At 39.5% G+C, this 57,671-nt stretch carries 50 protein-coding genes, 1 other RNA gene and 2 pseudogenes (2 of these 53 running past the window's edge); 28 read left to right on the forward strand and 25 right to left on the reverse strand.

Annotated elements, in window-relative coordinates; genetic code table 11:
- Positions 1-1,190, forward strand: partial view of an ATP-binding protein gene (locus LEP1GSC195_RS08430; RefSeq protein ID WP_015681563.1) — the 3' portion only. It extends 1,057 nt beyond the left edge of the window; the window shows 1,190 of its 2,247 coding nt (coding positions 1,058-2,247); its start codon lies beyond the left edge, outside the window; its stop codon occupies positions 1,188-1,190.
- A 72-nt stretch (positions 1,191-1,262) separates the two neighbouring features.
- Here LEP1GSC195_RS08430 and LEP1GSC195_RS08435 read toward each other — a convergent pair whose 3' ends face one another.
- From LEP1GSC195_RS08435 to LEP1GSC195_RS08445, 3 genes are all read right to left on the reverse strand, one after another.
- The gene (locus LEP1GSC195_RS08435) at positions 1,263-2,945 is read right to left on the reverse strand and encodes a sensor histidine kinase (protein WP_015681820.1); all 1,683 of its coding nucleotides are present in this window, start codon (positions 2,943-2,945) and stop codon (positions 1,263-1,265) included.
- 134 nt (positions 2,946-3,079) lie between these two features.
- On the reverse strand, positions 3,080-3,838 hold the full coding sequence (locus LEP1GSC195_RS08440) for a beta/alpha barrel domain-containing protein (RefSeq protein WP_040506578.1): 759 nt from the start codon (positions 3,836-3,838) through the stop codon (positions 3,080-3,082).
- Between the two features lie 9 nt (positions 3,839-3,847).
- The gene (locus LEP1GSC195_RS08445; protein ID WP_002971981.1) at positions 3,848-4,180 is read right to left on the reverse strand and encodes an STAS domain-containing protein; all 333 of its coding nucleotides are present in this window, start codon (positions 4,178-4,180) and stop codon (positions 3,848-3,850) included.
- A gap of 60 nt (positions 4,181-4,240) precedes the next feature.
- Between LEP1GSC195_RS08445 and murD the strand changes: the two genes are divergently transcribed.
- Positions 4,241-5,641 (forward strand): UDP-N-acetylmuramoyl-L-alanine--D-glutamate ligase, encoded by a 1,401-nt coding sequence (gene murD / locus LEP1GSC195_RS08450; RefSeq protein ID WP_015680520.1) that lies wholly within the window; start codon positions 4,241-4,243, stop codon positions 5,639-5,641.
- Between the two features lie 59 nt (positions 5,642-5,700).
- Here the strand turns inward: murD and LEP1GSC195_RS08455 are convergent, their stop codons facing one another.
- From LEP1GSC195_RS08455 to LEP1GSC195_RS08480, 6 genes and pseudogenes are all read right to left on the reverse strand, one after another.
- Positions 5,701-7,680, reverse strand: a complete 1,980-nt coding sequence (locus LEP1GSC195_RS08455) for an HD family phosphohydrolase (RefSeq protein WP_015681136.1) — start codon at positions 7,678-7,680, stop codon at positions 5,701-5,703.
- Positions 7,681-7,730: 50 nt separating this feature from the next.
- Complete coding sequence (locus LEP1GSC195_RS08460) at positions 7,731-8,726, reverse strand: hypothetical protein (protein ID WP_015681410.1); 996 nt, start codon at positions 8,724-8,726, stop codon at positions 7,731-7,733.
- Positions 8,723-11,068 (reverse strand): tetratricopeptide repeat protein, encoded by a 2,346-nt coding sequence (locus tag LEP1GSC195_RS08465; RefSeq protein WP_015682606.1) that lies wholly within the window; start codon positions 11,066-11,068, stop codon positions 8,723-8,725. Before LEP1GSC195_RS08465 ends, LEP1GSC195_RS08460 begins: the two co-directional genes overlap by 4 nt.
- A gap of 97 nt (positions 11,069-11,165) precedes the next feature.
- Complete coding sequence (gene flgE, locus LEP1GSC195_RS08470; protein ID WP_015680552.1) at positions 11,166-12,560, reverse strand: flagellar hook protein FlgE; 1,395 nt, start codon at positions 12,558-12,560, stop codon at positions 11,166-11,168.
- 68 nt (positions 12,561-12,628) lie between these two features.
- Positions 12,629-13,171: pseudogene (locus LEP1GSC195_RS08475) on the reverse strand (flagellar hook capping FlgD N-terminal domain-containing protein); the annotation flags it as partial.
- A gap of 45 nt (positions 13,172-13,216) precedes the next feature.
- Positions 13,217-14,857, reverse strand: a complete 1,641-nt coding sequence (locus tag LEP1GSC195_RS08480) for a flagellar hook-length control protein FliK (RefSeq protein ID WP_015681838.1) — start codon at positions 14,855-14,857, stop codon at positions 13,217-13,219.
- Between the two features lie 178 nt (positions 14,858-15,035).
- Between LEP1GSC195_RS08480 and LEP1GSC195_RS08485 the strand changes: the two genes are divergently transcribed.
- The 9 genes from LEP1GSC195_RS08485 (at position 15,036) to LEP1GSC195_RS08525 (ending at position 23,754) form a co-directional block, all read left to right on the forward strand.
- The gene (locus LEP1GSC195_RS08485) at positions 15,036-16,073 is read left to right on the forward strand and encodes a sulfate ABC transporter substrate-binding protein (protein WP_040506580.1); all 1,038 of its coding nucleotides are present in this window, start codon (positions 15,036-15,038) and stop codon (positions 16,071-16,073) included.
- Between the two features lie 3 nt (positions 16,074-16,076).
- Positions 16,077-16,904, forward strand: a complete 828-nt coding sequence (gene cysT, locus LEP1GSC195_RS08490; protein ID WP_015681924.1) for a sulfate ABC transporter permease subunit CysT — start codon at positions 16,077-16,079, stop codon at positions 16,902-16,904.
- On the forward strand, positions 16,901-17,716 hold the full coding sequence (gene cysW / locus LEP1GSC195_RS08495) for a sulfate ABC transporter permease subunit CysW (RefSeq protein WP_015682705.1): 816 nt from the start codon (positions 16,901-16,903) through the stop codon (positions 17,714-17,716). Before cysT ends, cysW begins: the two co-directional genes overlap by 4 nt.
- Complete coding sequence (locus LEP1GSC195_RS08500) at positions 17,706-18,770, forward strand: sulfate/molybdate ABC transporter ATP-binding protein (RefSeq protein ID WP_015680618.1); 1,065 nt, start codon at positions 17,706-17,708, stop codon at positions 18,768-18,770. Before cysW ends, LEP1GSC195_RS08500 begins: the two co-directional genes overlap by 11 nt.
- Before the next feature lie 68 nt (positions 18,771-18,838).
- The gene (locus tag LEP1GSC195_RS08505; RefSeq protein WP_015681060.1) at positions 18,839-19,564 is read left to right on the forward strand and encodes a phosphoadenylyl-sulfate reductase; all 726 of its coding nucleotides are present in this window, start codon (positions 18,839-18,841) and stop codon (positions 19,562-19,564) included.
- 7 nt (positions 19,565-19,571) lie between these two features.
- The gene (cysD, locus tag LEP1GSC195_RS08510) at positions 19,572-20,480 is read left to right on the forward strand and encodes a sulfate adenylyltransferase subunit CysD (RefSeq protein WP_015682679.1); all 909 of its coding nucleotides are present in this window, start codon (positions 19,572-19,574) and stop codon (positions 20,478-20,480) included.
- Positions 20,480-21,712 carry a sulfate adenylyltransferase subunit 1 gene (locus LEP1GSC195_RS08515; protein WP_015682706.1) on the forward strand — a complete coding sequence of 411 codons (1,233 nt, stop codon included), beginning with the start codon at positions 20,480-20,482 and terminating at the stop codon, positions 21,710-21,712. The genes cysD and LEP1GSC195_RS08515 overlap by 1 nt, the downstream gene beginning before the upstream one ends.
- Positions 21,713-21,780: 68 nt before the next feature.
- Positions 21,781-22,848 (forward strand): TauD/TfdA family dioxygenase, encoded by a 1,068-nt coding sequence (locus LEP1GSC195_RS08520; RefSeq protein ID WP_015681373.1) that lies wholly within the window; start codon positions 21,781-21,783, stop codon positions 22,846-22,848.
- Positions 22,849-23,754 (forward strand): bile acid:sodium symporter family protein, encoded by a 906-nt coding sequence (locus LEP1GSC195_RS08525; RefSeq protein WP_015682383.1) that lies wholly within the window; start codon positions 22,849-22,851, stop codon positions 23,752-23,754.
- On the opposite strand, the gene LEP1GSC195_RS08530 is transcribed toward LEP1GSC195_RS08525, so the two are convergent.
- From LEP1GSC195_RS08530 to LEP1GSC195_RS19835, 3 genes are read right to left on the reverse strand one after another with little or no spacing between them, the layout of a single operon-like run.
- On the reverse strand, positions 23,751-25,418 hold the full coding sequence (locus LEP1GSC195_RS08530) for an NADPH-dependent assimilatory sulfite reductase hemoprotein subunit (protein ID WP_015680727.1): 1,668 nt from the start codon (positions 25,416-25,418) through the stop codon (positions 23,751-23,753). The genes LEP1GSC195_RS08525 and LEP1GSC195_RS08530 overlap by 4 nt on opposite strands.
- 7 nt (positions 25,419-25,425) lie before the next feature.
- Positions 25,426-27,195 (reverse strand): diflavin oxidoreductase, encoded by a 1,770-nt coding sequence (locus LEP1GSC195_RS08535; protein ID WP_015682657.1) that lies wholly within the window; start codon positions 27,193-27,195, stop codon positions 25,426-25,428.
- Positions 27,182-27,319 (reverse strand): hypothetical protein, encoded by a 138-nt coding sequence (locus LEP1GSC195_RS19835; RefSeq protein WP_198012774.1) that lies wholly within the window; start codon positions 27,317-27,319, stop codon positions 27,182-27,184. Before LEP1GSC195_RS19835 ends, LEP1GSC195_RS08535 begins: the two co-directional genes overlap by 14 nt.
- 41 nt (positions 27,320-27,360) lie before the next feature.
- Here LEP1GSC195_RS19835 and cobA point away from each other — a divergent pair, with 41 nt between their 5' ends.
- Together cobA and LEP1GSC195_RS08545 are read left to right on the forward strand one after the other, a co-directional pair.
- Positions 27,361-28,146, forward strand: coding sequence for a uroporphyrinogen-III C-methyltransferase (gene cobA, locus LEP1GSC195_RS08540; RefSeq protein WP_015681325.1), 786 nt, complete (start codon positions 27,361-27,363; stop codon positions 28,144-28,146).
- Complete coding sequence (locus LEP1GSC195_RS08545) at positions 28,143-28,736, forward strand: precorrin-2 dehydrogenase/sirohydrochlorin ferrochelatase family protein (protein WP_015681651.1); 594 nt, start codon at positions 28,143-28,145, stop codon at positions 28,734-28,736. Before cobA ends, LEP1GSC195_RS08545 begins: the two co-directional genes overlap by 4 nt.
- Here LEP1GSC195_RS08545 and LEP1GSC195_RS08550 read toward each other — a convergent pair.
- The gene (locus tag LEP1GSC195_RS08550; RefSeq protein WP_015681678.1) at positions 28,733-29,338 is read right to left on the reverse strand and encodes an LBF_1134 family protein; all 606 of its coding nucleotides are present in this window, start codon (positions 29,336-29,338) and stop codon (positions 28,733-28,735) included. The two genes, LEP1GSC195_RS08545 and LEP1GSC195_RS08550, sit on opposite strands and share 4 nt — an antisense overlap.
- A gap of 43 nt (positions 29,339-29,381) precedes the next feature.
- Between LEP1GSC195_RS08550 and LEP1GSC195_RS20280 the strand changes: the two are divergent.
- A pseudogene (locus LEP1GSC195_RS20280) lies at positions 29,382-29,729 on the forward strand (nuclease-related domain-containing protein); the annotation flags it as partial.
- Between the two features lie 1,193 nt (positions 29,730-30,922).
- Here the strand turns inward: LEP1GSC195_RS20280 and rnpB are convergent.
- Positions 30,923-31,272, reverse strand: an RNA gene (rnpB, locus tag LEP1GSC195_RS19385) — RNase P RNA component class A.
- 105 nt (positions 31,273-31,377) lie between these two features.
- Here rnpB and LEP1GSC195_RS08565 point away from each other — a divergent pair.
- Entirely contained in the window at positions 31,378-31,824 is a 447-nt protein-coding gene (locus LEP1GSC195_RS08565; RefSeq protein ID WP_015681832.1) for an LEPBI_I1174 family sigma 54-regulated protein, read from the forward strand.
- 83 nt (positions 31,825-31,907) lie between these two features.
- On the opposite strand, the gene msrB is transcribed toward LEP1GSC195_RS08565, so the two are convergent.
- Complete coding sequence (msrB, locus tag LEP1GSC195_RS08570; protein WP_015681985.1) at positions 31,908-32,291, reverse strand: peptide-methionine (R)-S-oxide reductase MsrB; 384 nt, start codon at positions 32,289-32,291, stop codon at positions 31,908-31,910.
- A 106-nt stretch (positions 32,292-32,397) separates the two neighbouring features.
- Here msrB and LEP1GSC195_RS08575 point away from each other — a divergent pair, with 106 nt between their 5' ends.
- The 7 genes from LEP1GSC195_RS08575 to LEP1GSC195_RS08605 are packed head-to-tail and all read left to right on the forward strand — an operon-like array spanning position 32,398 to position 40,610.
- Positions 32,398-33,267: an NAD(P)-binding domain-containing protein gene (locus LEP1GSC195_RS08575; RefSeq protein ID WP_015681591.1), complete on the forward strand. Its 870-nt coding sequence runs from the start codon at positions 32,398-32,400 to the stop codon at positions 33,265-33,267.
- Positions 33,260-34,795: a hydroxymethylbilane synthase gene (hemC, locus tag LEP1GSC195_RS08580; protein ID WP_015680835.1), complete on the forward strand. Its 1,536-nt coding sequence runs from the start codon at positions 33,260-33,262 to the stop codon at positions 34,793-34,795. The genes LEP1GSC195_RS08575 and hemC overlap by 8 nt, the downstream gene beginning before the upstream one ends.
- Positions 34,792-35,745: a porphobilinogen synthase gene (hemB, locus tag LEP1GSC195_RS08585; RefSeq protein WP_015682372.1), complete on the forward strand. Its 954-nt coding sequence runs from the start codon at positions 34,792-34,794 to the stop codon at positions 35,743-35,745. The genes hemC and hemB overlap by 4 nt, the downstream gene beginning before the upstream one ends.
- The gene (gene hemL, locus LEP1GSC195_RS08590) at positions 35,742-37,025 is read left to right on the forward strand and encodes a glutamate-1-semialdehyde 2,1-aminomutase (RefSeq protein ID WP_015680663.1); all 1,284 of its coding nucleotides are present in this window, start codon (positions 35,742-35,744) and stop codon (positions 37,023-37,025) included. The genes hemB and hemL overlap by 4 nt, the downstream gene beginning before the upstream one ends.
- A complete protein-coding gene (locus LEP1GSC195_RS08595; protein ID WP_015680876.1) occupies positions 37,022-38,065 on the forward strand; it encodes a uroporphyrinogen decarboxylase family protein in 1,044 nt (347 codons plus the stop codon). Before hemL ends, LEP1GSC195_RS08595 begins: the two co-directional genes overlap by 4 nt.
- Positions 38,062-39,402, forward strand: a complete 1,341-nt coding sequence (gene hemN, locus LEP1GSC195_RS08600; protein ID WP_015682575.1) for an oxygen-independent coproporphyrinogen III oxidase — start codon at positions 38,062-38,064, stop codon at positions 39,400-39,402. The genes LEP1GSC195_RS08595 and hemN overlap by 4 nt, the downstream gene beginning before the upstream one ends.
- Complete coding sequence (locus LEP1GSC195_RS08605; protein ID WP_040506587.1) at positions 39,399-40,610, forward strand: protoporphyrinogen/coproporphyrinogen oxidase; 1,212 nt, start codon at positions 39,399-39,401, stop codon at positions 40,608-40,610. Before hemN ends, LEP1GSC195_RS08605 begins: the two co-directional genes overlap by 4 nt.
- On the opposite strand, the gene hemH is transcribed toward LEP1GSC195_RS08605, so the two are convergent.
- The 5 genes from hemH to LEP1GSC195_RS08630 all read right to left on the reverse strand — a co-directional run bounded on the left by hemH (position 40,584) and on the right by LEP1GSC195_RS08630 (position 46,066).
- A complete protein-coding gene (hemH, locus tag LEP1GSC195_RS08610) occupies positions 40,584-41,669 on the reverse strand; it encodes a ferrochelatase (protein WP_015682209.1) in 1,086 nt (361 codons plus the stop codon). The genes LEP1GSC195_RS08605 and hemH overlap by 27 nt on opposite strands.
- Positions 41,659-43,548, reverse strand: coding sequence for a type I DNA topoisomerase (gene topA, locus LEP1GSC195_RS08615; protein WP_051122361.1), 1,890 nt, complete (start codon positions 43,546-43,548; stop codon positions 41,659-41,661). Before topA ends, hemH begins: the two co-directional genes overlap by 11 nt.
- A 57-nt stretch (positions 43,549-43,605) precedes the next feature.
- A complete protein-coding gene (gene cysK, locus LEP1GSC195_RS08620) occupies positions 43,606-44,520 on the reverse strand; it encodes a cysteine synthase A (RefSeq protein WP_015680755.1) in 915 nt (304 codons plus the stop codon).
- A gap of 66 nt (positions 44,521-44,586) precedes the next feature.
- Positions 44,587-45,471, reverse strand: a complete 885-nt coding sequence (locus LEP1GSC195_RS08625; RefSeq protein WP_015682274.1) for a HEAT repeat domain-containing protein — start codon at positions 45,469-45,471, stop codon at positions 44,587-44,589.
- Between the two features lie 46 nt (positions 45,472-45,517).
- Entirely contained in the window at positions 45,518-46,066 is a 549-nt protein-coding gene (locus LEP1GSC195_RS08630) for a polyhydroxyalkanoate synthesis regulator DNA-binding domain-containing protein (protein WP_039926971.1), read from the reverse strand.
- Between the two features lie 58 nt (positions 46,067-46,124).
- On the opposite strand from LEP1GSC195_RS08630, the gene LEP1GSC195_RS08635 reads away from it, so the two are divergent.
- The gene (locus tag LEP1GSC195_RS08635) at positions 46,125-46,988 is read left to right on the forward strand and encodes a hypothetical protein (protein WP_015681274.1); all 864 of its coding nucleotides are present in this window, start codon (positions 46,125-46,127) and stop codon (positions 46,986-46,988) included.
- An 11-nt stretch (positions 46,989-46,999) separates the two neighbouring features.
- Here the strand turns inward: LEP1GSC195_RS08635 and LEP1GSC195_RS08640 are convergent, their stop codons facing one another.
- The 5 genes from LEP1GSC195_RS08640 to LEP1GSC195_RS08660 are packed head-to-tail and all read right to left on the reverse strand — an operon-like array spanning position 47,000 to position 51,808.
- Positions 47,000-47,773: a hypothetical protein gene (locus LEP1GSC195_RS08640; protein WP_015682060.1), complete on the reverse strand. Its 774-nt coding sequence runs from the start codon at positions 47,771-47,773 to the stop codon at positions 47,000-47,002.
- A 17-nt stretch (positions 47,774-47,790) separates the two neighbouring features.
- Complete coding sequence (locus LEP1GSC195_RS08645; RefSeq protein ID WP_015682610.1) at positions 47,791-48,300, reverse strand: TlpA family protein disulfide reductase; 510 nt, start codon at positions 48,298-48,300, stop codon at positions 47,791-47,793.
- Positions 48,301-48,305: 5 nt separating this feature from the next.
- Positions 48,306-49,205, reverse strand: coding sequence for a decaprenyl-phosphate phosphoribosyltransferase (locus LEP1GSC195_RS08650; protein ID WP_015681052.1), 900 nt, complete (start codon positions 49,203-49,205; stop codon positions 48,306-48,308).
- On the reverse strand, positions 49,202-50,236 hold the full coding sequence (locus LEP1GSC195_RS08655) for a hypothetical protein (protein ID WP_015681714.1): 1,035 nt from the start codon (positions 50,234-50,236) through the stop codon (positions 49,202-49,204). Before LEP1GSC195_RS08655 ends, LEP1GSC195_RS08650 begins: the two co-directional genes overlap by 4 nt.
- 45 nt (positions 50,237-50,281) lie before the next feature.
- Positions 50,282-51,808, reverse strand: coding sequence for a TrkH family potassium uptake protein (locus LEP1GSC195_RS08660; RefSeq protein ID WP_015682223.1), 1,527 nt, complete (start codon positions 51,806-51,808; stop codon positions 50,282-50,284).
- 126 nt (positions 51,809-51,934) lie between these two features.
- Here LEP1GSC195_RS08660 and fusA point away from each other — a divergent pair, with 126 nt between their 5' ends.
- The 5 genes from fusA to LEP1GSC195_RS08685 form a co-directional block, all read left to right on the forward strand.
- Positions 51,935-54,052: an elongation factor G gene (fusA, locus tag LEP1GSC195_RS08665; protein ID WP_015682680.1), complete on the forward strand. Its 2,118-nt coding sequence runs from the start codon at positions 51,935-51,937 to the stop codon at positions 54,050-54,052.
- Positions 54,053-54,154: 102 nt separating this feature from the next.
- A complete protein-coding gene (locus tag LEP1GSC195_RS08670; protein ID WP_015680685.1) occupies positions 54,155-54,793 on the forward strand; it encodes an LIC_10271 family cell wall hydrolase in 639 nt (212 codons plus the stop codon).
- Complete coding sequence (locus tag LEP1GSC195_RS08675; protein ID WP_015682047.1) at positions 54,793-56,022, forward strand: amidohydrolase family protein; 1,230 nt, start codon at positions 54,793-54,795, stop codon at positions 56,020-56,022. The genes LEP1GSC195_RS08670 and LEP1GSC195_RS08675 overlap by 1 nt, the downstream gene beginning before the upstream one ends.
- Before the next feature lie 25 nt (positions 56,023-56,047).
- Entirely contained in the window at positions 56,048-57,100 is a 1,053-nt protein-coding gene (locus tag LEP1GSC195_RS08680) for a tetratricopeptide repeat protein (protein WP_015681692.1), read from the forward strand.
- An 11-nt stretch (positions 57,101-57,111) separates the two neighbouring features.
- Positions 57,112-57,671 carry the 5' portion of a Crp/Fnr family transcriptional regulator gene (locus LEP1GSC195_RS08685; protein WP_015681348.1) on the forward strand. The gene runs 73 nt beyond the window's last position, so 560 of the gene's 633 nt are visible here — the first part of the coding sequence; its start codon is at positions 57,112-57,114; the stop codon falls past the right edge of the window.

The raw sequence follows: 57,671 nt of genomic DNA on the forward strand, positions 1-57,671 counted from the left end.
AAGACAAAAGATATGGCTATATATATTTAGGACTATCTTCTATTTTGCTCATAGGTTGTGCGAGTAATGATATTATTTTATCATTATTACACAAAACAGAACCGATGTTGCTTTCCTATGGACTTTTGTTATTTGTTTTTTTCCAATCTATCTTTTTATCGAAACACATCTCTAACGAAATCATCACGGCCGAACTAAACTTAAAAGCTGCCAAATATCAATTGGTTCATTCAGAGAAGATGTCTTCACTCGGTGTCATGGTAGCGAGTGTTGCACACGAAATCAATTCACCACTTAGCGCAGTGATTGCTTCCAGTGCCGCAATAGAAGAAAGAATAACTGAACATTTCCGACTTCTCCCCGAAACAAATCCGATCCCAAAAGATAAATTTCCAATATTATTATCGTTATTCGACCTTGCAATAAACCAAAACGAACTTTTTTCGACAAAAGAAGCCAGACAAACCAAACGCAATTTGACACAATACCTAGAAAGTTTGGGAATCAACGATGCTGAAAACAAAGCTGATCTTTTTGTATCATTGGGCATTCGGGAAATTCCAGAGGATTGGATTCCCATACTAACAGACAAAGACGGAGCAGATTTTCTTGTGATTGCAGAACGAGCCATCTCTCTCCTGCAAGGAACGAAGACCATTCGAATAGCAGCCTTACGTGCGGTAAAAATTGCGCAATCCCTAAAGAATTTCACACATTTTGATCCAAAAGCAGAAAAACAAACAATCAACCTATCAGATTCTATAGATATGGTTCTCACTATTTTTGAAAGCTCTTTGAAACAAGGAATCGAACTCGCTACTGATTTCGAGGAGATTCCACCTATTGAATGTTATCCAGATGAATTAAACCAAGTCTGGACCAATATGATTCAAAATGCCATCCAATCCATGAACGGAAAAGGGTTTTTGAAAATTAAAATTGGCAAAACAGAAATCAAAGATAAAGGTTATGTTTTTGTTTCCATCGAAGATTCCGGGGTAGGCATTCCAAAAGATTTGGAATCTAAAATTTTTGATCCATTCTTTACAACAAAACCTATCGGAGAGGGGACCGGACTTGGCCTCTATATCACAAAACAAGTAGTAGAAAAACACAATGGCAGCATAGAACTAGAAACAAAACCAGGAAGGACGATATTTACCATCTTTCTACCTTGGGCACCAGAATGAGTTAGTAATTTCCGAGTATATCGCCATAAAGATATTTGAATAAATTCTAGATAAGAACTTAAATCTTAAAGCTCAACGTCTATCAGGCAAACGAAAACTAACCGTTGTTCCCTTCCCCTTTTCGCTAGTTGCCCAAATTTCTCCGCCATGTAATTTTATAAATTCACTACAAAGGATAAGGCCAAGTCCTGTTCCCTTTTCGCCTTCTAATCCAATGCTTGTCAATTGGGCATCGACACGAAATAACTTTTCCAAATCAGAACTGTCCATTCCGATGCCGTTGTCTTGGCATTCCACTCGGATGCCATCTTCATCTTGTCTGACAGCGATCCTAATTTTCCCATTCTCGTTGGTAAACTTAATTGAATTAGTGATTAAATTTCGGAGAATCGCTTGAATCATTTCTGAATCAGCATAAACATAAGCCAATTCAGACGGTATGTCAGTAAGAAGTTGAATGGATTTTTTCTTAATCGTTGATTCAACTTGATCCGTAATTTTAGAAATAAGGCCGATCAGATTTACTTGTTTGGGCCGGAAAGGCATGTTTCCTGTTTGAGTCCTTGCCCAGTCCAAAAGTTGTTCCAGAAGCCCGTATAACATAGAGGCAGAGTTTTGAATTTCATATATGGTTTCTTTTTTTTCAGTGTCTGTATGCGAATCAAAATCCGTATACATAAGTTCAGTCAGTTGTTTAAAAGCCCCTAACGGGTTTCTTAAATCGTGAGCAATGATGGAAAAAAAAATATCTTTTGTGCGGTTAGACTCACTTAGCAATTTTTCGGAAGTGTGTAAGGCTTCAATGGCCTTGTTCTTTTCGAAGACTTGTTTTCTCAGTAGCTTAGTTCGATCAAAAACTTTTTTTTCTAATTCAAAACGATAGGTGATGAGTCTTTGGTATTGTAAAGTAATGAACTCTGATAATATGGAGAATGGAATCAAAAAGGAAATCAAATAAATATACGAATCAAATACTCCTGGATACACAAATGGGCCAACACCCATTCTTGTCATCAGGATACTCGACAAATACAGCAGAAATACTCCTAAGGTAACACCTCGGATTTGAAATCGATAACCCAAATAAATTAAAATCAAAAAAGATAAAAAGAAAAGATAAGGGAAATGATAGACTATGATGACTTGCACTAATACAAAAGAAAAAGTCCAAAGGATAAGCCGAATTGACAAATCCTCAAAACGGAATTTTCTCCAAGCCATAAAGAATGGAACGATTATAAAAATTCCAATCGTATCTCCAAAAGTAATCACAATCAAAGTGCGAATGATTTCAGAAAAGTTTAGTTTATAAAAGTATCCAAAGGAATATAGAATTCCACCAAGACAAAGTATAGAAATCAAACTAGAAAGAAAACAAACGTAAACCACAAAGTAAAAATTATCTTTTGCGGAACTGAGGCTTTTGCGGATTTTTTTTATCCAGAATGTATAGGCTAATGCTGATTGGAGAGTATCGATCCCGGCAGTCAGGGAAATACTGAGATACAAACCAAAAGGGTCCAAACCATGTTGGCTACTGATAAGACCGTCTTTATTGGCAAGAAAACTCGCAAGCCAAACCACTGGCAAATAGCGATATCCAAAGAACAAACAACCGATGAGGCCAATGCCGGAAGGAATCCAGAGAACCGCCAGGTTTACCGGTTGGAAAGAAAAAAATTCCATACCTAGTTTGGCAGTTCCGATATAGAGCAGAAATAAAACGAATCCTTTGAAGGATTGCTTCCAGTTCATGGGGGATAGATTAATGGATGGACAATAGGAGAAAAGCGAAATTATCTTTGAAATCTCTTTACCAGGATAAGGGATACCCTAATTTCAATCAAAAGTCCACAGCTCAATACTGTGAATGTAACAAAAAATGGGACTTAATTTCCAAATAAAAGTGAATGAAAGTCTTTTGTTATATCTTTACTTTTCATAAAGTAGGTGCCAACTAACATAGAATCCACGATTCCCTTGTATTTTTGCCAATCTGCATAACTTTCGATCCCAGATTCAGCCACCCGAATGATGGAACTGTCCAACTCTGGTGCAATTTCCTCAATTAGATTTTTATGAATTTCGAATGTATCCAAATCTCGGGTATTGATTCCAATAGTGGTGGCCCCTGCATCGAGTGCAGTTTTTACCTCATCCTTATTGTGTGTTTCCACAAGGACAGAAAGACCTAAACTTTTGGCATACTTGTGTAAGGACGTTAGTTCACTTGGTGAAAGGATCCGAACAATTAGTAAAATTGCAGACGCTCCGTAAGCATAAGCTTCGTCAATTTGAAGAGGATCAATGATGAAGTCCTTTCGGATCACAGGGATTTTCACTAATTCGGAAACGGCCGTTAGATCCGAGAGAGATCCAAAAAAAAATTGGGAGTCAGTGAGGACTGAAATGGCACCGGCACCAGAAGATTCATAAAGAGAAGCAATCTGAACGGGATTATAATCGGGTCTAAGGATACCAGAACTAGGACTTCCTTTTTTGCATTCCGCAATGACTGATATGGAATTAGTTTTGAGATGCGATTCCCAAGGTCTAACAGGAACTTTGCGAGCAGGAAGGGTCTTTCCCCTTCCCATACGAATTTCCTCGTGTTTGGTTGCTACTATCTTATGTAAAACAGGATTCAAGGAAAAAGCTTAGAACGCTTTTAACGCAGCATCTTCCGAATCATAGATATCAAAAAGAGAAGTCAATTCAATGACATCAAAGATACGTTTGACTGCGGGTTTGATGTTGGAGATTTTTAGCGAACCCTCTTTAGAATTGAGTTTGCGAAGAGTGGAAATACAAGCTCTGAATCCAGAGGAAGACATGTATTCTACGTCTTTCATGTTCAAAAGAACCTTTCTATGCCCAGCATTATCGATGAGTTCCATAAGGCCCTCTTCCACTTCATTTGCCACAGAAACGTCCAATCGACCTTCCAGATAAACGACTAGTTTTCCGTCTTTCACTTCGTGTTTCAGCACCGATTTACCCAACCTGATATGATTTTACAAAATCATCGTATTTTAGCGGAGTGTCAATCAATGTTTTCTCAATCCATTCCATCGGCTTCTGACCTAGACAAATTCCAAAAATTCCTGATTTTAGGTGGCGGATCCTCGGGGGACTCCTCTGCCAAATTATTAACCTCCCAAGGGAAACAATGCTTACTGGCAGACAAGTTTCCAGAGAAAGCCAACACACTTTTGTATGCAGAAGTTTTGTCAGACAATCACCCACAGGAAGTATTAGAAGGAATTGACTGCATCATCAAAAGCCCAGGCATCCTTCCGAACCATCCTATCTTGGAAGTAGCCAAACAAAGAGAGTTACCTATACTCAGTGAAATCTGCTTGGCACGAGTTTTTTACAAAGGCCCGGTGGTTGGGATCACTGGCACTGATGGAAAGTCAACCACCACGGCTCTCACCTACCACATTCTAAAATCTAAATTTCCGAATTCTCGGATGGGTGGAAATATCGGTGTTCCTTTTACCTCCTTTTGTTTGGAACCATTGGATTTAGTCGTATTAGAACTTTCTAGTTATCAACTAGACGACTCACCTAACTTAGAATTAACTGCTTCTGCTATTTTGAATTTGGCGTCGGACCATTTAGAAAGACACAAAACAATGGAGTCCTATGCCGAAGCCAAATGGAAAATCCAAAATTTGGAGAACCCAAAGCATAGGTCGTTTGTAAATCCAATTTTTTTTCAATTCCTTTCCCAAGAAATGCCAAAAGGAAAAACCTTGCACTTGATAGGTGAGAATCAGGAATACTTTGTTAGTTTAGAACCAAACCAAGTGTATACTCCGAATCATACTTATGATGCGTCAAAGTTTCCACTCAAAGGAAAACACAACCTAATGAATTTATGTTTTGCCATTGCCCTTGCGGAAACTATGGGAATGGAAAAAGAAGAAATCCAAAATCAATTTGAATCCTTCCAAGGACTTCCCCATAGATTCAATCGAATAGAAGGTTCTGGATTCCAAAATCAATACAAAGAAATTCAGTTTATCAACGACTCCAAATCTACGAACATCCATTCCATGCTGTCTGGAATTGCCGGATTTAAAAAAGGGGATGGATTATTTTTGATACTCGGAGGAATTCCCAAATTAGAACCTATCGATTTATTTTTAAGTCGTTGGAAGGAATTGGAATGTCCGATTTGGGTTTATGGAAAAGCAGTAGAAGTATGGAAAAAAGAATTTGATGCCACGGGTCTTCCCGTGAGTTACTTCCCTGACCTCTCCGCCCTAATCAAAGATCTAAAAACTAAAATCGATTTTAGGATGGGAAACAATGCCAATAAAACCGCAACGACAACTCCCCTATCTGTGATTTTTTCACCGGCAGGAGCGAGTTTTGATTTATATAAAAATTTTGAAGAACGAGGAAACCACTTTGAGAGTTTGGTGAAAGAAAATTTCACCTAACGGTTTGTTTTACTAATGATTTGTCAGTTTGGGAAATGACACTGACAAATCATTAGTTTTTACCTTTTGTGCAATATTCTTTCGTAAGCTTTACTACCAATAAAAATATCTAAAAGATCTCCATCAATATGTTGGTCTCTCACTTCCATCTTTAAAATATCAAAGGCACGATCCAATGGCACTGCCTTTTTATAAGGTCGGTCTTGGTCTGTGAGGGCATCAAAAATGTCGGCAATGGCCATCATCTTTGCCTGGACGGGAATCTCCACAGCGGAGAGACCTCTCGGGTAACCGGAGCCATTTAATTTTTCATGGTGGCCATGGGCAATGGCTGGAACCATTTTAAGTTCCCTTGTCCAAGGTATTTTGGATAAAAATTGGAAAGTATGTTCTACGTGGGATTCAATTTCTCGCCTTTCTTCGAAATCCAATGACCCGCGACGGATAGATAAAAAACCAAATTCTTTTGGCATCAGTAAATTCAGTTGGTTCCCATCGGTTGTGTGATAACTCATTTTAGAAATCTCTTCCAAAAAATTAGAATTCCCTTCTTCTAAAATTGAAGGTTCATTGGATTCCGAAATCACTCGCACCATTTCTTCTAATTTTTCTTTTTCTAAAACGTATTCGAGGTGGATTGACTTTTCAAATTCCACATAACCATTGTTACCATGTTTTTTAAGGTATTCAATTTTCTTTTGTGCCAGTTTTGCTTCCACATCTTTTAAGATAAATTGGAAACGCCAACGAATTAAATCCAGTTCGTAATCTTCTAGTTTTTTGGCCTTAACCAGAACTTTTTCCCGAACTCCAACTTTTCCAAAATCATGAAGAAGGGAGGCGTAACGAATTTCCTTCACTTGAGACTCATTGAAATGGATATCTTTGAATCGACCCGTTTGGATGGCATTGACAGATTCCGCAAGTCCCACTGTGTATTGTGCTACCCGAAAGGAATGTCCCGAGGTAGTTGGATCTCTAGATTCAATGGCGGATACACTGGCAGTGACAAATCCTTCAAACAAAGTTTCAATGTCATGAACCAAATTATTGTTTTGAATGGCAACTGCCGCCTGTCCCGCAACCGCCATCACCAACTCTTCTGAATATTTATCATATTCTAAAATCGAATTGGTTTTCATTTCCTCTAAAGTGAGTTTAGTTTGAAAGTTTTTCTTTCGGTTGATGAGTTGGATGACACCCACTACTTCATCATGGTGGTCTTTCATAGGAACCACTAACATCGATTTTGAATAATAATTACTCATTTTGTCAAAATCACTGTTGAACTTATATTCTTCTCCACCGGACAATTCGTACACATTCTGAATATTGAGCTGTTTCCCTGTAAAAGCTACATAACCGGCGATACTCTTTTTGTTGATGGGTAAAATAAATTCATCCGAACTCAAATCGAGAGCAGAGATTTTGAATCTTAGATTTCTCGGATTTCCTCTTTCGTCTTTTTCTACCAAATACAAAGATCCAGAATCAGAATTGGAAATTTCCCTGGCTGAATTCAAAATATCACGAAGTAACTTTGTAAAATCTTTTTCGTTCGCAAGACTGATCCCAATCTTTGTGAGTTTGGAAATTTCATTGGTGGAAACATTGATCCGTTTTTGTAGTTCGAATTTGTCCACCACCATCTGCAAGCTAGTGAAAGCATTAGCAAGAGCCTTCACTAAAAAGAGCAGAGGTGCATCATCGGGAACATTGGTAAAAAATAGATCTTCTTCAATGTTTAGAGCGATGTATCCTGTGTAATCGATAGGTGCACGAACAATAAAGTTCGACATAATCGTTGGATGGTTCTTTAGGAATTGGTGGATCTCGTTGTGTTTGGTTTCCAATTCATACCGAGAGATATAAAACAATACTTTGGCGATGCGTCCATGGGAATCGGATTCAATTTGGTCCAACTCGGGGAGGGTCAAAACCTTAGCTTTGATTTTTTTGGAATAATCAGCTATTTTGCCTTCAAAAAAAGGATCGTCCGTGATGATGAATTGCGAATCCGAAGATTTGGTCACAGGCATACTATCGACATGAAAAAAACGACTGTCGATTGTTTTTTAGAAAATTAATCTTACTTTTGTTTGTTTAAGAGGATGATTCCAAAACTAAGGCAGGCGACCAAATAAAAACTCAAAAAATACAGAACCTGGACTCCTAACAGTACGTAGGGTGCATGTACCCAACCATTTGGCTCTTCGAGTAAAAAAGGAAGGAAAATTCCCAAAACTGAGGGATAAAGAAAAGAGATCACTCCCCGAAGGCCTGGACCGGACCAAGACAAGGAGGAGAGGTATGAATAAAGCAATCTTCCAAAGATTCCCGAAAGAATACTCAAAGGGAGAACCACTACTATTTCTGTTCCAAGACATGTAGAGAAGGCAATCGCACCAATCCAGATTCCCATCTCCGATTCTTCTGGGACGATTTGTTTTTTGAATTTTGAAACCAACTGAAATCCGACGTGGGAGGAGATCCCATAAATTAACAGGTTTGCCACTTGTTTATAAAAACTCCAATCGACTTTCCAGGGAGATAGAACCAAAAAAGCCACAGGCAAAAAACACAAGTAGACAAAACGAAGAGAATCATCACCTAACTTCATTTCCTTATTCTCTTCTAAATTCCAAAACATCTCTCGTGCCCAAACAAAGGCTCCAAGAGAAATAGCAAAAGGCAAAATCAGAGTATTGTCTTGGACGAGGATGTTAGTTTGGAAGAATTGTATGCCAAACAAAACAAAGACCCAAAACAAATACAAAAAAATCGAAACAAAAAGACGGCGATACACCTTAAAAGTGAAAATTCTTTCTTCTAGGGAAGTGTAGGAAAGAAAAAGTAATAAATTACTTTTTGCGATGTAAGCAAAGATCGAATCTGTATTCCAAAGCTCTGAATATATTCCCCATTTCTTCAGTGATTCCGTAAGAATAAATCCGAGGGCAGTGATAACCGTCCATTGGAAGAGTAAATCTTTACGTTTCCACTCTTCTGTAATTCGAGAAAGAGAATGAAACAAAAAGAAACCAGAAAGAATACAAAAAAGGAATTCTGTTTCCACTAAATTCATGGTTGAATCTCCTCACTGACAGTAAAGGGAAGGATGGAATAAGGAGGTTCTCCATTACGATCCAAACTTTGAAAGTTATGATGAAAACCTCGAATGGACTGGTTTCCAATCAGAATGAACTTTTCGGTTCCCGCCGGTTTTAAAAGAATACTTCGGTTAAAGAAATAGAGGATCGGATTCGTTTTTAATGCCTTTCCAATATTTTGAAAATGAGGAAGGATTTTTGTATAAGGTTCATAGATATCAATGGAATTGGCAGCACGAATGATGATAGTTTTTCCTTTTAAATTCGGAATTGGTCGGTTACGTAGGATCCAATTGTTTGGATCGGAATACAAAGTTTGGAACTCACCCACTCCATCGGCGGAAAGGATTCGGATATTCGGAAAAGAATACAATCTGTCCTTTAATTCCGGTTTTACTTTTTTTAAGAATAAATCCACTTCCCCGGGTAACTCCCATAATACGACTTCCATTCCCGAGAAATGTTTGGCCACGGCAAGGGATGTAACACCAGGATATTCTGGATGATTTAAAGCAGGTCCAATATCAAAAAATACAATTTGATTTCCTTTTTCAAATCTCTTCAAATCACCAAAGAGTGTTTTACGTAGAATCGACATAGATTTAGAAAGAAAGGCTTTGGAGTTTAGTAAATCATCCAAAAATAGATTGGTGTCTTCGAGTCTATTTTCATAAGTCCTTGCACGGATTTCTTCATCTTGGCTATTAAACAAATAATGGCCTGTATACGAACGGATCGTTTTTTCCTCTAACTCAACAAAGGAATTATGATTTGGTAGATCCCAAGTATAGGGATAAATAGGTTTTCCCGTTTCGAAAGTATCGTTTATTGGTAAGTCTACAATTTGCCCATAAGGAGACAAACGAACATATTGTTTGTATAAACTTTCCGTTTGTTCTGGATTATTTTTTAGTTTAGAAAGAACTGCTAAGTTAAATAGCGCATAACGATGGTATGGTTTCTCTTCTATCCCATAGATGGACTTAGCATTAACAAGAGATTCCCAAACTGATTTCGCAACACTCCATTTCCCCGACTTATATAACGAAGCACCGTATAAATTATATGAATACAAAGCGATATCATGATTGGGAAAACCTTCGGCTAAAACGAGTTTTCTCTGGTCTTTTAACAATGATACAGCGGCCTCGTAACGACCTAAATCGTAATATACTTTTGCTAGATTATAGTCCAAATAGATTTGTTCTAAAGGACCAGTGATCATGCCATGAATCGAAGACAATTCAAAAGAAGCCAGTTCCGTTTGGGAAAGATCGTATAAAAGAAGTCCATAAAAATAAGAATTTTCGATGGCAGACGGATCTTTTAGAAGTCCCAAAGTTTCATACAGTTTTCTGGCAGAAGTGAGGTAATACACCGCCTCTTCTTTTTTACCATCTAAAACCAAAGCCTTCCCTAGTAAGGAAATGGTATCAGCATAGTCGCTATGGAATACGGATTTAGTAACTTCTCTTTCTTTCCTAGCGGCACTCGCAAACTCAATCACCTTACCAAATTCTTTTTTGGAAAAATAAAACTCAGCAATGTACTTTGCGATAGTAAACTTTGTGTAGGAAGAAAGACTGGAATTGCTACCGGCAGTTCGCCAAACTTCTTTGAATGATTCTTCCGAGCGTTTTTCTAAACTCAAATGGAATTTAAGATACTGCAAATACTCAGAAGGGAATTCAAGCGACTTAAGAACGGATGTTTTTTCCTCAAATGATAAAGAGGAATTATATTCACTCAAACGAACAAAATCTGATTCAGATAAAAATTCATCCGCAGAGGGAACCTTCCATTCAGGAGGTCTTTTTAACAATCGATGCAAACGAATGGTCTCATCCAAAAGATGAGAAAGAGACTGATAAATTACAGCCACTAACTTTCCCCGTTCTTCATAGGAGACAAAGATAGGTTTTCCAGAGAATGTCGCTTTCTGTTCTGTGGAATTGAGTTTGGGAGTGAAAGTGATTCCTTTTTCTTCCCACTCAAAACTTCCATAAAAAACAAATTGGGATCGGTTTTTTTTGGGGAGAGAGAGAGAATCCTCCCTTCCTAAATACACAGCGCCAGTTAATTTTTTGAATTCGAAATCGATAAGGTCAGAAAGTAAGAGAAGTGTTTTTGTATCCGATTCTTTTCCTTCAATTTCAAAGTCCCCTAAACTAAAAAATGAAACGGACTCAGCTGATTCATAAGTGATGGTGCGCGTTTCTTTTTGGATCGCATTCCGAATCGAATAGTATAACGGAGCATAGGCGACAAATGCCAAGAGCGAAAACGTAAGGAGGGTATTTTTTTGAAAGCGAGACAAGTTAGGCAAATTCTAAAAAGTTTAGTTTGACCTAGTTTTCTTAGAATTTTGCAGAACTCAAGGAAAAAACGGGGTTTCCCCCGTTATGGAGCGAATCTTATCGTTTGAGACCGAGAACTTCCTGGATCATTTGGTCAGAGGTCACGATGGTTCGTGAGTTGGCCTGAAATCCTCTTTGGGTCACGATCATGTCTGTAAACTGGTCGGATAAGTCTACGTTTGACATCTCAAGAAGGCCTGCGTTGATTTTTCCACGACCTTGGCTTCCTGCCTCACCAATGTTTGCATCCCCGGAGTTCAAAGAGTAACTATACATAGTGTCCCCTTCTTTATTGAGCCCTGCTGGGTTTGTAAAGTTAGCAAGAGCAATCCTTGCCAGTGGTTGGCGCACCCCATTCGAGAAAACACCGGTCACAGTTCCTGTGTTGTCAATGGAGAAGGACTCCATATATCCCATCGGGTATCCGTCTTGTTTCACAGCTTTGGTAGTAAAATCAGAAGAGAATTGTGTGATTCCGCCGACAAGACCCGCTTCTCCTAAATTCAAACTGAATTTTTGAGCCGTTGGGTTTCCGGGAATACGAAAGGAAATATCGGCTTTGAGTTTTCCTGTGGTTTGCGAATCCACTCCATCGGACACAGAGATGATTTTTCCATCTGGTGTGAAAGATACTTCGAGTTCCTGATTCCCAGAAACTTTTGTGTTTTCCCCACCAGTTCCACTCACATCCACAGAAACTTGGCTTGAGTCTTCCAATTTGAAACGCATCTTCCATACGTTTTCTCTCATTTTGTAAAACTCCACTCCCATTTGGCGAGTGTTTCCTAGTTCATCATAAACATTAATGGATGTTACATGGCCTCTTCTTTGGCGAGGATCTGGATCATTGATATAACGTTGGATGTCTTCTTCTGTTGCGTCGGATGGAACAGCGGCAACACTTGCATTGAGGTTGGATTGAAAATCTACGTTCTGAGTGGCACGAGCTGGTTCTTTAGAATAAAGAGGAATGACGATGTCTTCCAAAGATCCTGCGGAGTTGATGTATTTGTTTCCACCATCATCCAAACGAGAATTCCAACCTTGCACTTTCAAACCATTCGCAGGGTTTACATAAAATCCGTTTTTATCTATGTTGAAAGCACCAGCACGAGTATAAAATTGTTTATCGCCATCTTTTACTACAAAGAAACCTTCTCCAGAAACGGCAACGTCGGTATTCTTTCCTGTAGTTTGTAAAGCACCTTGCGTCATAATTTTATCGATAGCAGCAATGAGAGAACCAAGACCTACTTGTTTCGGGTTTGTTCCCCCGATCCTTTCGTTTGGTTCAGACGCACCTTGTAACTCTTGTGAAATCATGTCTTGGAAGGTAACTCGTTCGGTTTTAAAACCGTGTGTGTTTACGTTGGAGATGTTGTTACCAATAACATCCATTCTTACTTGGTGGTTTTTCAATCCGGAAACTCCGGAGTAAAGTGATCTCATCATAACGTTATATCCTCTCTTTTTTTATCGACCTTTTTGAATTAATCCTGATAAGCTTCTTGTTTTTTTAATGTATTATTCGGAACATTCTGTGCGTTCCCGGGACGTTGGAACTCTGGCTCTGCTTTAAGTAAAGATGGGTCAGAAATCAAATTGATTTTTGCTACATCAAGCATTCGCCCGTTCACACGAACGTAAGTTTTCCCTTCATTATCAAAAAGAATCGCACCGGCAAGACCTGTGACATCTTCTCCGGTAACTAAATCCGGTCCTGATACAATTTTACCAACCACCGAATAACTTTGTTTAGATTCCATTCTCGCAATTCCAGATGAGATGTTTTTCATCTGCTCTAATGAAGAGAACTGTGCCATTTGTGCGATGAAGTCTTTATCTTGCACTGGGTTTGTTGGATCCTGGTGAGAAAGTTGTGTAAGAAGGAGTTTTAAAAAATCATCTTTCCCGAGTTCTTTTTGTTTCTCACGAATTTCAATGCCTTTGAGTCCACTTGTTTCTTCTTTATCCAACTGTTCCAAATGTTTGCGTATATTGAAGGTTCTATCCCCTTCAAAGTATTTGGTTCTTGCTGAATTTTGTGTTGATATGTCTTGCATTCCGTCTGGCATGGGATCCTCTATTTTTATCTATTTACTGGCGATTTATGCGAAAAATTCCAATGTTTTGGTTTCTTCGAATGCCGGAAGACCGAGAAGGTCTGTGGATTCCTCTAATCCCAATGAGTTTTCTGAATTACGGAACCGGGCCGCTTCGACCATCGTTTGGTAGAGTTCATTTTGTTCTTTGCGATCGGTAAGGCCACTTCCATCATCCCATAAATCAATGATGAGCGCTTGTAAGTCGAGACCAGATTCTTTTAGATTTTCTTTGATGGTTTGGATTTCGTTTTGAAGGGATTTTTGTAATTCTTCTGACTCTACAAGGATCCGACCTTCTACCTTATCCCCATCCACAGTGACTTTCAAAGTAAGCCTTCCGTATTCTTTGGGATTCATTACGATTTCAGCACTAGACTTTCCATTTTGGACAATATCAAACCGTGCTTGTTTGATGAGTTCGTCTATATTCTGTTTGAGATTGGTTTCTTTTGGTTTTGAGTTTTTTTCAAACGAACGAATCTCTTCTGTTTTGGATGTCATTTTAGTTTCTAAAGACGAAAATGCAAAACCTTGTTTGGTGCCACGTTCGTCAGAAGAACGACCACCGTCTTCCCCTGATTTTGAAGGAGTGCTCGTTTGAACGTTGGGAACTAAAGTGGCTTCCGTGGATTTTTGTTTTTCCAAAGCAGAAGGGACTTTAGAATCTTGTTTTTGGAATTCTTTGTCTTTGACTCCAAGAGAACGAATCATTTTATCAGCGTTTTGTGTTTGGTTGGATTTCTCTTGGTCTGAAGAAATCTCAGTATTTTCCGATCCACTCTTTATTTGTTTAGATGATTTTGGTTTTCCTTCTGTTTTACGAACAGAGTGTTCGCTTTGAAGATCCTTTGTTTCTACTTTGATCTCTTTTCCCTTGGCAAAAACTAAATCAGAAACTTGGGAACCGGAATGACTCACTTCCACCTTGGTTCCGAAAGAAACTGGTTTCCCATTTGTTTTTTTATCTTCTATAGGTTTTTTCGCAAAACCTGGAAAATGAACCAAATTCGATTCTTTGGCCAAAGGAGTTTGCGATTTTGTCGCACTAGACTCACTTGTTTTTTTTGTTTGTTCCGAAAGGAAAAAACTTTCCGCTAATTTTTTAGCATCATCAATAAAGGCATTTCCTTCTTTCGGAGAATAAGCAGGCGTTTTTTCAGCAGACTTTTGTAAGGATAATAAAACTGTTTTTTCCTTCGTGGACATTTCGTTCCCTTGGTTAGCCGGAATCATTGAACGGTCAAAGTCCACAGTGGAAGTAACAACCCGAAGACTATACTCTAAGGCATCCCGATCTAAATCTTCTTCTTCGCTGGTCTCTTCCGTTTCTTCCTCTGCTGAAGATTCTTCTGAAACAGTTTCTTCTTTTTGTGTTTCTGCTATAGCACTTAACGTTTGATTTGCGGTCTCTTCCGGTTTCGGAATTTCAGTTTGAGAAGTTGTGCCTTCTTTGTCTTGACCTGGAGTTTTGTATTCGGAAGGACTTTTAGGTTTTTCAGAATGCACTTGGAATTCACGTTCCAAAATTTCCCCAAAACTTTCACGCACCGCCATCGCATGGTTTTCTTCCCCACTGCGTTTGGAGGACTTCCAATCCACCTGTGGGAATTGAATTAAGTTTTGGTTTTCAACTTTTACGTTCATGGGGTGCCTTCTCCCTTAAGGATCGAACTTCCCCAGATTTCCTTGAGAGAATTATCTTCTTCCTTTTCCGGTTTATGTCGGGAAGGGAAAAGAGTGGGTCTTACGAAATAAATTTCGTTTGACAAATATCTGCTAAATTGGAGGATGAGTTTGATTTATTAATCAAAAGGGCGCAAAAATGAAAAAATTTACCCGTATTTCGACTATAAAACCAACAATTTCTGCAATATTGTGCATTTTCTTGAGTCTTGGGGCTCTATTTACCGTTGCTGCAGATTCGACCTTCCTACACGTGTCCTTTGACCCTACAAGGGAATTGTATGAAGAAATCAATAAATCCTTCCTAAAACAATGGAAGGAAAAGAAAGGAAGTGAGTTTGCCATCCAACAATCCCACGGTGGGTCAGGAAAACAAGCACGTGCGGTGATTGATGGACTCGATGCAGATGTAGTGAGTCTTGCACTCTCTTACGATATAGATAGCATTTCCACCAAATCAGGGTTAATCGATGCAAATTGGCAAAAAAAACTACCTAACAATAGTGTTCCCTACTATTCGACCATCGTATTTTTGGTTCGTAAATCCAATCCGAAAAAAATCAAAGACTGGGATGATATCGTAAAACCCGGCGTTTCTATCATCACACCAAACCCAAAAACCGGTGGTGGTGCCAGATGGAATTATCTCGCTGCTTACGGGTTTGCAAAACGCAAATACAAATCGGATGAAAAAGCAACAGCGTTTATCAAAGCACTTTTCAAAAATACATCGGTTCTTGATACAGGTGCTCGCGGATCCACAACCACTTTTGTCCAAAGAGGAATTGGCGATGTGCTTATCACTTGGGAAAATGAAGCAAAACTTTCACTTGATGAAGAAAAAAGATCCGGAAAGAATACTTTAGAAGTTGTTTATCCATCAGAATCAATCAAAGCAGAAACTCCTGTCGCCGTGGTGACAAAAACTGCTACAGAAAAAGGCAATTTGGAAAAAGCGACTACCTACCTAGAGTTTCTTTATACAAAAGAAGGACAATCCATCATTTCTAAACATTTTTTTAGACCCACTGACGCTGCGACTGCCAAAGCTTCTGCCAAAGAATTTCCAAACATTAAATTATTTTCCCTATCCGATTTAGGGGAAACTTGGGATTCTGCACAGAAAAAACATTTTGCAGATGCGGGTGTCTTTGATGCCATCTACAAAACCCAATAAAATATGCTTATAGAAACCCGGCCGTATAAAAAAATACATTTTGGAATCAGTTTAGGACTGACAGTTTTTTACTCGTCCGCGGTTGTCATCATCCCCCTTCTAGGACTCTTCATCCATTCTCTCGGGATTGGAGTTTCCGGAATCCTAGAAGTTTTTTCAGATGAAAGAATTCGCTCCGCACTTTTTTTAAGTTTCAGCGTAGGAATCATTTCTGCCATTCTCAATCTCTTCATTGGATTTTTATTTGCTTGGGTTCTTGTTCGTTACAATTTTCCTTTTAAAAAACTCCTCGATACCTTAATTGATTTGCCTTTCACTCTGCCAACAGCAGTTGCCGGAATTGCCCTCACTACTATCTATTCACAAAAAGGAATCATTGGATCTTACTTTGAAACCTGGGGAATCAAAATTGCCTACACTCCCATTGGGATTGTCATTGCACTCGTTTTTATTGGATTTCCATTTGTGGTAAGAACAGTTCAACCTGTGATTGAAGAGTTACCCAAAGAATTAGAGGAAAGTGCACGTTGCCTCGGGGCAACACCTTTCCAAACATTTTACAAAGTATTACTGCCTGAACTTTGGCCCTCCATCTTAGCCGGAACAGGAATGGCCTTTGCAAGAAGTATTGGAGAATATGGATCTGTTGTTTTTATTTCAGGAAACATCCCTGGAAAAACAGAAATCCTTCCCCTCCTCATCGTCACCAAACTAGAACAATACGAGTATGAAAAAGCAACTTCGATTGCTCTTGTGATGTTACTCACATCTTTTGCATTTATGTTTTTGATTAATTTACTCCAAGATCGGGCATCTAAAAAATTATCATGAAAATCAAAATTTTGCCCATTTTATTAGTGTTTTTAGCCTATATCCTTGCCGGGATCATTCTTATTTTACCTATTTATACTGTTTTTTCGGAAGCCTTTTCGGAAGGGATTCCTAAATACATTGAGTCCATCACAGGAGAATATGCTCTCTATGCGATTGGACTTACTGTAAAAGTTTCCATAGTCTCTGTTATTTTAAATACGATTTTTGGTGTGACGGCAGCCTTTACCATCACCAGATTTCAATTCCCTGGTAAAAATATTTTAGTCACTATCATTGATTCACCATTTGCAGTCTCTCCTGTAGTTTCTGGTCTCATCTTTTTATTGTTATTCGGTAGGCAAGGTTACTTTGGTAACTTTTTATCTGAACATGGTATCAAAATTGTCTTCAATACACCTGGCCTGATCCTTGCGACTGTGTTTATCACATTTCCCTTTGTAGCACGGGAACTCATTCCTCTCATGCAAAGCCAAGGAAGAGAAGAGGAGGAAGCGGGACTCTTACTAGGTGCCAGTTTTTTTCAACTTCTGAAACGTGTGATCCTTCCCAATATCAAATGGGGTCTGTTATACGGTATTATCCTATGTAATGCTAGGGCCATGGGAGAGTTTGGTGCAGTCTCCGTCCTCAGTGGACATATCCGTGGCAAAACAACTACCCTTCCTCTGCATATAGAAATGTTGTACAATGAGTTTGATTCGGTAGGTGCTTTTGCTTGTGCCACCTTACTTGTGTTCCTCTCTCTACTCACTCTCATCTTTAAATTGATTTTGGAAAAACGAACCGCGAGTCAAAAAAATGCCGATTGAAATTAGTAATGTTAATAAAACCTTTGGGTCGTTCACTGCTTTAAAAAGTGTCAACCTAACCATTCCCGATGGAGAACTTGTGGCCTTACTGGGTCCTTCGGGATCTGGGAAAACTACCTTACTTCGAATCATCGCTGGTCTCGAAGAGCCCTCTTCTGGCAAAGTGGAGTTTGTCGGTGAAAATTTATCCAAGTCCAGAATTCAAAATGGGGAAGTCGGATTTGTTTTCCAACACTATGCCCTCTTTCGTCACATGACCATTGCCGAAAACATTGGCTTTGGATTAGAAGTAAGACCCAAAGCCTTACGACCTTCTAAAAAAGAAATTGCAGAAAAAGTTTCGAAATTACTGACCCTCATCCAACTGGAAAAGTTCCACAACCGTTACCCTCATGAATTATCAGGAGGCCAACGCCAACGAGTGGCCCTGGCCCGTGCTCTTGCCATTGAACCAAAATTTTTACTGCTGGATGAACCCTTTGGTGCGCTCGATGCCAAGGTGAGAAAAGAACTCAGAAACTGGCTGCGCCGCCTCCATGATGAAATTCATATTACCAGTGTTTTTGTGACTCACGACCAAGAAGAAGCGCTCGAAGTGAGTGATCGGATCGTCATCTTAAACCAAGGACAATTGGAACAAGTAGGAAGTCCGGACGAAGTGTACAACAAACCCAAGTCCCCTTTTGTTTTCCACTTTTTGGGAGACGTGAATCTTTTCCATGGCCGAATCGAAGAAGGAAAAACCAAAATTGGAGACTTTGCTCTCGAAAGTTCGGAACACCAAGACATAAAAGAATCCGTAGCCGTTGCTTATGTTCGGCCGTACGATGTAGAAATTGTCCGAGAAGCAGACCAAGGCATTGCCGCAGAAATCCAATACATCCATTCCACGGGAAGGAATGTGCGAGTGGAGCTGAAACGAATCGACACAGGAACTCTCATCGAATCCGTCTTGGAACAGGAAATTTACCGGATCTTAAACCTTTTGCCTGGAGAAACCGTCTATTTAAGGATTAAAAAAGCAAAAGTTTACGTAGAAGACTTCTCTATCTAGTAATTTCCGCTAATATAGTTTACAAATCGTCCAATATACAAAACATTGGACGGTAGGATTGGAAAAAAATGGGAAATTTGGAAGTTTTGACAGAAACCTATACCTCCCTCTCGCTCGAACAGGGTTTAAGACAATTGAGTTTGGACTATCCAGGAAAAGTCGTTTTTACGACGAGCTTCGGATTGGAAGACCAAGCCATCACTCACGCCATCCTTTCAAACCAAATCGACATTCGGATTGCTACGCTGGATACAGGAAGGCTCTTCCAAGAGACTTATGATGTTTGGCAAAAAACAAACATTCGTTATGGGGCAAAAATCGAAGCCTTTTATCCGAACGAAAAAGAAATTAAAGACTTTGTAGAGCAAAATGGTCCGAATGCTTTTTATGATTCTTTAGATTTAAGAAAAGAATGTTGCCGTATTCGTAAACTGGTTCCTCTCGATCTCATTTTAAAAAATACAGAAGTATGGGTCACGGGTCTACGAAAAGACCAATCAGGATTTCGAACAGAGATGTCCATTTTCGAATCTGATCCCCAAAGAAATTTAATCAAATACCAACCACTACTCCTATGGTCCTTTGAAGATACCTGGAAATACATTCGCGAACACAATGTACCTTACAATCTTCTACACGACAAAGGTTTCCCAAGTATTGGCTGTGCCCCTTGTACCAGGGCCATTGAACCGGGAGAAGACTTTCGTGCAGGCCGTTGGTGGTGGGAACAAGAATCAAAGAAAGAGTGCGGTTTACATTGGGTAGACGGCAAACTCACACCAAAAAAAGGATAATTCTCACATGACCGATTTACATCGACTTTCTCATTTAGACCAACTCGAATCGGAAGCCATCTACATCTTACGAGAAGTGGCAGCCCAATTCGAAAGACCGGCCCTCCTTTTTTCTGGCGGTAAAGATTCGATTTGTCTCGTACATCTTGCACTCAAAGCTTTTCGTCCAGGAAAATTTCCTTTTCCTCTGGTTCATATTGATACAGGGCATAACTTTGATGAGGCGCTTAAATTTAGAGATGATTTGGCAGAAAAAACTGGTGAAAAACTGGTTGTGCGTTTTGTCCAAGACTCCATCGACCAAGGCAAAGCAGTCGAAGAAAAAGGAAAGTTCCCGAGTCGAAACGGAATCCAAGCGGTGACACTTCTCGATACCATTGCGGAATTCAAATTTGATGCTTGTATCGGTGGAGCTCGCCGCGATGAAGAAAAAGCTCGCGCTAAAGAAAGAATTTTTTCTGTTCGAGATGAATTTGGATCTTGGGATCCTAAATTACAACGCCCAGAACTTTGGAATATCTACAATGGAAAAATCCATGTAGGGGAAAACGTTCGTGTGTTCCCGATTAGTAACTGGACAGAACTAGATGTTTGGGAATACATTCGGAAAGAAAACATTGAACTCCCATCCCTTTACTTTTCCCACCAAAGAGAAATTGTATGGCGAGAAGACCTAGTGTTTCCGGTATCAAAATTCATCACATTAGACAATTCCGATAAAGTTGAAACTAGAACCGTTCGGTTCCGGACTGTCGGGGATATGACTTGTACTGCAGCTGTAGAATCAGAAGCCAATACCATCGATGATATCATTCGAGAGATTCAAGTTTCAAGGACAACAGAAAGAGGATCTCGTTTGGATGACAAACGCTCCGAAGCAGCCATGGAAGATAGAAAGAAAGGCGGATACTTTTAATGGATATTTTACGTTTTATTACTGCAGGTAGTGTGGATGATGGGAAATCAACTCTCATTGGTCGATTGTTATACGATAGTAAATCCATTTTTCAAGACCAACTAGAGGCCATTGAAAAAGCCGGACAAGTCAATGGACAAATCAACCTAGCCCTTCTCACTGACGGTTTAAAAGCCGAAAGAGAACAAGGAATCACCATCGATGTTGCTTATAAATATTTCTCCACACCCAAAAGAAAGTTTATCATCGCCGATGCACCGGGCCACGTCCAATACACAAGAAATATGGTGACTGGAGCCTCTAACTCTGACCTTGCGATCATATTAATTGATGCAAGGAAAGGTGTGATCGAACAAACCTATCGCCATTCCTATATTGTATCTCTACTTCGAATTCCGTATGTTGTTGTTTGTGTGAACAAAATGGACTTGGTAGATTTCTCTGAAGAAGTATTTTTAAATATCCAAAAACAATATTTGGAATTTGCCAAAGATTTAGATTTAAAATCCATCCATTTCCTTCCGATCTCTGCACTGAATGGAGACAATGTGGTGGATCTATCCTCCTCTATGCCTTGGTGGAAAGAAAAATCGCTTCTTGGATTTTTAGAAGACATCGAACTTCATACAGAAGAAGAGTCTCCTGCTCCCAGATTTCCTGTACAAAATGTAATTCGACCACAGACCCCTGAATACCATGACTACCGAGGTTATGCGGGACAAATCCGTAGTGGTCACTTTACTGTGGGAGATTCAATAACCGTATTACCGAGTGGACTCAAATCCAAAATCAAAGCCATTGATACTTATGCAGGTTCCTTAAAAACTGCCTATTCTCCTATGTCTGTGGCCATTCGCTTGGAAGATGAAATCGATGTGAGCCGAGGCGATATGATTGTTGTCAGTGGACAAGAACCTACAACCTCACAAGATTTAGAAGCGCATATCTGTTGGATGGACCAGAAGGTAATGACTCCTGGATCCAAATATTTATTCCGCCAAACCACCAATTCCGTAAAAGCCTCCATTCGTACTTTGGAATATAGGGTGGAAACAAGCACTCACGAAAAGAAAGAACAGGCAAATCTCGGCCTCAATGAAATTGGCAAGGTGACCATCCGAACAGCAAAACCTGTGGCCTATGACCCCTATTCCAAAATCCGTGGGACAGGAAGTTTCATCTTAGTGGATGAAGGGACCAACCAAACCGTGGCGGCAGGAATGTTATTGTAGATTTTTAGTCCAATATAACAGATTTTTTCTTGATTTAGAACGTCCTGGTTCACTAAGATGACATTAGTATGAGCCAAGCCACCACAACTGCAACAAAATGGATCCAGAAATCTTTCCTCGGGGAGACCAAACTTCCCATAGTTTATGAACCCTCTGAGGAAAAGAACATACTTGATCTAACCCATTGGGTCAAAAAAAACCAGACGGAATGGAGAGAGGACCTAAAGACCTATGGAGCCATCCTCTTTCGTGGTTTTCCAGTCCACGAGGCATCCGACTTCCAATCCATCCTTTTTGCCACTGACGAAAAACTGGGTGAGTTCTATCTGGGAACTTCACCAAGGGATCAGGTCGTCAAACATGTGTTTACTGCAAGTGAACTTCCTCCCCACTACCCAATCATGCAACATGCCGAGATGAGTTTTCTCGACAATCCTCCTAAACTTTTATTTTTTTACGCAGAAAAAGCATCAGAGACTGGTGGTGAAACACCTCTTACCGATCTTAGAGAAGTTTATAAAGACATAGACCCAAAGATCAAAGCAAAGATTCAAAAACATGGAATTCGTTATAGAAGACGTTACGATGGTCCTTCCAAAAAAGCACGATTCTCTCTCTGGAAAACCAAACGTTGGGATGAAATGTTTGGAACCACAAATTTAGATGAAGTAAAAAAGATCTCTGATCAAAATAGATTTCATTTGGATTGGTTTGGTTTAGATTCTTTAACTATTACTAACGAACAATCAGGCTTTCGCATCCATCCAGAAGCAAAAACAACTGCTTGGCACAACCATTCGCAAACATTTCATTACCAAGCAGCAGTGAGTGAGGTTTGGAAGATATTCAAACGGCAAAAAACATTTCGTTCTTTAGGTGTTGCCATTTTGCTTACACTCCTAACGACCATTAAAAGAATTTCAGGGGAACAGTCCCATGATGTTCATGTGACTTATGGAAATGGAGAGGAGATCTCAGCAAAAGAAATGAAATCCATAACGGATGTTTTTTGGAAACATTTGGTAGCAATCCCTTGGCAAACTGGTGATGTTCTTATCATTGATAACTTTTCTCTTTCTCATGGAAGACTCCCATTTACAGGACCACGTCGAATCCTCGTGGGTTGGTCAGAATAAATGGATATCAATTCAGTTCGCCTCAACTTTAACAAAGACTCTGTCTATTTAATCAATGCTCTCATTGGTTTTATAATGTTTGGGATTGCCTTGGAACTAAAGTTACAAGATTTTCGCCATCTTTTACGTCATCCCAAACCGGCGTTTGTTGGTCTATTTAGCCAATACATTTTGTTACCGATTGCCACACTCCTTATCATTTGGGTTATTAATCCGCATCCTGGCCTTGCTCTCGGCATGGTTCTTGTGGCAGCCTGCCCTGGTGGGAATATGTCCAATTTTTTCACTCATCTAGCCAAAGGAAACTTAGCACTTTCTGTAAGCCTAACAACCTTCTCTTCTGCCCTAGCCTTTATCCTAACACCACTTGGATTTTTCTTTTGGGGAAATTTGCTTCCTGTGACTCGGGAGTATCTCAAGTCAATTTCAGTAAGTCCTTACGAAATTTTGGTCTCAGTAACTTTGTTACTTCTTATTCCTTTGATACTTGGAATTATCTTTCAGAAACTATTTCCAAAACTCACTCATACAGTCAAACGTGCGGTCCAAAGGGTTTCTGTTTTGTTACTCGCATTCTTTATTGTGGGTGCACTTGCCACCAATTGGAAATTTTTCAAAGAATACATCCACCTTCTCTTTGGGCTTGTTTTTATTATGAACTTGGCAGGTCTTTCTCTCGGATATTACTTTGCCAAACTTTTCCGTTTGCCACTTGGCGATAGAAAGACAGTCGCAATTGAAACAGGAATTCAAAACTCGAGCCTTGGTCTTGCGATTGTTTTTAATTTCTTTGATGGCCTCGGTGGAATGGCAATGATTTGCGCATGGTGGGGAATTTGGCACCTGATTGCCGGTGCCGCCATTGCTACTTACTGGAACAAAACTTCGAAGGTATCAGAATCTTAATTTAAGATTCCGATACGATTGATATAGTCTCCAAAGGATTCTTTGGTATTTCTTTCTTTTGAAAATCTACCAAAGAGTCCATCTAACTCGGATAAAATTGCCGTCTCATCTAAATCATCTTTATATTTTTTATTGAGTCGGTATCCTTCCGCATCTGCACCCAGATGTAAGTTGTATTTACCATAAGAAGTTCCCACAAGGCCAATCTCAGCAATATATGGCCTTGCACATCCATTCGGACAACCTGTCATTCGGATTGATACGGGTTCATTACTAAGTCCATGTTTGCCAAGAATGGGTTCAATTTTATCGATAAGGCTCGGTAGGTATCTTTGTCCTTCGGCAAGAGCCAAGGAACAAGTGCTAAGTGCTACGCAAGCAATAGAATTCTTACGGATTTGTGAAATTTCACTGGTTTTGCGATGGACTCCAAATTTCACAAGAATAGATTCAATTAGGTCTTTATCTTTAGGAAAAATATCAGAGAGAATTAGGTTCTGGTTACAAGTGAAACGGAATGTGGCTCTTCTTGTTTTGGAAACTTCGAGTAACGCCGTTTTTAGATTATAACCATGTTCATCACAAACACGACCATTTTCCACAAAAACAGTATAATGCCAGTTACCTGCTGCGTCCTGTTTCCAGCCAAAGTCATCCGATCTTTGCGTGAATTGGTATTCTTTTGCCGGTTCGAAACTAATCCCAACACGTTTCTCCACTTCTCGTTTGTAAAACTCAACACCTAACCGATCCAAGGTGTATTTCAAACGGGAAAGTTTTCGATCTTCCCTGTTTCCAAAATCTCTTTGGACGGTGACAATTTCATAAACGACTTTTAAGATATCTTTTTTAGGAATATATCCAAATACAGTTCCCACTCTTGGATAGGTGTCTGCATTTCCATGAGTGGTTCCAAGACCCCCACCCACTGCCACATTGAATCCAATGAGTTGGCCATTCTCAATGATAGCAATAAGGCCAATATCATTGGTAAAAAGATCCACATCGTTGTAAGGGGGAATCGCAATCGCAATTTTAAACTTACGAGGAAGGTATACATCTTTATATAATGGATCTTCTGGTTCTTCTTTTTCCGCTAAAAGATTTTCATCCAGCCAAATCTCATAATAGGCCCTTGTTTTTGGGAGAAGAGAGCGACTGATCTCACCCGCATACCCAAACACTTCTTTGTGTAAGGGACTTGTGGCAGGATTGGATGTACAAGTTACGTTACGATTTACGTCCCCACAAGCTGCAATCGAATCTAAAAATACAGAATCAAAAGCTTTGATGGTAGGTTTGATTTTTGATTTTAGAATCCCATGAAGTTGGACAGTTTGGCGCGTTGTAATTTTGATTGTGCCAGTTGAATTTTCACCAGCCACATTGTGTAAGGCTTCCCAGTGCACAGGTCCAATCATTCCTCCGGGGATACGCAACCGAATCATAAAGGAATACAAACGTTCTAATTTTTTGGCGGCACGTTCTTCTCTGCGGTCCCTGTCATCTTGTTGGTACATTCCGTGGAACTTCAGTAGAAGTTGGTCATCGGAACGTAAAGATCCAGTATGTTCGTCTTTCAAACTGTCACTGAGTGAACCTCTAAGTCCTCGACTGAGGCGTTTTACTTTTTCTGCTAATGTTTCTTTTTTTTGTTCTGCCATGATTACCTCAGTAAACGTCCTTAATGTAGCGACCGGCTTCTTCCAATTCTTTTAAATAATCGGAAGCATCTTTTCCTGTATCAAATGTTCTTTCTGAAAGAATTTCAATGAGTTTGCGGTCTACATCTTTACTCATTGGGTCTTTGGATCCGCAAAGATAAATCACTGCTCCATTTTCGATCCACTTTAAAAGTTCTGCGGCATTTTCACCCATACGATCTTGCACATATACTTTTTGTTTTGTATCTCTAGAGAATGCAGCATTTAATCTATGTAATACGCCTGTATCCATTAACTCTAAAAGTTCTGTCTGGTAATAAAAATCAGAGACAAAGTTTCGTTCTCCAAAAAATAACCAGTTCCGTCCATTCCCAGCATTCTGTTCCCTTTCAAATAAAAAACTTCTAAAAGGAGCAACACCAGTTCCTGGCCCAATCATAATAATATCCGTATCAGGACTTGGCAATCGGAAGGAATTGTTTCTTTGGATAAAGAAGGGAACCACTTCTCCCTCTTTTAATTCCGCTAAAAATCCCGAACAAAAACCAGTTTTAATACCTGTAAAGGTTTCTATCTCTACTTCTGCAACCGTTAGGTGAACTTCATCTTCCCCATGGGCAGATGGACTCGAAGCGATAGAATAATATCTCGGAACAATGGGTTCTAAAACATCTACGAGTGTTTGGAGTTCTATTTTTTTTTCCGAAGGATGAAGCGTCAGAAGTACATCTAAATCTGTTTTCCCGGAAGGGATTTCTTTTCCTACAAGTGTCGCATATTTTTGAATCACTCGATCTGGTAAAAAACGAACCGATACTTTTTTACGAAACAAATCATAAGCCATCCAGGTTTCCCCTTTATAGGTAACGCGGGACTCACGATCCGTTTTTAATAAAGATAAAATTCGGTTCACTTCCTCATCACGATTGTATGCAAGAAAACCAGCACTGTCCCCTGGTTGGTAATCAATAGGAACAGGTGTTTTGATTTCGATATGTCTTGTGGATTTACTAGCACCTATATCATTTAAAACAATATTCGTGACAACAGAACCTTCGTAGACTACCTTTCCACCGGAAGCGGGTTTCGCTATTGGGGTTTGTGTCTGGGTTGTGTTTTGAGTTGTAGCGGTTTTCGATCGAGCATTTAGTTGTGAAATGAGTTCACTCATCCAAGGTTTTGCTACTAAATCAAAATCTACATCACATTTTCCAAGAGGTTGGATACGTTCTGCACCCAATTTGGAAAGCATTGAATCGACATCTTCACCGGTTTGGCAAAACAATGGATAACTTGTATCACCTAACCCAAGTACAGCGAACTTTACTTTTGCTAACGAATCTTTTGAGTCTGCCAAAATTTGAATGAATGGTTTGGCTGCTTGCGGTGGTTCCCCATCTCCATGAGTCGATACGATAACAAATAAATACTCTTCTTCTTTCAGGTCCTTGGCTTTGTATGTATCTGTACTTTTTAGTTTGGCGGAGACACCTAGTTCCTTTAATTTTTTAACAAGCTCTGTTCCTAGTTTTTTGGAATTTCCTGTTTCTGTTCCATACACAACACTACATTGGATGGGTTGGGTTTTTAAATTTCCATGTAAAGGATCATTCCCTGAATCAATACTTACAGGAGGTGTGAAGGAAACATCCACGCTGCTGCCCCCGATGCTCGGTTGAGTCAGAGCAGACAAATATCCAGACATCCACACCCATTCGTCTTTGGTGGATTCCTTCAGTAGTTGTAAAAATCGATTGCGTTTCTCATCGGATAGCATAAAAACCTATTTTTGATTTGGATTCCAGTAAAACATCCAAAAAGTCTGATAAATTGAATCTTTCCCCAGAGATATGGCCCAAGTAAACCAAAAAAATGGAGATTTTGTAGAAATTATTAGCCATTCACTTGACTATTTCTTACAATGTCGCAAGGTATAACAGATATGTCCTCCAATAAGACAGAACATGGATTTGTCAGTTTTGTGAGTGGTGGCCCAGGCCCCATTGACCTTTTGACCTTCCGAGGCCGAAACCGAATTGAATCTGCCGATGTCATTCTCTACGACGCCCTCCTCGATCCCGAATTTTTAGACCTATTTCCGGAGAATGCCCAGATCCTTTATGTGGGAAAAAGAGCAAACGAACATGCCCGCACCCAACCAGAAATCAATTCATTGTTAGTCGAATTTGCAAAAGAAGGAAAACGAGTGGTGCGCTTGAAAGGCGGAGACGCTTCCATTTTCGGGAGGCTTGCCGAGGAAATCCAAAGCTTGGAAGAAGTCGGGATTCCTTTTGAAGTGGTTCCCGGTGTGAGTTCGGTAACGACTGGAGTCGCAGACTTAGGTCTCTCACTCACCGTTCGCGGAATTTCCAGACAAATCATTATTCTCGATGGACACACTATCTTGGAAGATGAACGAAGTTGGATCGGGATGGAGAATTTTTTAGGAACTATCGCCATTCTCATGGGCAGTAAAAAAACAAGGGAACTCGCAGAAAGATTAATCCAAAAAGGAATCAAAGATACAACTCCCATTGTTCTTGCTGAAAATGTCGGAAGTATAAATCCAACTTATACAACATCGATTCTCGCAGATACTCTGTTAGACGGAATTCAAAAACAATCTTCTGGCCCTGGAATCCTTTATGTGGGAGAAGCAATCCGTCCCCTACTCCATCGAAAAGATAAAATTCAAAAATTTACACTCACAAGTTTATTTGCAGAATGAGTTTCAAAAAATATCCCATTTTTTTAAATTTAGAAAACAAAAATATTCTGATCGTGGGTGGTGGGAATGCTTGTTTAGAAAAATTAGTAGGTCTTGAATTTACTGGAGCCAAACTCCAAGTTGTCTCCATTGAATTCAGTGAAGAAGTTAAAACTTTTTTAAACAAATACCCAAACATCGCTGTAGAACAACGTGCAGTCCAAGAAGAAGATCTAAATCATCGTGATATTATTTTTTTAGCAACGAGTGATTCTGAAATTAATCGAAATTTTCGAAAAGTTGCCAAAGAGAAAGGAATTTGGGTCAACTCCGTGGATGATCCCAAAAATTGTGATTTTTACTCATCCTCATCCGTATCTATTGGCCCTGTCCAATTTGCCATTTCCACCGATGGAAAATTTGCCGGTGTGTCCTCTACTTTGCGCAAACTCTTTGAAGAAATTCTTCCGGAAGAAGACTATGAACTTATGGACAGACTTTTTCTTATGCGAAGGAAATTAAAAGAAATCCTTCCCGAACCTCAGGAAAGAAGAAAGGCCTTAAAAGAAATCATTCAAAATTTAAATTCTAAATACTTTCACAAATCTTAGTTCGAATCTGGATAAATTTGAATTATTGTTAGTTGGTGTTCATTGGCCCAAACGGAATGTAAAGGTATATTCACTATCATCTTTTCGTTACTATCTAACCTTGCTGTCCACTCACCCGGTGTCCTTGGGTCTGCAAATTTTACTTTTTTAATGGGAAAGGGAAACTGGACTTCAAACTGAATGAATTCCACAAGCGTATTAAAACGCAGTAAATCATCTCTCTGTTTTGCTTCTTTCAAAATAGAATCAATTTCCTCTCGGTTAATTTCCAAGGCCTTCAAAAGTGGAGAGGACTTACTTGTATCCACAACTAATTGGATTTCCCCGATTTGGTCTTCAGTAAATTCAATGAACCGAAATCCGGGAGGTAGGATATGAGTATAATTGGAAAATTGATAAGCCCTCTCTTTAATGCTGATCTCAAGTTCTCCCGTAGCTTTCAGACCGGAACCGAAGAAAACACCAGAAGGTTTTTTGGTAATCTTTTTTTGGTATAAAACGAGATCTCCGGAAAGGTCTGGCCGAATCTTTATTTTAATATTCCCACCGGCACAGGCACAAAACAATAGGCAGAAAAATACGGTTGGTGGTATCAGTTTCATATCACCAATGGAAACACTGGTGGCCAGTTTGCAGAACTAAAAAATGATCTATCCAAAACAGTTTCACGGAAAAGCGAAAGATGTTTCGCTCGAGTCCCATTTCTATAACCGTTTTTCTAAAGAAATCCGCATTCCTTGTAATATCTATTATTCGATTACCCTCATTACACCAGATGTTCCCATGCGAGAAATCGACTTCCTTGTGGTCTCACCGTATGGAGTCATCACTATCGAATTAAAAAATGGAAAGTGGAGGCAAAGAAAAGGCGAATGGGAATTTTATAATGTTCGCGCAAGGGATTGGAACCCAGTGGAAGGGAAATCGTATACAAGCCCTATCGAACAAGTGGTGACTCAAAGGGATCTAGTCCGTGAGTTTTTCAAAAACCACAACCAACTTGTGGATTTGTTTCCAGCAGATTATTATGATAGTGCTATCTTCTTTTTAAAAAATGAAAGAAAAGAATTTCACCTACCAAATGACCAACATCTGTATGTGTTTGGTGGCAAAGAAGTAGAAGATGAAATTGACCTAAATTCTATATTAGAATCGATTCTCTTTCGTTACAATAGAGAACCTCTACCAGAATCAGTGCTCGTGAAAGCACATGAAATCATCAAAAAAAATCTAAACTTCTTTCAGACTTTTCGTTCTCAGAAAGAAAAGGAAGAAGAGAATTTATTATTTTTTACAAAAGAACAATTCGAATTGGTGGAAGGAATTAACAACTATCCACATAATCTGGTTTTCGGAAGTACAGGTTCTGGAAAGTCGATCCTTGCAGGAGAGTTGGCCTTACAAAACGCACGAGCCGGTAAAAAAGTATTATTGTGGCAAGGAGCCAAGGCACTCTACGAAATCTGGAAAGAAGAACTAACAAATATTCCAGAAAAAGAAAATATTGAACTTATAGCCAACATTTCAGAAATCAATCATAACAACATTGACCTTCTGATTGCAGATGGGATCGAAGATATTTTAAATTTTCCTCCTGAAAAGGAAGTTTTTTTATATTTATCTAAATACTTTTGGGAAAACAAAAAATGGATTCTTTTTATTTCCAGACGTTTCAAATATTTAGAGTCGCCGATGTTAGAATATTGGAATTCCCTTTCCATCCATGTATGGGATATCAAACGTAATATTCGAAACTCTCCAGAAATTGTCAATTTTGCAAATACACTACTCGATGATTTTTCTGAATCCCCGATACAAAGTAATCTTTCCGATATTCAATTCATAAAAGCAGATGAGGACCTAACAGATCAAATTCGATGGTGTTTTGGATATGCAAAAAAGGTATTAGATGTGGAAAATGATGAAATTGTTGTGATATACAAATCGGAAGAATCTATATCTCAAAATGGATTAAAACAATTTTTAGACGAGAACTCTATGAGAAACTATTCTGCAAAAGAATTTGCTGGAATGGAGGAAACTTGCGGAATCATCATTGGTTATGAAAACTGGGACCAATTAGAAACAAGAACGTCTCTTGCTGAAACCATTTTGAAAATTAGAAGTTTAGTTTGTGTATTCTACCCACCCAAGGAAGAAGAAGTGATCCAAACTATTTTAAAAAAAGGTGACTCTGGCCCGTAAGCCGGATTCTGTTCTATGCGATCATTTATCTAATGCTCTCTACCCACAACCTGGCGGGACATGCTCATAACGGTTGTTTACTTGAGATTGCACATCGGAGGGTTTACCAAGCCTTTATTCTCACAAACAAAGCGGTGGGCTCTTACCCCACCATTTCACCCTTACCTACCAAGGTAGGCGGTTTTCTTTCTGTTGCACTTTCCGTCCCTCAGGTCCCATTTCTGGAATCCAAAAGCCCAAGTGTTACTCGGTCCGATTGTCCCCTAGTGTCCGGACTTTCCTCCCCCTTGCCCCCAGAAGGAGACAAAAGAGCGATCGCTCGGCCAGAGTCAATTTCATTGGAAACTCAGGTCCGAACTCGTCTATGAGTATTTCTTCTAATTGGCACAAATTATGCAATCTGTAGTGTTAGGGAGTCAAGCGAGGCACCTACTGTATGATCAAATACCAAATTGCTATACTATTCATCATTTCTTTTGGTTTGCATGCAAATCCCATCTTAGATGAGTCCGCAGACGACATCCTAAGAGCCACTCGTTTGTCTCGCATCCCTTCTGTGATTGTAAGTCTCGAAGAGAGGGCCATTTTGAAAATGGAAACCAATGACTTACTTTCGGCTCGGGAAGATTTAAAAAAAGCCATCCAACTCAAACATGCCATTGGAATGAAAGAGTCCGAAGGAAATGCCAGCCTTCTTTTACAGATTTCTAAATTAGAATCTCGACTCGGAAACCGTTGTGAAGCAAACCAATACTCCCACCTCGCCAAACGGATTGCGCTTCGTATCGGTGTCAATCTGGGAGCAGTAGCCCTAGATCGTGCCGTAGTTCCCGACAATAGGAAACCAGAAGGTTGTATTGAAGTCTCCTGGTTAAAAGAGTAAGATAACTTCGATACAACACTCTTAATCCTAGCAGAATCTCCTCCTACACAGAAAACCAGCACTGATAAGAAGATCTCACTTCTTTAAGTTTCTTTTTGGAACTTTAAGGAAGCAGAATTCACACAATAACGTAAACCCGTTGGTTTGGGACCATCAGGAAACACATGACCAAGATGAGCTCCACAATTTTGACAATGGATTTCTGTTCGTATCATGCCATGGGTTCCGTCTGATTCAGTGGCCACAACTTCCTTACGAACTGGCTCATAATAACTAGGCCAACCACTACCAGAATCATACTTTGCATTGGAAGAAAATAAGGCTTCGCCACAACAAACACAAAGGTAAGTTCCCTTCTCTTTATGTTCGTAGTATTCACCAGTAAACGGCCGTTCGGTGCCTTTTTCACGTGTCACTTGGTATTGTAAGGGAGTGAGTTTTTCTTTCCAATTTTCTTCATTCATCATTATCCATTCCTTTATAATTGAGACTTAGTTTCAATATCATATTTTATTTTTTTAGAGACTGACAATCTTGTGACAGTTGGAACCTTGTATTTGATAGAATAAAACTATGTGGTCAAACCTGATTCTATTACACTCAAATGATCCCATCAAGACTTTAGACGACGCTGGTCTAGAGGTTTGGCAAACATGCCAAAGAACCATTGCATTTGGGGATCGTCGTTTGTTTCCCATTACAGAAGAGGAACGATTTTACAAAGGTCACGAAGTGTTCCATGGTTTTGAAGCCTATCGATTTCTGCTCGAAGTTGTTTCCGGTTTACGATCCAAATTATTTGGCGAATCAGAAATCCAAGCTCAGTTCCGAGATCGTTTCCGAGAAGAAAGGGTGACTGACTCTAATTTTGCTCTCTCTCTCTTAAGATTGCGGGACCAAATTTTAGAACACACAAAACAAATTCGCTCTAAATACTTAACAGGAATCGGAAGGCAAACTTACGGAAGTGTTGCCGATTCTTATTTACAAAAACATAAGACGGTGACTCTACTCGGAACAGGGAAACTCGCTACTTCCATTCTTCCTTATCTTGTTTCAAAAGAAAAGGAAGTTCGTCTCATTGGACGAAACCAAACAAAAATGGCCGAATTACAAAAGGCGTTCTCAATCACAACTCATCACTGGGAAGATTACAAACCGAGTACCGAAGCCATTGTTATTGCTTCTAGTTTTTTGCCATTTAACTGGGAATCAATGATTGGAAGTTCATCATTGATTTTGGATTTTCGTGAAACTGCTTTTAGCGAATCCAAATATACAAATTATATTCCCTTATCGAAAATTCTCAATGATCTGCAAGAAACCGACGAACAAATCCAATCGGTGAAAATGGACTTACAATTCTTTCTTACGGAGCTTACTCGGGAGAGGGAGGAAGAACAGATACATATTATGAATGGATGGGAAGATTTACTTGTCTGAACTTATCAAAGTTGGAGGAAGGTCCTCCCTACTCTCTCGTATTCAAATTTTTTCTGTAATCAAAGCACTCCAGGAGAAAAACAATACAAAAGAATTTCTACCAGTGTTTCGTGAATCCGCCGGTGACAAAGATTTAAAAACTCCGCTATGGCAGTTTGCTGGCCAAGGAATTTTTACCAAAGATCTACAAGAAGACTTACTAAAATCAAAAATTGATATTGTCATCCATTCCTGGAAAGATATGGACTTAAGAGAACGAAACGAAACTACCCTAATACCAATCTTACCACGGGAAGATGTTCGGGATGTTCTATTATTTAAACGAAATAAATGGATCTCTGCACCAACAGACATTACAATTCTTACCTCTTCACCGAGAAGAGAACATCACATTCGCGATTTCATAAAATCCTATTTTCCAACTCCTATCAATTCATTTGAAGTTAAAATTGAATCTGTAAGAGGGAATATCCAAACGAGACTGCGAAAGTATTTGGATCATGAAAATGGTGGTATCTTAGTCGCAAAAGCTGCTTTAGATCGGATTCTTGGTTTTGATGATGATGAAAACAAGATCCCAGAACTAAAGGAAGTCAAACAACTTATCAGAGAAACGATAAACCTCTCCTTGTTTATGGTGATGCCATCATCAATCTTTCCGAGTGCACCGGCACAAGGAGCTCTCTGCGCAGAGATTAGAAAAGAAGATAAACATCTCGAATCGCTACTGAGAGAAATCTCTGATGTGAATGCTGAACTCACTGCAAACGAAGAAAGAAAAATATTATCCAAGTACGGTGGTGGCTGCCATCAAAAAATCGGAGTTTCCGTTTTAACAAGAGGTTATGGAAAAATAACATTCGTTAGAGGAGAAACAGAAGACGGGAAAACTCTATTTTCCAAAGAATTATCAGACACTCCAAATCTAAAGTTCGATCGAAGCGAAGTTTGGCCACCAAACGCTAAAATGGCGGCAAGGCAAAGAGAACGGCTTACCTATTCTATTCCCAAAGATGTGGATGTATTTGTCTCCCGTGGTTATGCCTTTCCTTTGGACTTATCGGTTAATCCAACAAACCAAATTCTTTGGTCAGCGGGTCTCTCTACCTGGAAAGACCTCGCACTCAGAGGATTTTGGGTAAATGGAACCTGTGATGGATTAGGTGAAAGTGAACCTCCGATGATCGATTTGCTTTTGGGGCGGAAAACAAATTTCGTCAAACTCACGCATGTAGATTCGGACAAAATTAATAGTATTTATCCAGTCATCCCGACATACTTTGTATCGGCACCAGAAATCCCAGTTCCCTTTGATACTTCTAAAATCAAGGTAGCTTACTGGAGAAGCGGTTCCGAGTTTGATATCGTCACAAAACGATTTCCCGAATTATTAAAGGTCATTCACTTTGTAGGCCCAGGTTCCACATTTAAAAAAATCAAACAAACGATAGGTGATGAAGGTGCCGCAACGCGAGTTTTTGTATCATTATCTTTTGATTCTTGGGTAGAAAGGTATATAAAACCATGAAAAAACAAACACTTCGACTACGTTCCAACCAATATTTAAGAAACTTAGGGGAAACAGGATCACTTAACGTAAATAAGATGATCCAACCCCTTTTCCTTGCAGAAGGCATCGATGAAAAAGAACCGATCAAAGGTTTACCTGGAGTTTTTCGTGATACCGATAAATCAATTTTCCAACAAATTGAATCTGATCTAAAAGCCGGTGTCTCTCAGTTTTTATTGTTTATGGTTCCTAAAGACAAATCGGATACAGGTTTTCCAAAAAACTTTTACCACACCAATATTAGCGCGATCAAGAAAGAATTCCCGAACATGTTCCTATGGCTTGATACTTGTATTTGTTCTGTGACAACCACTGGCCATTGTTGCCACTTCCATAAATCAGGAACCATAGATCTAGAACTAACACTCAAACGATTGTCTGATCTTGCACTCATTTATGCTGATGCTGGAGCTGACGGTATTGCTCCGAGTGATATGATGGATGGACGCGTTGGATCTCACAGAAAAATATTAGATGCTAACGAACATACCATGGTGCCAATCATGAGTTATTCGACAAAATTCAAAAGTAACTTTTATGGACCTTTTCGTGGTGCCGCAGATTCTTCCCCGCAGTTTGGAGATAGAAGTGGATACCAACTAGATGTGCGTGATCGAGATACAGCCATCCACACATCCATTCGTGATAAAGAAGAAGGTGCCGACTTACTTATGGTCAAACCAGGAATGACTGCCATTGATCTCATTGGTCCTATCAAAGAAAAAACAGGACTCCCTACTGGGGCTTATCAAGTGAGTGGCGAGTATGCAAGTCTTGTATACTTAGCCAAAGAAGGTTTTTTAAATTTTGAGGACGGATTAAAAGAAACCTGGGATGTCTTTAGGAGAGCTGGTTCGTCCTATTTAATTACTTATGGTGCGAGGATAGCACAAAGGTTGTATTCATGAATTCAGAAGAATTATTTCTTCGTTCGAAACAAGTGGTTCCAGGGGGAGTACATAGCCCTGTTCGTTCCTTTGCTTCTGTGGGAGGCACACCCGTTTTCTTTAGTGAAGCCAATGGCGCCTATTTAAAGTCAGTCGAAGGAAAAGAATATATCGATTATTGTCTAAGTTTCGGACCACTCCTTTTTGGACATAGACATCCGGAAATCCAAGAAGTGGTAGAAGATACAGTAAAAAAGGCATGGTCTTTTGGAGCCTGTGAGCCGTATTCCTTAGAACTTGCCGAGTTTATCACAAGCCGCATTCCTTGGGCCGAAAAAATTCGTTTTGTCAACTCAGGAACGGAAGCTGTGATGAGTGCCCTTCGCGTGGCAAGAGCAGCTACTGGCAGGAGCAAAATTTTAAAATTTGACGGTTGTTACCATGGCCATTTAGACCAACTACTCGTAAAAGCTGGCTCTGGCCTTGCTGGATTAAGTTCCAGTGATAGCAAAGGGATTGGCCCTGAAATCATCCAGAATACCCTCGTACTACCGTTAGACGATGAAAAAACTTTAGAAGAATTGTTCCAAACACAAGGAAAGGAAATTGCTTGCCTAATCATTGAACCAATTCCAGCAAATTACGGACTCCTTCCCCAAAGAATTGAATTTTTAAAGAAGTGCAGAGAACTCACAACTAAATACGGCGTATTACTCTTGTTTGATGAAGTGATCTCTGGTTTCCGAGTTTCGTTCCAAGGGATGGCAGGTCTTACTGGAATTGTTCCGGACTTAGTGTGTTATGGAAAAATCATCGGCGGTGGTTTTCCTGTCGGCGCCTATGCAGGTAAAAAAGAACTTATGGATTTAGTGGCACCAAGTGGCCCTGTTTACCAAGCGGGAACTTTATCGGCAAATCCGATCGGTATGCGGGCTGGCCTCAAAACCTTAACCAAAGCGTGGAATGAAAATCCTTATCCAGAATTGGAATCCAAAACCAAACAACTCACCTCTGGGATTTTAAAACTTCTAGGCGAATCTGGTGATTCCAATTGGGAAGCCGTTACTTACGGAAGTCTCTTTTGGCTCAAAGGGAAAACGAAGGATCCCATTCGAACGATAGCGGGTATTCCCGGTGATCACAAAACAAGGTTTGCTACATTCTTCCATAAACTTCTAAACCAGGGAGTGTATTTAGCACCTAGCGGGTATGAGGTTGGATTTTTATCCACTGCGCATAGCGATGAAATTATAGAAGCAACATTAAATAAAACCAAAAAGGCATTACAGGAAGTAAAATGATCACCACTCAATTTAGAAATGAAAGATTTGCAAATGCCTTAAATTTAGTTCCGCAAGACCTTCCACCCATTTGGTTTATGCGCCAAGCGGGACGTTACCACTCACATTACCGTAAACTAAAAGAAACTTATAGTTTTATGGAGTTATGCAAACAACCGGAACTTGCAGCAGAAGTTGCTCTTGGACCTGTTCGGGAATTTGGATTTGATGTAAGTATCTTGTTCTCCGACCTTCTTTTTCCTTTAGAAGCACTGGGTATGGGTTTGACTTATGATCCAGGTCCTAAACTTTCCTTTTCTTTGACTTCAGAAAATGATTTATTACGTTTAAAATCACCCGAGGAAGCCATCGAAGGACTGAAGTTTCAAAAAGAAGCCGTCTTACGAACAAGAGAAGTATTACCCAAAGATGTTTCCTTAATCGGCTTTGTGGGTGGCCCATTTACTTTAATGACTTATGCAAGTATTGGAAAACATGACGGAAACTTATCATTTATCAAAACCAACCAAAACTTTGTAGATAAATTCTATTCCCTACTTGTACCACTTCTTAAAGAAAATATCGAATCACAATTGCAAGGTGGTGCAGAAGTAGTTATGATTTTTGACACCGCAGCAGGAATGTTAGATCCTTACAACTTCCAACGTTATGTGACAGGACCAATTTCAGAATTTGCCAAACTATTCCCAAAACAAATCGGATATTACGCTAAAAATTCCACAGAAGAACAAGTCAGACAAATCCATGAGATTCCGAATTTAGCAGGTTTCGGTGTGGATCATCGATTTTCGATCAAACAAACACTAAAAGATTTTGCTGGGAAAGGTTTTATCCAAGGAAATTTTGATCAGGAGCTCCTATTTGCGGAAACCTCAATTCTCAAACAAAAGATTAACGAATATCTTTTACCAATCAAAGACTTAGATCCAGAAGAAAGAAAAGGTTGGGTGGCTGGCCTTGGCCATGGAGTTCTCCAATTCACACCAGAAAGTTCGGTCCACCTACTCATTGATGAAACAAGAAAGGTATTTGGCAAATGAAGCACCTACTTGAAAAATACGATACACCCGCACCGAGATATACTAGTTACCCTACCGTTCCGTATTGGACAGATTCCCCGACACTGGAAGAATGTATCCAATCTCTGGAAACACACCTATCCCCCAAAGAATCAAAACTAGCTTTATACCTACACATACCCTTTTGTGAAACACTTTGTACTTTTTGTGGATGTAACACTTCAATTACCAAAAATCATACAGTGGAAGAACCCTATGTAGCGGCTCTTAAAAATGAATTACAACTATATACAGAAAAAGTAACAAGTCTTAACGGGAAAAATTTAAGCGAACTTCATTTAGGTGGAGGGAGTCCCACATATTTATCAGACTATCATCTACAGTCTACGATTGAGTTTATTCTAAACAAACTAAATCCCACAGAGGATCCGCAGTATTCCATTGAAGTTGACCCAAGAAGGACAAGAGTCTCTCAACTGAAACTATTACAAAAACTAGGATTCCGTAGAATTAGTCTTGGGGTTCAAGATTTTGATCCCGAGGTACAACGACTCGTCAACCGCATCCAACCTTTTGAACTTACAGAAAATATTACTTTGGAAGCAAGGGCTTTAGGTTTTGATTCCATCAATTTTGATCTTATTTACGGACTTCCCAAACAAACTTTGGATTCCATGAAATATTCCATCGAAAGAACATTAGAACTTAAACCAGATAGAATTGCCTTTTATTCTTATGCCCATGTACCTTGGATCAAAGCATCCCAAAGATTATTCACAGAAAAAGATCTTCCCGAGGCGACCATAAAACGAGACTTATACGAAATCGGAAGGACTTTATTAGAAAAGGAAGGTTATAGGGAAATTGGAATGGATCATTTTGCCCTTCCTCATGACAAACTATGGAAAGCTTTTAACACAAATAAACTACATAGAAATTTTATGGGTTATAGTGAATCCAAAACAGATGTTATGTTAGGACTTGGATCTTCATCGATTTCAGAAACTCCCGATCTTTTTTTCCAAAACCAAAAACTAGAAATGAAATATCGTAAGTCCATACTGGATGGAATCATTCCCATCCTTCGTGGGCACAAACTCACAAAGTCTGATCAAATTAGAAAACAATTGATTTTAGATTTGATGACTTCTTGGAAGGTAGATGTTCCCTCTGAGATGAAATCTCATGTATTTAACTTCTTGCAAGAAATGGAATCAGACCACCTCGTCCAATGGCAAGGCGATACACTCACTGTCACGGAAGCAGGAAAACCTTTTTTACGAATTGTAGCTATGGCTTTTGATGAGAAATTGCAGCTTAGCCAGCCAACAAAACCTGTATTTTCAAAAGCAATATGAGTGAACAAGTTCATATCATAGGAGGAGGAATTACAGGATTGTTTCTCGCCTACCACCATACAAAACGAGGGGACTCTGTAACCCTTTATGAATTGTCAGATAGATTAGGTGGTTTGATTGGAACAAAAACCGTAGAAGAAGGTTTGGTAGAACTTGCAGCAAATGGAGTATTACTCACAGATTCAATGAAATCTATGTTAGATGACATTGGGCTGGTTCCACTTTATCCCAATAAGGCATCTAAAAGACGCTATTTTTGGATCCATCAAAAACTTTCAAGACTCCCCATTTCTATTTTTACTGGGTTAAGACTACTCTATACAGTTGGTTTTAAAAAGTTAAAGTTTAATGAAGAACAAAACTTTGAAACTTGGGCAGGCCAAATGTTTGGAATCTCTGTCACAAAAAACATTATGGAACCAGCCATAGGTGGAGTGTATGGAACAAGACTCGACTCACTCCAAGCCGAATCTATTTTTTCTAAATGGGATGGTTCGGGAAAGAGTACGATCCTAAAAGAAGTAAAAAAGAACAAAGAAAAAACCTACGGAACTGTTTCCTTTCCCAAGGGAATGGAAGATTTAGTATCGCATCTGATTGCGTATTTAAAACCAAAAATTCAAATTAAAACTCAATTCCAATCTGAAAGTTTGGAGGATATCTTAAAGTGGGAAGGGAAAATCAGAGTTTGTATGTCCTTGAAAAATCTACTCCCACTTCTCGGCAATCAAATCAAAAAAGAAGAATCTCCTAATTTACTTTCCATCACAACGATCACAAGATTTGGAAAGATTCACCTAACAAAGAAACCTTGTTTTGGAATTCTTTTTGGAAAAAACGAAGGAATCCATGCTCTTGGTGTTTTATCCAATTCAGATATTTTCCCAGATAGAGCCAATGGAGGTCTTCATTCAGAAACTTGGATTTATCCAAGTGCAGCAAAAACAGACGAAACCATTTCTTGGGAATCCATTTTAGAGAAGGATAGAAATCAAATTACAAAAAAAACAGATACTCCAAAAGCAGTGTATGTCACTTCTTGGAAGGGGGCTTTTCCCGCTTACGATAGAAAATTATTTTTATTCAACAAACGATTGGATGATTTGGAATCGGGCTGGATTGCCAAAGGAAAAAACATTCGATTTTTTGGAAACTATCGCAAAGGAATAGGCCTTCGGTCTCTATTTGAATCGACAAGTAGGGAGTGACTCACCACCCATTTCCTTACAAGTACAATGACGGATTATAGAATCTGTCTTTAATACTTTCTCTGCCAAAAACTCCAGAAACGGAAGATAGATTCCAAATGCAGGAATCCGAGTAAAAGATTTTGCACCCGATTCTAAAGCAAGATCCTTAAACTGTTCTCCTATTTCTTCTAAAGTTTCCAAATGATCACTCACAAAACTAATTGGGTAAACTGCGATTTGTTTTCCCTCTTTGGAAAGGGACTCAATCATCTGTAAAGAACTTGGCTCAGTCCACTTTGCCGGTCCCACTTTACTCTGGTACGATATATGTGTTTGTCCACGAAATCCATACGATCGAAGTTGTTCCGTAATTCCTTCTACAGAAGATTCAATTTCCTGCATATACCGATCACCCTTATGAATGAGGCGCATGGGAACACCGTGAGCAGAAAAAACCAAATCCAAATCCTTCCAGTCTCCATCGAATTTTCCTTTGGGAAAATGCAAAAAATCCTCTGCCTTTAGATCTCCACTAAAGAATTCGGAAATAAACCTAGCGGTGATTTGGTGAAAGATTGGATCGGCGGCAAAACTGGGAACATACCCACCACTTCCCACAGGACATTCATGAAACTTTTTTTCTAAATGACTGAGTGTAGATAAGACAGTAGATCTTGAATACTGAGGGTATAACGGCAGATAGACTGTGTCTGGACCTGGTTTTTCAAATTTTGGATCTCTGATATGAGGAAATCCACAGGTCATCGCCACTTTCACCGTCCAATTGATATCTGTCTTTTGGTTCAGTATTTGCTCTAGTGTTCTGGCTTGTTTTTCTGTTTCAGAAACCAATGGGGAGCCACCGCCAAATCCCATAGACTCATAGATTTTTTTTACTTTAGGAGTTCGTTTCTTCGCGATAAAACGGGCAAGAGGTAGGCGTAAAAATTCAGGCAGAGGCAAATCAAAAACAAATGGATCAGTAAACAAATCAGTCAAAAAAACTTCAATTTCCTCTGTGGTTCTTGGACCACCCAAATTGACAAGGATGAGAGTTTTCTTTTGTTTATAGTTCATAAGTAATGTAGTCACAATGCGGATAACGGGAACAAAAATAAATGGTTTTTCCTTTTTTCCCTAGTTTGGTTTTCACCACACCCTCCTTACACACCGGACAAATGTTTTGACCTTTTAGACTAGGGGAGAAAGAAACAAAAGGTTCTTTTTCTTTTCGGTTAGAGGCAGATTTCTTTAGCGATGATTCATTAGTTCCTGCTTCCATTTCTTTTGTACTAGGGGTGTTAGCAGTTTGATTCGTTTTTTTTCTAGGACTTCGTAAGATACGAATTAGACTTTCATAAAAAACTTGGATGAGAGCGACTCGTGATTCTTTTTTGTCTGTAACTTGGTCTAATTTTTCTTCCAAATCTTTTGTAAAAGACTCACCGATCATATCGTCAAAGTTCAGAAAAAGATATTCATTCACTTTCATACCAAGAGCCGTAGGACCTATGGACTTGTGGTATTCTACAATGTATTTCCGAGTTTTTAAAGTCTCGATGATACTTCCGTACGTAGATGGCCGACCTACACCCGTATCTTCCATCTTTTGGACAAGTTTTCCTTGGGTGTAACGAACGGGAGGTTCGGTTTGTTTTTCCTCTACAGAATAGGACTCATAGATAAAACGATCCCCCAATTTCCAATCCAATCGTTTTTGTGGCTTTTTCTTTTCTGCCTTGGCAAAAGCTTTAAACCCAGGATCTGTAATGAATTCATTTTTATAGATGAAGGTATGTTTATTTTTCTGAAATTCATAAACAGTTTCTTCACCTAACTCTGGCTTCATCAAAGAAACTAAAAAACGCTCCCAGATTAAGGAATAAAGTTTTCTCTCATCGGGCGATAAATAGGATGCAATCGAATCGGGACTGAAATTTGGATTTGCGGGAATGACTGCCTCATGTGCATCTTGAGAATATTTTTTTTGTTTTTTAGGTGTAAAACTGCTAACTGAAACTAAACTAGGAAAATGTTTTTTTAAATACTCTTCACCTAATACCCGTTTTGAATCGGAAATTCTGGTACTGTCAGTACGCATATAGGTGATAAGGCCTACCCTTTCTCCTGAACCGATGCGTTTACCCTCAAATAACATTTGAGCCAATTTCATTGTTTTTTTGGAATCAAAACCTAAAACACGAAAGCTCGTTTCCTGCAAACTAGCGGTGGAAAATGCAAGAGGTGGATTTCTTTTGATATTTTTCTTTTTAATTTGGGATAATAATATTTCTTTTAACCTGGTTGGTTCCGGTAGGATTTCTATTTCCGAAATTAGATTTTGTATGGATTTAGAATCCAATTTATCCTTTGTTTGGTGGTCTAAAACAACGGGTTCGTTGGATACAGATCCCTTTAACTTCAATTGGTAAAATATTTCTTTGGAGAAATTTTGAATTTCTTTTTCCCTTTCGCAAATCCAATGTAAGACGGTGGATTGAACCCGACCCGCCGATAAAGAAGAGATTCTTAATTGTTTCCACAAATCAGGGGAAACTTCGAAACCAAAAATACGATCCACCACTCTTCGTGCGATCTGTGATTCAATTTCTGCGAGATCTAATCCAGACTTTAGTTGGATCTGGCGACTCACTTCCTCTTTAGATATTTCTTTCAATCGAAGTCGAAAAATTGGTTTTTTTAGTTTAATTAACTCGTCATAGCAATGTTTGGCGATAATTTCCCCTTCACGATCGGGGTCACTGGCAATGTAAATAATTGAGGCTAATTTGGCTTTGGTTTTGATGGCGGAAAAAACTGTTTTTTTTCCTTTTAGCCATTCATATTCGGGTTCAAATTGATTCTGAATATCCACCCCATAAGATTTGGGAGGAAGGTCTTTGATATGACCTTTGGTCGCAACAACAACCCAGTCCTTATCTAAATAGGATGCGATTGTTGTTGCTTTTGTCGGTGATTCGACTATTAGGAGTTTGGTGATCTTAAAAACCTATTAAACGAATAAACCTTCCACAGATAGGTATCTCTCTCCTGTGTCATAACAGAAGGTAAGAACTTTGGAACCTGCGGGAATTTCTTTTAGTTTTTTTGCAACAGCAGCAAGGCTTGCTCCCGAAGAAGTTCCAATAAAGATTCCTTCTTTTTTGGCAGCAAGGACAGCCATCGTGAAGGCTTCATCTTTACCTACAGTGATGATTCCATCCAAAAGTTCCGTTTTACAATTCTTAGGAATAAAACCAGCACCAATTCCTTGGAGTGGGTGTGGACCTGGTTTTCCACCGCTAAGCACTGGGGAACCTTCTGGCTCTACAGCAAATACTTTGAGTTTAGGAAATCTTTTTTTGAGGTTTTCAGCACAACCAGTGATGTGACCACCTGTACCTACTCCCGTAATGATGTAGTCGAGACCTTCTGGAAAATCTTTTGCAATTTCTTCTGCAGTTTTTTCTCTATGAACGGCGATGTTTGCTTCGTTTTCGAACTGTTGAGGCATCCATGCATTCGGATTGGCAGCAACAATCTCTTGAGCTTTGGCAATGGCTCCAGGCATTCCTTTTTCTCTAGGAGTGAGTTCAAACTTTGCACCATAAGCTGCCATAATCCTTCTTCTTTCTACTGACATATGTTCTGGCATAACAAGAGTGATGGCATACCCTTTAACAGCTGCTACCATAGCAAGACCAATACCAGTGTTACCAGAAGTAGGTTCTACGATAAAAGAATCTTTTTTTAATTTTCCTGACTTCTCTGCTTCTTCAATCATCGCAAGAGCAATCCGATCTTTGATGGATCCACCAGGGTTTTGTCTTTCGAGTTTCATATAAACTTCATGGTCGGTTCCAAAAAGTCGTGACAGTCTAACGTGAGGTGTATTTCCGATGGCTTCTAGAATGCTATTTATTTTCATAATTTCTCCACTCTGTCACATTTTAGAAGAAAAAGCGGATTTGTCCACAATGAAAATAAAGAATTCTCAAGGTGTATGAAAAGAAATGAGAAATTGGTAATCAGATTTCATTTGTTTTAAAACTTTAGAATCACTTTCAGTCTGAATCACCTTTTCTAAGTAAGGTGCCGAAATTCGGAAGTTCAATCTGCGGAGTGCATCCGATGCCTTGGCCCGGACTTGCGGATCTTTATCTACCAGTGATTCTAAAACAGCCTTATAATTTTGGTTAGGCAATCGTTCCAGTCCTACCACAGCAGCCAGAATAGAAATTTTCGCATAAGGAACTGTCTCTTTGCTAAGCGCTTCAGACAAATTGGAAACTGCCTCTTTTTTTCCAGAAAGATAAAGTGCATCGGCGGCAGAACTTCTGAGGTAAAAATTAGAACTCAACAGTGCTGATTTGATGGTGGACTCCGATTCCGATGTTAGCGGTAAGGATCCTAAAGTCCGCAAAATTTCTCCGCAAGTTAGAGTGATGGGAATCTCCGCCTCCTCATAAAAGTAGGGACTAGAAACGGAAGTGCTGTCAGCAACACCATCTTTCCAAGTGCGCACTTTCAGCGGATTGTGTTCGGAAATATTGGCGGATTCTTTTTGGTAAGTTTTGATTAAATGAGGAACTGCGAGTTTGTCTCCTTTGATCCCCAAGGCCTTTGCTGCATAAAACTTAACGGCCGGTGCATTTGCAGGACTCGTAGGAAAATTTGGGGAGCCTTCCATAGCGGAAATGATGTCGCGGATTCCTTGACTTGAATTAACAAATGTAAGCTGGTCAATCGCATCCCGAATTTCGGATACATTAGATGAGGATAGTCGTGTGCGTTGGATCTCGAAAAAACGTTCGCTACTCTCTGCCAAAAGAGCCCATGGTAAGAGTACATAAAAAAGCCAAACAAATCTTCGAATCATTCTAAACTACCTCTAATTAGAGGACGGGAAAACTAGGTGATTTCTATTAATTTTCTTTTAGTTTTTCTGCGACTTCTTTTAATTTTTCGGAAAGATCACCGAGAGTGGCTTTATCTTCTTCCAGAATAGATTGGCTAAATTTTTCCAAATCCCTTTGGATTTGTTCCTTTTTCTCGCTGGCTCTCGAAGCCATTTTACGAAGCAGGTCTTCTCGGTAGTGGCTAAAATCTGCTTCCTTCAGTTCCCCTAGTTCCACCATGGAAGTCACAATTTTTTCCAATCGTTCGGAAGTGAGGTAGTTGGCACCTATTCCTCCAAGAATCAATCGTTCGAAAAGTCCAGAAACATCCCGACCCGTTTCTCTGATGAGAGAGGTTAACATAAAGTTAGAAAAATCTTCGTTTCTTTGTCCTAAACTTACCTTAAGAAAGGTCTGTCCCAAAATTTTAGGAGTGATGTCTTCTCCTGTCATATTGTCTTGGACTTTGATTTCTTCTCCCCCGATGATCATCTTAGCCACATCTTCTAACGTGATTGTGGAACTAGTTTCTGGATCATAGAGTCTGCGGTTTGCGTATCGCTTAAGGAGCTTCATCGGAGATGCTTTTTAAAATGACTTTCAAGCCTAGGGGGTCAACTAAAATACAATCGTAATGGACTCTCTATTCGGTGCTGTTTTGACACAACTTCCGGACCTTGAAAAAAACCTGCTGGTATCATGGTTACAAGTGCAAGGATTCGTCGTAAAAGAATGTACGCAGAAAACTTGGAAAGACCATCCCGATTCCATTCGTATTTTTTCCAAACCAACGCCAGAGATTGCAAAAGAATTACTTGATTGGAGCATCGAACCAATATTATGCGGTAATTTCACAAAAGAAGAAAAGGAAATTTATAAAAACATAGGTGTCTCGCTACTTTGGGAAAAACCATACACAGAAATCCATACTTTGCCATGTAAAACCTTACCTATGTCAAAATTAACTTGGGTTGTTTACACAAAAGACCAAACACTTGACAAACACCTGTCAGTTTTTTTAAAATCGATGGGGCAAACTGTATTTACTGAAGGGAGTATAGAGTTTCTTTACAAACGAATCCAAACAGGGCCCTGTCATTTTCTTATTTTAGATTGGGATGTAATGGATCCAAGAACCGTAATTCCCGAACTTTCCAAACTAAAAAGAGAAAAACAGTTTTTATCCATTGGAATCAAAGACTTTATGAAGGAACACCTTTATAGGGATTTAAAAACAGGAATTGGAACCATCTCAGAAGTACTTGTTTCTAAATCTGATTTTTGGGATGTGTTACTCCACTCTTTCCCTCTTAGCGAGGAATCGAAAGAACGCAGTGATTGGAAGGAAATCTCAAATTCTGTTTCCAAACTCAGTTTTACTTTCCAAGAAAAACAAATTCCGATAGCAATGCAGCTAGTTGAAACAACGGTTTTAAAGAAAACACCGGTCTTCCCACAAATTCAAAATCTCTTAGATCTTTATAATTGGTTTTTATGATCACTCTCAATTCATTCAAAAAGTAACATATCATCGCTAGAAAGTTCACCAGCCCCACGATTCGGGAAAGCCTGTTCAAAAAAAAGTGCGGCTAACAAATCGAAGTCTTCATCCTCTGCTCGATTTTCTAATTCCCAAAGTTCATTTCTGCGTTTGATGAGTAGAGATACAGTGGCATCTTCCAAGGCAAATTCAATCTTCAACCGGTTCAAGGTGCGGATGAAAAAATTTAAATTATAAATTACGTAATCTCTGAAGTAAGTAAGACCTGCGATCGTTGGTTCATATTTCAAAAGTGCTTCTGTCAAATAACAGGCTGTTTTTAAATCTTCTGTTGCCCCTGTTTCTTTATACGCTTTAAAAATATGGTGAACGGTTTCATGCATGGATATTGTGGAATGGTATGAGTCTTCAATGAGTCTGATCGCTTCTGGATGTGATTCCATGTAGGCAAATACATCGACAATTTCACGATTGGCCGCAGCACGTTTTCTTTCGGCATCACTCGGATCATTGGTGATTGTTGGATCCACAAGTAGGATAAAAAGATATTTGGTTTCGAATGCAAACCGGGATTCTTTAGGAATATAGTATTCGATCCAGATGGGTTCTTTGTAGTAATCTATAGATTCTTGGAAGCTGAGTTCCGGCGTAACTTTGAGGGATTTGAGTTTTTTTACATCATCAGTGATGACTTTTTTTCCTTCCACCCGAGTTTTACTGCGTTTGATTTGTCGCAGTTCCGACTTATTTAAAAGCGGCTTGGGTTTGAAGGAAGAATCCATGTTATATCATCGACAGTTTAGAAAAAGCGCAAAAGAAAAGAACGTAACCAAAATCCAATGGGGCTTAAGATTCCCGTATCAGAAAACACAACCCTTCCCTCTTCATTCAAAAAAACCGTTGTAGGGTAAGCTGTGATTCGCCATTCCTTCAAAATTCGGTAATCGGCCGAATAGATGGGATGTTTGGCATCTGGGGTGAGTTTTGTCAGAACTTCTTTCGTTTCCTCTGAATCTTCTGCTTCCAAAACAGAAAGGAAGATGGTGGATTTTGGCAATAACTTTAAGTTCGCCTCTAAAATGGGAGCATAGGCTTTGCAGACCGTACACCAAGTGGCCCAGAAATACACCACCTTGGGATGGCCCTTCCAGGAATTAGCTTCGGTCGGTGTAGTGGCCAAAATTTCAATGGGAACCCCTGGACGAGTGTCCCTTCCCTTAAAATAGGCAAAACAAAGGGTGGTCGAAAAAAAGAAAACAAAGGCGGAGACCACCTTCCATCCGTACGGTAACTGCTTCCAAATTTTCATAGTCTTTATTGTAAGACTGGTGGTTGGCCGGATATGTTCCCAAACATCAAAAATAAGATGAGGAGTAACCAGATAAATCCAGAAGTGAGGACACTTACATCCGTGAGGATGGCTTTTGTGGGGTTATGACCCATATTCTTGATATAGATGATGTAAAGAGAGCGAAAGATGGCGTAGACTACAATCGGAACCGTATACACCATATAAGGAGTTCCCAAACTTTTTGCGGTCTCTGGACTCACCGCATACATCACATAACTAACAAGAGTTAGAGTAGCTACAACTCCCATCATCAAATCCAAAAATTCAATGGAATACTCTTCTAAAATTTTTCTATGTTTACCTGCATCGGTTTTTAAAATATTGATCTCTCCTCTGCGTTTGGAAAATCCCCAAAAGAGTGCCAACATAAAGGTACAAAGTAATAACCAATGAGAGAACTCTACTCCAATGACAACGGCACCCGCAATGGCGCGTAATACAAATCCAATAGAAATACTCATTACATCCAGAATCACAATATGTTTCAAAACCTTACTGTACAACATATTAAAAAGAAGGTAAAAGATGGTAAGGTAAAAGAAAATTGGCGACAATTTATATGCACCAATCAGGGCCACCGGCAAAATCACACCAGTGATTGCCAAAGCAATTCCCGAATCCAACTCCCCACTCGCAAGAGGTCTATGTTTTTTTTCGGGATGTTTTGCGTCTTCTTTTTGATCCAAAAAATCATTAAAGACATATTGGCAACTAGCAACGAGAGAAAAACAAAGGAAAGCCAAACAAACTTTTGTTAATGAAGGAAGTTCGAAGATTTTTTTAGAAAAAATCAATCCGGCAAACAGGATGATATTTTTCACCCACTGAGGAACTCGCATTAACTTAAGATATAGTTTGATCATTTTTTCTTCACTTTATGAGCTTCAATGAATTTCATTTTTAATTTGATAGTTTTCGCATCTTTGAGTGTTGGAAATACCAAATGGATTTGAGGGTTCGAGCCCGTTGTAATCATTTCCACAAGTTCACCTGGCGTTTGTTTACCGGCTGTTTTGATATCTATAATTTTCAAAAAATCTTGATAGTCTTCGGGCAATAAACTTGGACTCACCATTATCTTTTTAGTGTAAATTTCTTTTCCTTTAGTATCAAAAATTGAAATTTGATCCAATACAAAACGAATTCCTCTTTGTTCTAGTGGATCAATGCGAAGACCACCAAACGTTGACATAGATTTTGTTAATTCCCATTCATATTCGACCCAATTCCCTGTGTCTTTTTTCAAAACAGGTTTTGTTACCATCATAGAATCAGAAGTTTCTGGTTTTTCTCTACTGATGAATGTATAGAGTTTGATGGACTGGTCTTTCATCACTGGAAATTTATATTGGAAATAAGCGATTCCTGCGATAATGCTGAAAACTACGGCGCTAACCAACCCAATTCGAAATTTTCTCAAAAATCGAAAATGGTCTAAATTGGTTACATAACGTGTTCTAAATTCTTTTTTTGATTCCAAGGATAAAAACTCAAAAGTTTCAATGGCTGAAGACAAAAGGTCATCCATTTCCTTCCAGCTGAGTTCGGAAAGTTTCCCCAAAGACTCTAAGAATCGAAATTGTTTTATTTTTTTATTTGATTCGGGAAGAACAAAACCTTGGAGATTTCCACCAAAAGGAATTTCTTTTTGGTTGGTTCTTAACAATTGAAAGTTTACCAAATCATAAACCAAGTAACGAAATAGAAGTTTTGCATCTTCCAATTTGTCGTTGGACAATAGAATCTCTAGGGATTCCAATCGGGATTCCAATGAAGACAAAACTTTTTTTTGAGTCTCTTTTTGTTTCTCAAATATCAGCTCCTCTGCAGTTAGAACCGGGGCCTTCCAAAACGAAAAAAATAGATCTCGAATATGTAATTTCACAAATACCAAGTCTTCCCTATCCTCAAAATACTAAAACTGATTTTTATGTCCATTCTAACCAACTTGGATTTTCACACCATCGTCAACAGTCCCCATTTTTGGAACTCCTGAGTGGCCTGTGGCTGCAATCAGAACCGTAAAAATCCCTACACGACCCACATACATGACAGCGGCATAGAATAACTTTTCAACGTCTCCCAACTGGGAAGTGAGATTCAAACTAAAACCCACTGTCGAAAACGATGAGATCAGCTCGAAAAAGATGACATGTAAAGAATGTTGGTTTTGGTCCAAAATTCCAAGAAATATAAATACAAAAGCCAAGGCAATGGTAGCGAGAAAGTAAACTCGGATAGCAACAGCGACCGAATTCCTGGATACAATCTCTCCAAACAACATAACTGGTTTTGAAGGTTGGATGACGTTTTTCAAATAGGCAAGTAACAGAACAAAGGTGGTGATTTTAATACCACCGGCAGTACCTTGTGGACCACCGCCGATAAACATAAGGACAGTTATGATGATGACCGTAGCATCATTTAGATGCCCGAGGTCCATTGTCGAAAACCCAGCTGTTCGGGAACAGACAGACATAAAAAAAGCATTCGAAATTTTATCAACCAGAGCCATTCCATGGAAGGTATGTGGGTTGGAACGTTCCAAAAAATAAATTCCAAGAAAACCAAACAGAAGCAAGGCGGAAGAGCCATAAACAAGAAGTTTTGACTGGATCCTTGTGGTTTCTCCCCGTAAATGTTTGTTATAGTCTTCAATGCGGTTTTCTAAAAATGCAGAAAACTGTGCGGGAAGTAACAAAAACCTCGGAACATTCCCAGTTTTCAGTGCTTTTTCCATCATTAGAGTTTCTGCCATCACTTCAATGCGGTAGACAATCCGTACAAAAACTGTGAGTAAAAACTTCTCCAAAAGAATGATTACGGGAAATCCAATCCCTCCAAAAATTACAAGTCCAGAAACAATGTATAAAGAAAAAGGATCCAAACGTAAGGCACTCAAATCATCTGTGATCGAAAAACCAGCGTTATTGAACGAAGAGATCGCTGTGAACAAAGAAAAGAACCAGCGAGTGTTTCCCCCTTCCACACCGTCCGGCATGTGCAGATAAAGTCCAATCGCACCTAAAATTTCTAGGGAGAAAGAAATATTGATAATGGAAAGTAACATCCGATTCACTTCGTTTGTGGCAAGTGACTCAGTTTCCGCCTGGGTATCAATAGCGGCACCCACAAAGGCATTAAACCGAGCGTTCCGAGAAATTCCTTGGGTGATAAGAAATCCAACAATTACAGTAAAACTAATGATCCCAAGACCGCCTAGTTGGATGAGAAAAAGCATAATCCAATGGGTTCCTGGATTGAGTCCAGAGAGGGGAACCGGTGAGAGCCCTGTCACACAGATGGAAGAGGCAGAAAGATAAAAACTATCCACGTAGGAAAGTTCCCCTTCTTCAGAAATATAGAGGGCAATCGATCCGATAAGGATGGCGGCAAAGAATCCCAGACATACAAGTCGGGCAAAAGACAATGTTCGAAAAAATCGATTGAAGCGCGCTAGTGGCATATTCCCCTAATCTCTACTTTCTCCAGGATTTTCCCTTTGACCAAAAATCCCAAGTACTTTACAAACGCAGTCCATTTCAGATTTTGGTAGAATCAATTCAACTTTAACCATTATTTTGAGGAAAATATGACCTCTGCGACAGAAACAAAACGCGACCCTAAATTGGACAGAATCCGTAACATCGGAATCTCTGCCCACATTGACTCTGGAAAGACAACTCTTACCGAACGTATTTTATTTTATACGAACAAAATCCATGCCATCCACGAAGTTCGTGGTAAAGACGGTGTGGGTGCTACCATGGACAGTATGGATCTCGAAAGAGAAAGAGGGATCACTATCCAATCAGCGGCAACTTATGCTACTTGGAAAGATATCTCCATCAACATCATCGATACACCAGGCCACGTTGACTTCACGATTGAAGTAGAACGTTCTTTGCGTGTACTTGACTCTGCGATTATGGTTCTTTGTGGGGTTGCTGGTGTTCAGTCACAATCCATCACCGTAGACCGCCAGATGAAACGTTACAATGTTCCACGTGTTGCTTTTATCAATAAACTAGACCGAACAGGTGCTAACCCATGGAGAGTCATCGATCAACTTCGTGAAAAACTTTTCCTAAATGCACATGCGGTTCAACTTCCTATCGGTTTGGAAAATGATCTCAAAGGGATTGTTGACCTTGTCGAAATGAAAGCTTATTACTTCGAAGGCCCAAATGGTCAAGATATCAAAATCACTGATATCCCTGATGAATTAAAAGACCAAGCTAACGAAAAACGTGAAGCTCTTCTTGATGCAGTTTCTCTTTTCAGCGACGAACTCACTGAAGAGTTATTAGAAGGAACTCCTTCTGAAGCACGTGTGAAAGAAGCCATTCGTCGTGGTGTTCTCGCTCTTAAATTTGTTCCTGTATTTATGGGTTCTGCGTTCAAAAACAAAGGAGTCCAAAGACTTCTAGATGGAGTTGCGGATTACCTTGCCTCTCCTTATGATGTTGATAACAAAGCAAAAGAAATCGGAAATGAAGAAAACGAATTCAGCTTAGAATCAGATCCAGAAAAACCACTAGTTTGTCTCGCATTCAAACTAGAAGACGGTCGTTATGGTCAGTTAACTTATGTTCGTGTTTACCAAGGTAGACTCGAAAAAGGTATGACGATCTACAACTCTTCTAACAACAAACGCCATAACATTGGACGTCTCGTTCGTATGCACTCAAACGATATGGAAGATATTGCGAAAGCAGAAGCAGGCGATATCGTAGCACTATTCGGTATCGATTGCGCTTCCGGAGATACTTTCACTGATGGAAAAGCAAAAGTGACTATGGAGTCCATGTTTGTTCCAAACCCGGTAATCTCCCTTACAATTGAATGTAAAGAATCAAAACAACTTCCAAACCTTGCCAAAGCTCTTAACCGTTTCACGAAAGAAGATCCAACCTTCCAAACTGAAATTGATAAAGAGTCTGGTCAAACCATCATCAAAGGGATGGGAGAACTTCACTTAGAAGTATACATTGAACGTATGAAACGTGAATACGGTGTGGATCTAGTCACTGGGGCACCACAAGTAGCGTATCGTGAAACCATTACTAAGTCCGCTGAATTTGATTATACCCATAAAAAACAAACGGGTGGTCAAGGTCAGTTCTCTCGAGTGGCAGGTTTTATCGAACCGATCCCACAAGAAGAAGGAAAAAATTACGAATTCGTGGATAAAATCGTGGGTGGATCCATCCCGCGCGAATACATCGGATCTTGTGATAAGGGTTTCCGTTCTTGTTTAGAAAGAGGATCCCTCATTGGATTCCCTATCATCGGAGTTCGTTGTGTGATCAATGACGGTGCCTACCATGATGTGGATTCATCTGATATGGCCTTCCAAATTGGTGCTCGTTACGGTTTCCGCCAAGGATTCAGCAAAGCAGCTCCTATCATTCTCGAACCAATCATGAGAGTGGAAGTAGAAGGTCCTACTGAATTCCAAGGAGCCATCCTTGCATCAGTGAACCAAAGACGTGGTATGATCTTAAACACTACCGAAGAAAACGGTTATGCGAAGATCGAAGCGGAAGTTCCTCTTGCTGACATGTTCGGTTACTCCACAGTGCTTCGTTCCTCTACACAAGGAAAAGCAGAGTTTGCAATGGAATTTTCCAAGTATGCTCCTGTTCCAAGAAACGTAGCGGACGAGCTTATGAAAAAATACAAGGTCAACAAAACCGAAGAAGACTAAACCTTTCTTCGTCAGTCGTTCGATTTTGGAAAAGGCGGGTTCTCCCGCCTTTTTTATTGCCCTCTATCAGCCAGGTGTCGATACTTTTAGCAGGGATACCGGATGCTAAGACTGCGATACATTCTATTTTTTTTGGGTTTCTTTCTCATACTCCCCATATCCTCCAAACAAAACCCAACAACGGAAGTCCCTTCCGCTTACCGTGTTCTAAAAGGCGATTCCTGGTTTGGAATTGCAAAAAAATTTAAAACCTCCGCCGAGACCTTAGCCAAGTTAAATGGACGTACCACTAAAGAGAATTTATACGAAAGGGAATTACTTCGAATTCCCAAAGGAGAGGAGAAAGTTTCCCTTTCCCCTGCCTCTCTTCTTACCGAAAAACCAGCCCTTCCTTTGGTGCAGAAAGAAAAGGTAGTAAAAAAATTTTCCGAACTGACCTATGACCCCCACAAAGGAATCCAATTCCAACGTGGAGTCTCCTCACTAGTCCGAGCAAGCCTTCCCGGCAAGGTAGTCCATGTGGATTATATGGATGGATATGAAAACTTTGTGATTTTAGAACATCAAAATGGACTGTATTCCGTTTATGGAAACTTGGAAAGAATCCAAGTTACGGAAGGCCAACAAGTAAAGTCAAAAGACCGGTTGGGAATTTTGGCAAAAGACAAAGGCCTTTATTTTCAAGTGAACAAACAAAAATTAAGTTTGAATCCCGAACGAATATTAGAGGCCGGAATTTAATGGCAAACTCAGTCCTTTTCCAATCAGGTTCCGTATATCGAAATGGGAAATTGGAAACGAATGACCTTCTCGTTGATGGAGAAAAAATTTCTGCCATCGAACCCAATCTCTCGCCAAGCAATGAAACCATCAAAATTTCTCTTCAGGGGAAAAAACTTTATCCTGGTTTTATCAATTCCCATGACCACCTACTAGCAAGTTATCTACCCAAAGTTGGAGGAACAGAAAAACATCAGTCTTGGTTGTCCTACGACAATCTCTATAAAAGTTCTGGGGTCTTCGCAGAACGCCAACAAGTAGATCCAGAAATTTTATATTATCTTGGTGGTTATAAAAATCTTTTTGCCGGAGTCACGACTGTATTTGATCATATCCCTCATCAAATACAAAATCCATTCCGGGGAATCCTACCCGTAAAACTGATTTCCGATTATACACTCGCCCACTCGGTCGGAACTTATAGTTTGGGTTGGGGAGAAGGACCTGCTTTAGAATACCGAATGGCAGAACACGCGGGACTTCCTTTTGTGACTCATTTAGCAGAAGGAGTCGATGATGATTCGAAACAATCCCTTCGTTTGCTTGAAAAAATGGATGCTCTTGGCGGACATTCTGTACTCGTACACTGTTTGCCCTTCGGACAAAAAGAAGTCGAAAAAATTTTAGAAAAGGGAGCCTCCGTTGTTTGGTGCCCTACTTCCAACCTTCATATCTTTGGAAAAACCACCAATATCAAACTTTTTTTAGATATGGGAGTTAATGTATGTTTGGGGACAGATTATTCTCCGAGTGGATCTGTTCATTTACTCGATGAGTTAAAAACTGCGAAGTCTATCTACTTTGGGTTATATGGTGAAGAATTAGAAGAATCAACACTTCTTAAAATGGTCACCGAAAATCCAAGAAAGGCTTTTCGATTAGGAAATCCAGATGCACTTATGCCTGGTCTATCTGCCGATTTACTGGTAGTAAACGACGATAAAAAAATATCAGAAATCAATGTGTCAGATCTATCTTGGAAACATATTGATTTAGTTGTGATCGATGGGTATCCCATTTATGGGTCAATAGAATACAAGTCACTCTTTCTTCATTTCGGTTTAGAAACAGAAGAATTTTCCATTGATGGTAAAATCAAGTTGGTTGCTGGTTCACCAAAAAAACTCTTGAAACAAGTTTCTGACAGTGTCGGTTATAAAAAGAGTTTGGCTTTTTTACCTAATTTTTGAAAATGAAGCGCAAGCGAGGCATGAGTTGTCAGGTCCCATAGTTCGTAATTACAAAGGAGGTTCCATCGTCTACTTCGAGAAAGACAAGGCGGAGGATATCTTTGTACTACAAAAAGGTCGTGTTGTACTAACTTACACGAATATCAACGGTGTGGAGCTGAAAGAGGATGTAAAACTCGGTGAGTTTTTCGGAGTTAAGAGTGCCATCGGTCGTTACCCCAGAGAAGAAACGGCACAAGTCATTGGAGCCGCTACAGTTCTTGTCTTCAAAGTCCCCGAATTCGAAAAATTTGTATCTGACAAAACCCATTTGATCATCAAAATGCTAAAGGTGTTCTCAAGCCAACTCCGGCAGGTCCACCGCCAGGTTAGGGAAATCCTCGGCCAAGGGGAAGCCAAGAATCCGGCCTTCGAGCTCATGAATGTGGCCGAAGTTTATTACAAAAATGGCAATTTTGAACATGCGGCTTATGCCTTTGAAAAATACCTACAACATTATCCGGACGGAATGTACGTAGATCGGGCAAGACAACTTGTCGATTTAGCTCGGAAAAAAACACCATTCCCTCTCACCATACAAGAGTTAGTATACAAACCGGAACCGGGTGCACAATCGGGTAAACTGCAAGAGATGTTAAAAACCATGGCAGTACCAGCGCAAAATTCCACTTCCAGCGTTGATCCAAATTCCATCCTTTCCCAATACGACAAAGCATCAACTTTAATGAACGCAGGAAAGTATGCCGATGCCATTGATCTTTTTAAAATGGTTTCAGAGAGAACAGATTCGGTTACGCAGGAAGAAGAACAGTTTGTAGAAAATTCCATGTTTTACATGGGTAAGTCTAGTTTCAAAGCGAAAGACTATCCTGGTGCGATCACACATTTTTCTAATTTTATTAAAAAATATCCCAAGGGTCTTTTACTCAAAGAAAATCTTTACCACCTAGCACTCGCTACAGAGGCATCCGGTGATAAAGAAAAATCTAAACAATTATTCCAAAAGGTAACTCAAATGCCACCTTTGGATGATAGTATCTCAGAAGATGCTAAATCCAAACTCAAGGGAGGGAAGTAGTGAACGACCAGATGTTGGAAGCTATGTTTGGAAAGTTTGGTAAAGTATTCCAACCAAACGAAGTATTGTTTTGTGAATATGAACCAGGAAACGACTTTTACCTCATCAAAGAAGGGAAAGTAAAAATCACAAAAACCATTGGAACCAGTATCAAAACCTTAGATGTTTTAGAAGCTGGGGATATTTTAGGTGAGATGGCCATTTTAGAGGAACAACCGCGTTCTGCCACTGCCATTGCTGTCAATGAAGTTAAGGCTCTCAATTTCAATCGAGCCAATTTTGAGATGCTAATGACCAAAAACCCGGCACTAGCAATGAAACTCCTTCATATTTTTTCCTTTCGCATTTATGATCAAAAACGCCGTTTAATGATCCTTCTTATGGATGATATCATTGGAAAGGTTTGCGATGTCTTTGTTATGTTATACGAAAAACAGTATAACAATGATGTTTATAATGAAATTATCCTTTCTGCTACAGTAGATGACATTGCCAATTGGTGCGCCCAACCTGTGGGTGAAGTGCAAAAGGTGCTTATGCAGTATGTAAAAACAGGCAAACTAGATCTCTA

Origin of the sequence: Leptospira wolbachii serovar Codice str. CDC, from assembly GCF_000332515.2 — a bacterium.
Classification (GTDB): Bacteria; Spirochaetota; Leptospiria; order Leptospirales; family Leptospiraceae; genus Leptospira_A; species Leptospira_A wolbachii.

Bases quoted from the DNA above. Each gene is read 5' to 3' on its own strand.
- LEP1GSC195_RS08435 (WP_015681820.1), bottom strand. From the start codon at position 2,945: ATGAACTGGAAGCAATCCTTCAAAGGATTCGTTTTATTTCTGCTCTAT.
- murD (WP_015680520.1), top strand. From the start codon at position 4,241: ATGTTTTCTCAATCCATTCCATCGGCTTCTGACCTAGACAAATTCCAA.
- LEP1GSC195_RS08455 (WP_015681136.1), bottom strand. From the start codon at position 7,680: ATGCCTGTGACCAAATCTTCGGATTCGCAATTCATCATCACGGACGAT.
- LEP1GSC195_RS08460 (WP_015681410.1), bottom strand. From the start codon at position 8,726: ATGAATTTAGTGGAAACAGAATTCCTTTTTTGTATTCTTTCTGGTTTC.
- flgE (WP_015680552.1), bottom strand. From the start codon at position 12,560: ATGATGAGATCACTTTACTCCGGAGTTTCCGGATTGAAAAACCACCAA.
- LEP1GSC195_RS08480 (WP_015681838.1), bottom strand. From the start codon at position 14,857: ATGAACGTAAAAGTTGAAAACCAAAACTTAATTCAATTCCCACAGGTG.
- LEP1GSC195_RS08485 (WP_040506580.1), top strand. From the start codon at position 15,036: ATGAAAAAATTTACCCGTATTTCGACTATAAAACCAACAATTTCTGCA.
- cysT (WP_015681924.1), top strand. From the start codon at position 16,077: ATGCTTATAGAAACCCGGCCGTATAAAAAAATACATTTTGGAATCAGT.
- cysW (WP_015682705.1), top strand. From the start codon at position 16,901: ATGAAAATCAAAATTTTGCCCATTTTATTAGTGTTTTTAGCCTATATC.
- LEP1GSC195_RS08500 (WP_015680618.1), top strand. From the start codon at position 17,706: ATGCCGATTGAAATTAGTAATGTTAATAAAACCTTTGGGTCGTTCACT.
- LEP1GSC195_RS08505 (WP_015681060.1), top strand. From the start codon at position 18,839: ATGGGAAATTTGGAAGTTTTGACAGAAACCTATACCTCCCTCTCGCTC.
- cysD (WP_015682679.1), top strand. From the start codon at position 19,572: ATGACCGATTTACATCGACTTTCTCATTTAGACCAACTCGAATCGGAA.
- LEP1GSC195_RS08515 (WP_015682706.1), top strand. From the start codon at position 20,480: ATGGATATTTTACGTTTTATTACTGCAGGTAGTGTGGATGATGGGAAA.
- LEP1GSC195_RS08520 (WP_015681373.1), top strand. From the start codon at position 21,781: ATGAGCCAAGCCACCACAACTGCAACAAAATGGATCCAGAAATCTTTC.
- LEP1GSC195_RS08525 (WP_015682383.1), top strand. From the start codon at position 22,849: ATGGATATCAATTCAGTTCGCCTCAACTTTAACAAAGACTCTGTCTAT.
- LEP1GSC195_RS08530 (WP_015680727.1), bottom strand. From the start codon at position 25,418: ATGGCAGAACAAAAAAAAGAAACATTAGCAGAAAAAGTAAAACGCCTC.
- LEP1GSC195_RS08535 (WP_015682657.1), bottom strand. From the start codon at position 27,195: ATGCTATCCGATGAGAAACGCAATCGATTTTTACAACTACTGAAGGAA.
- LEP1GSC195_RS19835 (WP_198012774.1), bottom strand. From the start codon at position 27,319: ATGGCTAATAATTTCTACAAAATCTCCATTTTTTTGGTTTACTTGGGC.
- cobA (WP_015681325.1), top strand. From the start codon at position 27,361: ATGTCCTCCAATAAGACAGAACATGGATTTGTCAGTTTTGTGAGTGGT.
- LEP1GSC195_RS08545 (WP_015681651.1), top strand. From the start codon at position 28,143: ATGAGTTTCAAAAAATATCCCATTTTTTTAAATTTAGAAAACAAAAAT.
- LEP1GSC195_RS08550 (WP_015681678.1), bottom strand. From the start codon at position 29,338: ATGAAACTGATACCACCAACCGTATTTTTCTGCCTATTGTTTTGTGCC.
- LEP1GSC195_RS08565 (WP_015681832.1), top strand. From the start codon at position 31,378: ATGATCAAATACCAAATTGCTATACTATTCATCATTTCTTTTGGTTTG.
- msrB (WP_015681985.1), bottom strand. From the start codon at position 32,291: ATGATGAATGAAGAAAATTGGAAAGAAAAACTCACTCCCTTACAATAC.
- LEP1GSC195_RS08575 (WP_015681591.1), top strand. From the start codon at position 32,398: ATGTGGTCAAACCTGATTCTATTACACTCAAATGATCCCATCAAGACT.
- hemB (WP_015682372.1), top strand. From the start codon at position 34,792: ATGAAAAAACAAACACTTCGACTACGTTCCAACCAATATTTAAGAAAC.
- hemL (WP_015680663.1), top strand. From the start codon at position 35,742: ATGAATTCAGAAGAATTATTTCTTCGTTCGAAACAAGTGGTTCCAGGG.
- LEP1GSC195_RS08595 (WP_015680876.1), top strand. From the start codon at position 37,022: ATGATCACCACTCAATTTAGAAATGAAAGATTTGCAAATGCCTTAAAT.
- hemN (WP_015682575.1), top strand. From the start codon at position 38,062: ATGAAGCACCTACTTGAAAAATACGATACACCCGCACCGAGATATACT.
- LEP1GSC195_RS08605 (WP_040506587.1), top strand. From the start codon at position 39,399: ATGAGTGAACAAGTTCATATCATAGGAGGAGGAATTACAGGATTGTTT.
- hemH (WP_015682209.1), bottom strand. From the start codon at position 41,669: ATGAACTATAAACAAAAGAAAACTCTCATCCTTGTCAATTTGGGTGGT.
- cysK (WP_015680755.1), bottom strand. From the start codon at position 44,520: ATGAAAATAAATAGCATTCTAGAAGCCATCGGAAATACACCTCACGTT.
- LEP1GSC195_RS08625 (WP_015682274.1), bottom strand. From the start codon at position 45,471: ATGATTCGAAGATTTGTTTGGCTTTTTTATGTACTCTTACCATGGGCT.
- LEP1GSC195_RS08630 (WP_039926971.1), bottom strand. From the start codon at position 46,066: ATGAAGCTCCTTAAGCGATACGCAAACCGCAGACTCTATGATCCAGAA.
- LEP1GSC195_RS08635 (WP_015681274.1), top strand. From the start codon at position 46,125: ATGGACTCTCTATTCGGTGCTGTTTTGACACAACTTCCGGACCTTGAA.
- LEP1GSC195_RS08640 (WP_015682060.1), bottom strand. From the start codon at position 47,773: ATGGATTCTTCCTTCAAACCCAAGCCGCTTTTAAATAAGTCGGAACTG.
- LEP1GSC195_RS08645 (WP_015682610.1), bottom strand. From the start codon at position 48,300: ATGAAAATTTGGAAGCAGTTACCGTACGGATGGAAGGTGGTCTCCGCC.
- LEP1GSC195_RS08650 (WP_015681052.1), bottom strand. From the start codon at position 49,205: ATGATCAAACTATATCTTAAGTTAATGCGAGTTCCTCAGTGGGTGAAA.
- LEP1GSC195_RS08660 (WP_015682223.1), bottom strand. From the start codon at position 51,808: ATGCCACTAGCGCGCTTCAATCGATTTTTTCGAACATTGTCTTTTGCC.
- fusA (WP_015682680.1), top strand. From the start codon at position 51,935: ATGACCTCTGCGACAGAAACAAAACGCGACCCTAAATTGGACAGAATC.
- LEP1GSC195_RS08670 (WP_015680685.1), top strand. From the start codon at position 54,155: ATGCTAAGACTGCGATACATTCTATTTTTTTTGGGTTTCTTTCTCATA.
- LEP1GSC195_RS08675 (WP_015682047.1), top strand. From the start codon at position 54,793: ATGGCAAACTCAGTCCTTTTCCAATCAGGTTCCGTATATCGAAATGGG.